We start from the raw sequence: 54,768 nt of genomic DNA on the forward strand, positions 1-54,768 counted from the left end.
CCGGCGGAAGTCAGGAACGCGCCCGAAAAGCTGTTTGTCACCGAATTCCCGGACCTGATGCCCCCCACCATGATCACCAGGAATGAGGCAGACGTGAAAGCCTTCCGCAAGCGCCACGGCGATATCATCGTCAAGCCCTTGTACGGCAATGGTGGTGCTGGTGTGTTCCACGTGAAACCCGATGATCCAAATCTTTCAAGTCTGATGGAACTTTTCCTGATTGGCAGCCGGGAACCGGTGATGGTTCAAAAGTTTTTGCCAGAAGTCGTGCGGGGCGACAAACGCATCATCCTGGTAGACGGTGAGCCCGTGGGCGCCATCAACCGGGTACCTGCAGAAGGCGAGATCCGCTCCAACATGGTGGTGGGCGGTCGCGCCGAGAAATCCGACCTGACACCGCGAGAGCAGGAAATCTGCGACCGCATCGGCCCGGCGCTTCGTGAAAAAGGCCTGATTTTTGTGGGTATCGATGTGATTGGGGACTGGCTGACAGAAATCAACGTCACCTCACCCACAGGTCTGCAGGCTGTGAACCGGTTTGACGGTGTCAAGCTTGAAGCCGACATCTGGGACGCGATTGAAAAGCGCCTGAAATCATAAGGCAGGCATAAAAAATCCGGCCCCAACAGTTGGTTAGGGCCGGTTTCTCAATTCATGCAGATGCTGGTCTAAAAGCCGCAAACACCAAGTTTGCTGCAGAGCTCGTCAAGGTCCTCCAGCGTTTCATATGAAATGGTGACCTTGCCGCCCTCGCCTTCATGGTCGATGGCTACTTTCATCCCCACAGCGGCCGTAAGGTCCTTTTCAAGCGCCACGGTATCCGCATCTTTCTTTTTGCCGGAACCTGTGCCGCCCGGACGCGGGCTACGCTTTTGCTTGCCTTTGGCCTCATTGGCCAGCGCCTCCGTCTGGCGTACGCTAAGCCCTTCCGCCACAATGCGTTTCGCCAGCGCCAGCGGATCATCCGCACCAATCAGCGCGCGGGCATGCCCCATGGAAAGCTTTCCTTCGCCCACCATCGTCTGCACTTTTTCAGGCAGAGACAGAAGGCGCAGCAGGTTGGTTACGTGGCTGCGGCTCTTGCCCACCACTTCCGCAACAGCTTCCTGCGTGTGCTTGAAGTCTTCCATCAGGCGCTTATAGGCCATGGCTTCTTCGATCGCCGACAGGTCCTGCCGCTGGATATTCTCGATGATCGCGATCTCAAGCACTTCCGTGTCGTTGAGTTCCTTCACAACCACCGGAACCTCATGAACGCCAGCCTTCTGCGCCGCGCGCCAGCGACGCTCGCCCGCAACGATCTGGTATTTCTCAGGCTGAAGCTCGCGCACCAGGATCGGCTGCAACAGGCCTTTTTCCTTGATTGAGGATGCCAGCTCCGCCAGTGCATCTTCATCAAAATGAACCCGTGGCTGATTTGCATTCCGTTCCAGGAACTCTATCGGCAACCAGCGGCGGCCTGCCTGAGGGCGGCCTACATTCGGGGCCGCAACCACATCGCCCTTGTCGTCAAAAACCGGCCGGTCGTCGCCGAGTAGCGCCGAAAGCCCCTTCCCCAATCCTTTACGTGCAGTCTTTGTCATAAGAAAAACTTCTAACCTATTGTTTTTTATTAATTTATGCCGCCAATTTACGGTCACGACCCAAAAGCTCGCGCGCCAGCTTGATATAGGCCTGGCTGCCGACACAGCGGTGATCATAGAGAAGCGCGGGCTTGCCATGGCTCGGAGCCTCGGAAACCCTTACATTGCGCGGGATAACTGTCTGGTAAACCTTGTCGCCAAGGAAATCGCGCACATCGCCCGCTACCTGTTCGGACAGGTTGTTCCGCTTGTCAAACATGGTCAGCACCACGCCATTTATGGTGAGGTTCGGATTCAGGCTGCCGCGCACTTGTTCGATGGTTTTAAGAAGCAGGCTAAGACCTTCGAGCGCGAAAAATTCGCACTGCAGCGGCACCAATACGCTGTCCGCAGCCACCAGCGCGTTGATCGTCAACAGCGACAGGGATGGTGGGCAGTCAATCAGGATATAGTCATATTCCTCGCGCGCCTGGGCCTTTTCCATGGCATAGCGCAGGCGGAAATTCCGGTGCGGCAGTTCCGCCAGCTCCAGGTCCGCGCCGGAAAGGTCAATGGTGCTTGGGATAATCGACAGGCCAGGCACGCCGCTCTCGATGATCGCATCCCCAAAGGGTGCAGCACCCAGCACCACATCATAGGATGTGATCTCGCGCGCGTGGCGGTCGATACCGAACCCGGTGGACGCATTGCCTTGTGGGTCCAGGTCCAGAATCAGGACCTTCTTCTTCACCGCCGCCATGGCTGTGGCCAGATTGATGGCTGTGGTGGTCTTGCCGACGCCGCCTTTCTGGTTGGCGACAGCGATAATTTTCGCCTTCTTTCCCGTCTGCGCAGCAGAACTCATGCAAACCCCTCCCCGGAACAGGCAAAAGCCTTTAAATTCAAAAACTTACAACCGTTTTATTGATGATAGCCTCAAGATGACCCCTGTGGGGTCGGACAGGCTTTTGAAACGATTGACGTCCATCTTCCAACAAGCTTTTGCTTCGGTCAATTCCTCATCCGCGATCTCACCCTTCAAAAGCCACATCTCTGTATCGTCTGATATGAAAGGTGCTGCCCAATCAAGCAGTTGACTGATGCGGGCGCAGGCGCGGCTGGTAATAATATCTACCGGGAAAATGTCCATTTCCTCAATCCGGCGCGCGTGAATCGTGGCATCAGCGCCTGTTTCACGTGAAACCTGATTCATGAAAGTGCATTTCCGGCCATTCGATTCGACCATATGGGCCGTCGCCACCCCCATAGCTGCGAGCACCAGACCCGGGAAGCCAGCGCCGGACCCGATATCAAGAAGGGTGATTTTTCTGTCGCCGAAGTGCTCCTTCAACAGGGGAGCCAATTGCGCACTGTCGAGAAAATGCCTGCGCCACATGTCATCAAGCGTGGAATTGGCAACCAGATTTTTGGCTTTCTGCCACTTCCGGAGCAGGCCCGCATAGACCTTCAGCTTATCCAGCGTTTCACGTGAAACATCCAGATCACGCGCTAGATCGTCAGCACCATACATAAGCGATTCCAAAAGGTTATGCCGCGCGGCGTTTCTTGATATGGCCCAGAAGAAGCGTCAGGGCCGCTGGTGTGACGCCGGCGATACGCGCCGCAGCGCCCAGAGTTGCCGGGCGTGCTTCCTTGAACTTCTCGCGCATTTCATTCGAGAGGCCAGTGATCATACCGAAGTCCAGGTCTTCCGGAATCTCAAGCGCTTCGTCCTTGCGGAAGGCATCCACATCCTGTTGTTGCCGCTCAAGATACCCACGGTACATCGCATCGATCGACAGTTGCTCGGCAATGGCAGGGTCAATCTGCCCAAGCACATCCGGCCATATCGCCTTGAGAATATCAAAATCAATGGTGCTGAAAGCCAACAGGGTTTCCCCGTCCCGGCGCACACCGTCCTTGTTGATGTTGAGGCCATGCTTCTCTGCCTCATTGGGCGTCAGGGACACAGACTTCAAAATCGCACGCCCTGCCGCCAGAGCCGCTTTCTTGTCCGCGAACGCTTGTTTGCGCGCGTCGCCCACAAGGCCGATAGCCGCGCCCTTCTCGGTCAAACGCTGATCGGCATTATCGGCACGCAGCAACAGGCGGTATTCCGCCCGGCTCGTGAACATTCGGTAAGGCTCGCGCGTGCCCTGGGTGACAAGGTCATCCAGCATCACACCGATATAGCCGTCGGCGCGGTCGAGCACAAAACGCTCGTCCGACCCGCGGGATTTGATCGCCGCATTCGCGCCCGCCATCAGGCCCTGCGCCGCCGCTTCTTCATATCCGGTCGTGCCGTTGATCTGGCCTGCCAGATAGAGGCCGTCTGCGCGGCGAGTCTCAAGTGTTACCTTCAACTCACGCGGATCAACGAAATCATACTCGATCGCATAGCCCGGCTTGATGATCCGGACATTCTCCAGCCCCGAGATTGAACGGATCATCTCATCCTGCACTTCTTCGGGCAGGCTTGTGGAAATCCCGTTCGGATAAACCGTGTCATCATCAAGCCCCTCGGGCTCCAGGAAAACCTGGTGACTGTTTTTGTCTGCAAAGCGGACAACCTTGTCCTCGATCGACGGGCAATAGCGTGGGCCTTTGCTGTCGATCTGGCCAGAATACATCGGTGCCCTGTGAAGATTTTCGCGAATGATCTCGTGCGTGCGTTCCGTGGTGCGCGTCATGTAGCAGCTGATCTGCGGCACGGTGATCTCGTCCGTCAGGAACGAGAAAGCCACAGGCGGACTGTCGCCCGGTTGCTCTTCACACACGGACCAATCGATGGTCTTGCCGTCAAGGCGCGCGGGCGTTCCGGTCTTAAGACGCCCAAGCTCAAACCCCAAAGACATCAGCGTGTCCGAAAGACCGAGCGCTGGTGCTTCGTCCACCCGCCCTGCCGGGATTTTCTTTTCCCCAATATGGATCAGGCCGCGCAGGAAAGTGCCTGTCGTCAGGATCACCGCGCCAGCCGTGACGGTCTTGCCGTCTGCGGTCACAATGCCCGTCACCTTCGGCTTGTCGCCAGACCGGTCAATGATCATGTCTTCGACCGCACCAGCTTCAATCGTCAGGTTCGGGTAATCGCCCAGGATTTCCTGCATTGCCTCGCGGTAAAGCTTCCGGTCTGATTGGCAGCGTGGTCCCTGAACGGCTGGGCCTTTACGGCGATTGAGCAAGCGGAACTGGATGCCGGAGCGGTCAGCCACCAAACCCATGATGCCGTCAAGCGCATCAATTTCACGCACCAGATGGCCCTTGCCCAATCCGCCAATTGCCGGGTTACAGGACATCTCGCCAATGGTTTCAACCTTGTGGGTGATCAGAAGCGTGTTTGCGCCCATGCGCGCAGAAGCCGCCGCGGCCTCACAGCCGGCGTGCCCGCCCCCGATAACAATGACGTCAAAATCAGTCATTCAACAATTCCATTCTGCCTAGTGCCTATATCAAAGACACCAACAAAAAGAGGCCCCTGCATCAGATGCGGGCCCCACTTGGAGCGTTCTATACTAGCGAATGATTTTTAAGTCAAAGTTAAGTGGCGGAGGCAGCGACCACCTTACCCATGTTTCACGTGAAACATGGTCTAAAGCGCGCCCCTACTTGCCGATACAAAAATCGGAGAAGATCACATCAAGGATATCCTCTACGCCGACTCGGCCTGTGATTTTCCCAAGAGAGCGCGCCGCCATACGCACATCCTCCGCGGCCAACACTGCGTCCAGCCCCGCATTCTGATCAAACCGATCAAGATGGTCGACCGCTTCCTCAAGCGCCCGGCGGTGACGCACGCGCGTGAGCGACGGTACTTCGCGGGGCGCCATCGCCTCGCGCACATGCTCTTCCAGATGACTAAACAGGTCGCTCAAGCCCACATCGGTTTTCGCAGAAACATAGGCCACGTCGGCAACCTTCACATCCGGCATGCCCGGCAATTTATCATGTTTCACGTGAAACATGTCTGTGCGATCGGTCTGGGTGATCACCAGCATCGCCTTCTCATCGAGCCAGCGTTCCATCGATTTTGGGATCACCGGCCAATCGTCAGCACGGATCAGCACAAGGCGAAGGTCAGCCTCCTCGGCGCGGGCAAGCGCCCGGCGGATACCTTCCTGCTCGATAGCCCCCTGGCTTTCGCGGACACCCGCAGTATCGATCAGCCGAACGGGATATCCACCCAGGTCGAGCTGGATTTCGATCACATCGCGGGTGGTGCCTTCCTCATCTGAGACAATCGCAACATCGGATTTTGCCAGCGCATTGAGAAGCGTGGACTTGCCAGCATTGGGTTCCCCCATAATGACAATGCGAAATCCTTCCCTGAGGGCCTCACCACGCCGCCCATCCACAAGATGTTGTGTTATTTCGAACTTTAATGACAAGATATTTGGTCTAACAGCCCCAGCTACACCTTCGGGCAGGTCTTCGTCCGGAAAATCGATATCGGCCTCAAGATGCGCCAGGTGAGCGACCAGGCGTCCGCGCCAATCCTCATACAGATCCCTGAGCGCGCCATCCATTTGTCTGAGCGCCTGCTCGCGCTGCGCAGCTGTCTGGGCATGGATCAAATCGTTGAGGCCCTCAGCTTCGGTAAGGTCCAGCTTCTGGTTATCAAACGCCCGGCGGGAAAACTCGCCCGGCTCTGCGGGGCGCAATCCATCGATCCGGTCTAGTGCTTCAAGCACACCTGCGACCACCGCGCGGCCACCATGCAGATGCAGCTCCACCACATCCTCGCCTGTGAAACTCGCGGAGCCTTTGAAGGCAATCACAAGGGCCTGGTCAAGCCGCGCACCATCTTCATTCGTCAGCAGGCGAAGCGCCGCATAGCGGGCTTCCGGTACCGGCTTGCCGGACAGGGCTTCAAGGGCCGCGAATGCGTGTGGGCCAGACAATCGCACCACAGCGACACCAGCGGTGCCAGCACCACTTGAAAGTGCGAAGATTGTGTCTGCAAACGTCTGGGAGCTTTGGGCCACTGATTGGTCTTTCATAACGGTTTGGCGTAATTCGCTTGCGCCCAGGGCGCGCACACAATAGCAATGACCTAATCAATATAGAGAGGCAATCCATGTCGCAACTCTCAATGCACACGCCGGTGATCGATATCACCATTACGGAATTCGACGGCGCTATTGTCTCGCTCGATTGGGGCTGGAGTCCGTTCCAGGAACCGACGCCGCTCCTGATTGAAGCGAAGCGTCAGCTGGACGCCTATTTCGACGGCGACCTCCAGGCATTCGACTTGCCCCTATGCCCCATGGGCACCAAGCACCAGGAAAAGGTTTGGAAGGCCATGCGGGAAATCCCCTATGGCGAAACCCGGACATATGGCGATCTGGCGACCGAGATCGGCTCCGCCGCGCAGGCTGTGGGCACGGCCTGTGGCAGGAATCCGATCCCGATATTGATCCCCTGTCACAGAATTGTCGCATCTGCAGGTAAGCTTGGGGGCTATTCGGGCGATGGTGGGCTTTATACCAAACGCGCCCTCCTCGTGCTCGAGGGCGCATTGAGCGTTGAAGAAGGCAAGGCCCTTGAAGAAGCCGGGGCGCTGGACTAACTCAAGGAAAGAAACAACAGGATACCGGACATGAGGGGACAGACGATGGCAGACATGATCGACATTCAGGCGACAGATGGCAGCGGCACATTTGAGGCCTATGTGGTGCGCCCAGCCAAAACCGGCAACGGCCCGGTGATTGTGGTTCTGCAGGAAATCTTCGGCGTCAATGAAGGCATGCGCCAGATTTGCGACGACTTGGCGCGCGAAGGCTATATCGCCATCTGTCCCGATCTGTTCTGGCGCATGAAGCCGGGCGTGGATATCACGGACAAGACAGAAGAAGAATGGAAAGAGGCTTTCCATTATTTCCAGACATTCGACCACGACAAAGGCATGGAAGACATCGCCGCCACGGTGGCTGTTGCCAAGAAACTTGAAGGCGGCACAGGCAAGGTCGGCGCTGTCGGCTACTGCCTTGGTGGCCTCCTTGCATACAAGACATCCGCCCTGACAGACGTGGACGCAAGTGTCGCCTATTATGGTGTCGGGCTTGATACCCTATTGGACTTGTCGGCCAAGATCACAACACCGCTTCTGATGCATATCGCGGAAGAAGACGGCTTTGTTGACAAGGACGCACAGAAACGCATCAAAGAAGGCCTGAAGGACAATGCAAATGTCACCATCCATAGCTACCCAGGGGTGGACCATGCCTTCGCCCGCCCGGACGGTGTCAACTGGAACACGGCTGCCGCCAACCTCGCGAACGCCCGCACGCGGGACTTTTTCCAGACCAACCTGAAGGGCTGAGGTTGGGGACAATGACTTACCAAGCCTACCTCGACGGAATCTCTGCTGGGGTAATAAAGCTGTCCCATACGCAAAAGCTGCAACTCGCCTGGGAACTTTGCTGCCGCCTCTCTCCTCTCTATCAAACTTTTCAGGACAAAGAGAACTGGGGTAACTCCAGTCTTCTTGCGCATGTACGCAATGCGGCAGAAAATTTTCTTGCAGGACAAACCAATCAGAGTCTCCCTGCAGAAGCTGAAATCGAAAAAATTACTCCAGATACTGAGGACTTTGGCTCAACACTCGGTTCCCACGCATTGGATACAGCGATCAGTCATATTTATCTTTCTCGCTTATGTACTTACGACAGTCCGGAAGCCCTTATCTCCATACTGTCCATATGTTTTGATGTGCTAGATCGATTTGAGCAGCAATTTACCGGAATTTCTGATGCTAAATTCACAAATGCAGAGATGGAGTGGCAGTTCACTGTTCTTTCAAAACGAACGGAAGATAAAGATTTCACATTAAGTTATGTGGTCGAATCTGATGAAATTATTCATGCCGCGCTAAAGGAATATGAATGACTAAAGCGATCCGGATGGAGGCCTTCGGCGGGACGGACGTCCTGAAGTGGCAGGAAATTGACCTTGGCGCCCCAGCTGTGGGCGAGGTACAAATACGCCATACGGCCATTGGGCTGAATTTCATCGATACCTATCACCGCACAGGGCTTTACCCCTTGCCGCTGCCGGCCACCCCGGGGCTTGAAGCCGTCGGTGTTGTGGAAGCCATGGGCGAGGGTGTCGAGAGTTTCAAAGTTGGTGACCGTGTCGGCTACCCCGCTGGCCCCATTGGCGCCTACGTGGAAGCCAGAAATATTCCGGCTGCAAAGCTGGTGAAAATCCCTGACAGTGTCTCTGATGAAGACGCCGCAGCCCTCATGTTGAAAGCCTGTACGGTCGAAGCCTTTGTCGAGCGGCTATATCCGGTGAAGGCTGGTGAAACAGTTCTCCTGCATGCCGCAGCCGGCGGGGTGGGCCTGATCGCCTGCCAGTGGCTTTCGGCCATCGGCGCCACCGTTATCGGCACTGTGGGCAGCCCGGAGAAAGCCGAGCTCGCAAAAGCACACGGCTGCACCCACACTGTCCTCTACCGTGACGAAGACTTCGTTGCCCGTGTGAAGGACATAACGAACGGCGAAGGTGTGCCCGTGGTTTACGACAGCGTCGGCAAAGCCACTTTCATGGGGTCGCTTGAATGCCTGAAGCGCCGCGGTGTGATGGTGACATTTGGCAATGCCACCGGCCCGGTTGACCCTGTGCCGCCCGCGCTGCTGGCACAGAAAGGATCCCTGATGCTCACGCGTCCTGTGTTGATGGACTATGTGGCGACACGACCTGAGCTCGAGCATTCCACAAGCCGCGTGTTTGAGATGATCGCATCGGGCAAGCTGAAGGCGCGGATCAACCAGCGCTTCGCGCTGAAGGACGCCGCAGAAGCCCATAAGGCGCTTGAGGCACGCCAGACCAGCGGGCAGACGATCCTTATTCCATGAGCAATCCGCCCCTTTACCTGATCCCCGGCACCATGTGTGACGCCCGGCTGTGGGGCCGCATGCTTGATCACCTACCCGGAGTGGACGCCCACCACTCAGACTATTCAGATGCTGACACCATGGACGGCATGTGTGATGCGGTACTCGCGCAAGCGCCGGACACGCCCTGCCATCTGGTGGGCTTTTCGCTTGGCGGATATCTGGCGATCATGGCGGCGCTCCGCGAGCCATCAAAGTTCAAGAGCCTGACCATCATCGCGGCTTCCCCCTACGGTCTGACCGACGCGGAAAAATCTTTGCGCAAACGCAACGCCGAAATGCTCACGCGTCTGACATACAAAGGCATGTCGAAAGCCCGCCTCGCGCAGTTTGTGAATGCGGACCATCTGGATGACCCGGCCATCACCGGCACGATCCTTCAAATGGAAAAAGAACTGGGCCAGGACGTGCTGATCCGCCAGTTGATCGCCCCCATCGACCGTTTGAATATCGCGGAAGAATTGCTGTCGCTTGAAATGCCCGTCAGTTTCATCATGGCGGAGGACGACCAGCTGGTGCCCATCGGGGCCATTGAAAAGCTCGCCGCAAAATCAGACACCATCACCCTGCATCGCATGGCTGGCACCGGCCACATGATCCCCCTGGAAGCACCAGAAGAATTAGCGACGACACTTGCTAGTAAGGGGGCTTGAAACCCCCTTACTATAAGTACTAGATATTGAGCTCCAACTGATCTGGGTCGATCGTTTTTGCCGGCTTAACGCTTTTGAAGCGCTTTCCTGTAATCACTTCAGATACTCGCCCTTGGTTTACACCCAATAGAGCTGCGGCCTGATGTTGAAATAATCCCAACTTCATAACCAAAAACTTAGCCAAAGCTGCTTTGGCTGTTGTCATTCGGTTAGAACGACGTCGAAAAAATGGAAAGGTCATTAGCCTTCTCCCTTGATCAAACGACGTTTCCACCTTTACGCATTGCGACAGTTCCTGTATGATTTCTCATACAACCACGGGGAGTGGTAAATTATCGCAGACTAGATTGGCGGAAGCGTCTCCAATTTTTCTAGTCTTCAAAATTGGCTTTCCAGAGTTGCACCTCTGGGAAGCCTTTTTTAACGCTAGGCACTACAAATTGTGTATCGCCATTTGGATACCATACCAGATCTAGGAAACACGGTGGAGTCGATTCTCAAGGATTTTCTTGTATTTTCAGGGAAACTCTGGGGATAAGGCTGTTAACAAGCCAAAAAAAATTCAACCTAAAAAGGAAGAAGTGCCGTTAACTGTTTGGTTCTTAAAGAAAAGAACAAAAAGTGAACTTATCCACATATTTTTGTATGGTGATATAAGCTTAGAGTAATATTATTTCAAATTCTCCTATTCAAAGCGCCATCCGGTAGAAGCGGGTGTCGACGGCCATGCGCGGGAAGCTGTCTGGCAGATCAGCCTCATTCACCAGGTCAAAGCCGTTCTTCTCATAGAAACGGTGCGCCGCCAAGAAGGCTGCCGTTGTCCCCAGATAGATATCCGTCACGCCTGACGCCTTCGCCTCAGCAATCACATGATCCAGGAGCTTTTGCGCCACGCCAAATGCCCGCCCGCGGTAAGGGGCTGCCACAAACATTTTCCGAAGCGCCACCTGGCAATCACCGATATCAATCAACGCGATGGAGCCAATCACGGCATGCCCATCAAGCGCCACCCAGGTCATGCCGCGTGCGTCGGTCACTTCCGTTGCCGCTGTGGCGTCAGACACTACCGTGACATTAAAGCCAAGGCTTGCCGCCATCCGGGCTGTAGTATCCACGCTATGCTGGGTCAGCACACCGGCAATGACCAAGTGATCGATCTTGCGCTCTCGCAGATGCTTTTCAAGGTCAGTGCCGACAAATGCATTGTTGGTATGCTTGCCAATGACCGTCTCTAGCCCCTGAGGGGCTACCTCAGGCTTGAAAGCGTGCCCGGGGGTACCCGGCGTGTACGGCGAGCCTTCACACACGCTGTCGTGCCTTATATGGATGATCTCACCCGCGCGCTTGCGCCAGGCTTCCAGAAGCCGCGCCATATTGGCTTCGGCATGCGGATTACCTCGCACACCCCACTTCGGGTCGTCTATCGCCAGCTGTGTGTCGATAATAATCAGCGCCGTGTTGGTCATAACCTCCCCCTGAAAGCGAAAAGGGCCTGCAAATGCAAGCCCTTAGCGTACCAAACTCTCGAATATCTTCCAGCAGCTAGTTGTTCATGCTGGTGAAGAATTCTTCGTTGTTCTTGCTGTCCTTGAGCTTGCCAAGGAGGAATTCCATCGCATCCACGGTGCCCATTGGCGTGAGGATACGGCGGAGGACCCACATTTTCGAAAGCGTCGCAGGATCGACCAGAAGTTCTTCTTTCCGGGTACCGGACTTGAGGATATCGATCGCCGGGAACACGCGCTTGTCCGCAACCTTGCGGTCGAGAACAATCTCGCTGTTGCCCGTGCCTTTGAATTCCTCGAAGATCACTTCGTCCATACGGCTGCCGGTCTCGATAAGAGCGGTCGCAATGATGGAAAGCGAGCCGCCTTCCTCGATGTTCCGTGCGGCACCGAAGAAGCGTTTCGGGCGCTGCAGGGCGTTTGCGTCCACACCGCCCGTGAGAACCTTACCGGAAGAAGGCACCACGGTGTTGTAGGCGCGCGCCAGACGGGTGATACTATCGAGAAGGATCACAACGTCCTTGCCGTGCTCCACAAGGCGTTTGGCTTTCTCAATCACCATTTCTGCCACCTGAACGTGACGGCTTGCAGGTTCGTCGAAGGTGGAGGATACGACCTCCCCTTTCACGCTGCGCTGCATGTCTGTCACCTCTTCCGGGCGTTCGTCGATCAGAAGAACAATCACGAAACACTCGGGATGGTTGGCGGTGATGGATTTGGCAATATTCTGCAAGAGAACCGTTTTACCGGTACGCGGCGGCGCAACAATAAGCGCGCGCTGGCCTTTACCGATTGGGCTCACCAGGTCGATCACCCGTGGGGACTTGTCCTTCACGGTTGGATCGTCCGGGTCAAGCTTCAGCTTTTCGTCCGGGTAAAGCGGCGTCAGGTTGTCGAAGTGAACCTTGTGTTTGGTTTTCTCAGGCTCATCGAAGTTGATCTTGGAAACCTTGAGAAGGGCAAAATAACGCTCGCCATCCTTGGGCGCGCGAATCTGGCCTTCAACCGTATCGCCTGTCCGAAGCGCAAAGCGCCGGATCTGGCTTGGGCTTACGTAAATATCGTCGGGGCCCGGCAGATAGTTCGCCTCAGGGGAGCGCAGGAAACCGAATCCGTCAGAAAGGATTTCGATAACGCCGCCACCCATGATTTCGATATCGTCGTCTGCAAGATGCTTGAGGATAGCGAACATCATGTCCTGTTTGCGCATGCTGGAGGCGTTTTCAACGCCAACTTCCTCAGCAAGCGACAGAAGGTCTGCTGGGGTTTTGTTTTTGAGATCCTGAAGGTGCATGGGATCGTCCAGATTGTTGTTATTGGAAGAAAGATGTTTGAATTATTGGGGCCAGACGGCCCGGAAAGGATAGATCGATTGCGGCTTCATCATATAATAAAACCAGCAATGATTGGGAAATAAGTTTGACGACGCGCGAGATACTGGCGCGCCGGATCAGGGCCCAAGCTACCACTTTCGCCTTTGGTGTCAAGTCTGTTGCAGCCGCAACTATTTGCTAGAAAGCCTTCGGGACCGCCAGAAGTACGATAGCGATAATGAAGACAGCCGGTATCTCATTGATCTTGCGGTAGAATTTACTGTCCCGCTTGCGTTCCCCGCGGGCAAATTCCTTGCGGTATTTAGAGAGGCTGCCGTGAAAACCGGACAGGATAAATACAAGCAGCAGCTTGATATGCAGCCAAAGCCCCGCATCCAGGCCGATATTGACCACCAGCATCAGGCCCAAAATCCAGGCGATGGCCATGGCCGGGTTAATGATAATGCGGATCAGGCGCTTTTCCCGGTCGATCCATTTGGCGTCCTCGTCTGATCCCACTTCGCATTCGCTGTGGTAGGCGAAATAGCGTGGCAGCATGAACATGCCCGCCATCCAGAAAATCACGAAAATGATGTGCGCAGCCTTCACCCAAAGGTACGCACCGCCAAGCCAGCCAATCATGTCTTCCACAGTATTTCCCCTTTTCCCTGCCTACCGCCGAAAGGCTTTAATGGTCTCACTCAGGAGCGCGACATTCTCCGGTGGCGTTTCAGGCACAAAACCATGGCCCAGGTTGAAGATATGCGCGCCGCCCTTGAGCTGCTCCAGGATGCGGTTGGCCTCAGCCACCATCAGGTCTCCGCCCGATACCACCAGGTGCGGGTCCATATTGCCCTGCACACAGACTTTACTTTGGATTTCCTTCGCCGCCCAATCAAGCGGCACGCCGGTATCCAGGCCCACACAGTCCACGCCCACGGCGTCCACGAACCGTGGCAGCGCCGCCCCCGCCAGCCGCGGGAAACCGATAATCGGCGTTTCTGCATGTTTGGCGCGAATGCGGGAGACGATCTCTTTCGTGGGTTCAATGATCCATTTTTCAAACATGGTCTCGGGGATCGCGGCGGACCAGCTGTCGAAAATCTGCACGGCGTCCGCGCCCGCGTCGATCTGGGCAATCAGATACTCTGATGTCGCGTCTACCAGCATATCCATGATTTTTCCGAACAGCTCCGGATTGCCGTAACCAAGCTGGCGCGCTGCTGCATGATCCTTGCTGCCCTGGCCTGCGATCATGTAGGTGGCCACCGTCCAGGGCGCACCGGCGAACCCAAGCAAGGTCACATCTGAAGGCAATTCGGTCTTAAGCCGGCGCACGGTTTCATAAACATTGCCCACCTTGTCGTGGAAGGCACCCATGGAAAGGCCTTTGAAAGTAGCCTCGTCGTTCACTGGATCAAGCTTTGGGCCAAAGCCTTTCTCGAACCAGACTTTCTGGCCGAGCCCGTCGGGTACCACAAGGATGTCAGCAAACAAAATTGCGCCGTCCATGCCATACCGCCTGATGGGTTGCAGGGTCACTTCAGCCGCCTTGTCGGGGCTGTAGCAGAACTCCATGAATGAATTTGTTGAATTTCTTACTTCACGATATTCGGGCAAATACCGTCCTGCTTGACGCATGAACCAAAAAGGCACCCGCTCACCCGGGTTTCCCTTGAGAGTCTCGAGAAGAAGTTTGGTCATGCTCTGGTCCTTACCGTTTAGGGCGCCGTTCATTCGACGTGACGCCCTCTTACTACTTAATAATAATTATATATAGAATCTTGTAGTTGTTGTTTATGCCTGTGAATCATGTGGAAAAGCATTTATCCACAATCTTGTGCACATACAAGGTGGGCGCGGCAATTCGTCCGTCAAAATGTGCATAAACTTCTGGAATACTGGCATTTTACAGAAAAATGACAGGCAACCCAATGCCCATATGAATTGTGGATAACGGGGATAACCGCAAAATATAGTGCCCTTTCCCAACAGTTTTCCTCTCTTACAATCTCCCGTGGATAGATTTAATAGAAGTTCTAACAAGTGCTTCCCAAATTGGGGGCAAGTGGCCTAGCCTTGTTATCAACCGATCTGCCAACAAGTTATCCACAGGATATTCCCATGAGTCTTCCAGAGGCACCGAAAAGCTCCCCACTGAAAGCAAGCGTCAAGAAAAAAGGGTCCTCGCAGGACTTTCACCTGCATCTGGTTTCAGATTCAACCGGTGAAACGCTGGAGGCTATTGTGCAGGCTGCCCTGGTGCAGTTTGAAGGCGTGGAGGTAAAAAAGCATTATTGGCCCCTGGTGCGCTCCGCCATGCAGATGAACCGGCTGATGGAAGATATCCGCGAAGAGCCGGGGCTTATCATGTATACGCTGGTGAACCCACAAATCCGTGAAGCGCTGGAGACGGAATGCATGAAGGCAAACCTGCCGGTGCTTTCCATCCTTGATCCGGTGATCAACCTTCTGGGCTCCTACTTTGGGGTGCAGGCGTCCCACAAGCCGGGCAAGCAGCACAAACTGGACGCCCACTATTTTGAACGGATCGACGCGCTTCAGTTCACCATGGCGCATGATGACGGGGTTCTGGTGCAGGATATGCCGCAAGCGGATATCGTGCTTGTCGGCGTGTCGCGGTCTTCGAAAACACCAACCAGCATTTATCTGGCCAACAAGGGCTACAAGACCATCAACGTGCCCTTTGTTCCCGGATGTCCGATGCCGCGCGAGCTGGATGAGATCAAGAACAAGTTTGTCGTGGGGCTGACCACCAGTGCCGAACGCCTGGTTGCCATTCGCACCAACCGTCTTAGGTCTATCAACGAAGAAACTGAGGGCGACTATACCGACATGACCCATATCCAGGATGAGATAAAGGAATGCCGGAAATATTGTGCCCAGCGTGGCTGGCCGACAATTGATGTCACGCGCCGCTCGATCGAGGAAACGGCGGCTGCGATCCTGAACCGATACCAACAGTGGGTGGATGCGCAAAACGGCAACCACAGCGACAAGCTGCCCGAATAGGACCCAGGATAGGAAAAAAGATCATGGCTCTTGTATTGGCGTCCGGCAGCCAGACCCGGGCGGATATGCTGAAAAATGCGGGTGTCGCATTTGACGTTGATCCCGCACGTGTTGATGAAGATGCGGTGAAATCGGCACTGATTGCAGATGGCGCCCCGCCCCGTGATATTGCTGACGCGTTGGCGGACCTCAAGGCGATGAATGTGGCCATGCGCCGACCTAACGACATGGTGCTGGGTGCAGACCAGATTTTGGTGTGCGAAGGCACGGTCTTTTCAAAAGCAACCACGCGAGATGACGCGGCTGAGACATTGAAGGCCCTGTCCGGCAAGACGCATCAGCTTCTATCCGCTGCCGTTATCTATGAAGAAGGCCAACCGGTCTGGCGGTATGTTGATACTGTCAAGCTGACGGTCAGGCCGCTGTCGGATGACTTTATCGAAACCTACCTGGATAGTATCGGTGATGCGGCGTTCTGGAGCGTCGGCGCCTACCAGATCGAAGGGCTGGGTGCGCAGCTTTTCACGCGCGTTGAGGGTGACCATTTCACCGTGCTTGGCCTGCCGCTTCTTGCTTTCCTTGATTTCCTGCGCCTGAGGGGCATGATGCCGCTATGACCGATAAACTCCAAAAAGCTGCAGTGATTGGTTGGCCGATTTCGCATTCGCTATCGCCCACCATCCATACTCACTGGATGAAACTGTTTGGGATTGACGGCACTTACGAAAAGGTAGCTGTCGGCCCGGAGGCGATCGCCAACCTCCTTGATCAGTTCAAGACGGAAGGCTATGTGGGCTTCAATGTCACGGTCCCGCACAAGCTGGATATCATGCAGCACCTGGACAAGATCGCCCCACTCGCGCGCCAGATGGGGGCGGTGAATACGGTCAAGATTGCGCCGGACGGCACCATGACCGGCTTCAACACAGACGGCATCGGCCTTGTAACCAACCTGAAGAAAACCGTACCAGGCTGGCCGAAGGATAAACCGGTGCTGATTTTGGGCGCAGGCGGAGCCGCGCGGGCGGCAGCGCTTGGGCTTTTGACGGAAGAAGTGCCGCTGGTGATGATCACCAACAGGACACGGGCCAAAGCCCAGGCTATTGCCGATGAAATTGGCCGCGGCCGCATGACGGTGGTGGACTGGGACGACCGGGCAGATGCCGTGGCGGCTGCCGGGCTGATTGTCAACACAACGGTTCTGGGCATGAAGGGCCAACCTGCGCTTGAGATGGACCTGTCGAAAGCGGCGCCGGACACGGTTGTCTATGACATCGTCTACCAGCCGCTGATGACGCCGCTCCTCAAGGATGCGGAAGCCCGCGGCCTGCGTATTGTCACAGGTCTTGGCATGCTGGTTTACCAGGCTGCAGCCGCGTTCAAGATATGGTTCGGCATCGATGTGGAATATGACGATGCGCTCCGTACCGAGCTGGAGGGCCAATTCCAATGATGATCATCGGGCTTACGGGATCGATCGGTATGGGCAAGTCGGAGACCGCGAAAATGTTCGCCCGCCTTGGCGTGCCGGTGTTTGACGCGGACGCGACAGTGCGGGCACTTCAGGCCCCGGGCGGGCGGGCGCTTGACCCTATTGAAGTTGCTTTTCCCGGTGTGGTGAAAGACGGCGCGCTTGACCGCGACGCGCTTGGCAAGACCGTGTTTGGCAATCCGGATGCCAAGAAGAAGCTGGAAGCCATCATGCACCCCATGGTGGCCGAGGAGCGCATCGATTTTTTCAACCGTGCAGAAGCGGAGGGCGCCAAAATGGTGGTGCTTGATATTCCGCTTCTGTTTGAAACCGGTGGTGACAAGGCGTGTGACAAGGTGGTGGTAGTATCCGCCCCGCCGGAGATCCAGCGCGAACGCGTGCTGGCCCGGCCCGGCATGACGGCGGAAAAATTCGACCAAATTTTGAAGTCGCAAACACCCGATGATGACAAACGGGCCCGCGCGGATTATGTGGTAGAAAGCAATTTCGGCCTCGACCATGCTTTCCGGCAGGTCGAAGCCATCGTCAAGGAGTTGGGTGAAGCTTTATGAGCAAGCGCGAACTGATTTTCGATACAGAGACCACGGGCTTTGACCCGATGACGGGTGACCGCCTGATCGAGATCGGTCTTGTGGAAATGGTCGACAAGGTCCTGACCGGCGAGCATTACCACCAGTATGTGAACCCGGAACGCGACGTGCCCGAAGGGGCGGTGAAAATTCACGGCATCACCACAGAATTCCTGCGCGACAAGCCTGTGTTCAGTGACATCATGGATGACTTCCTTGAGTATGTCGGCGGCGATAGCGTGCTGGTGGCGCACAACGCCGAGTTCGATATGCGCTTCATCAACTGGGAGCTTGAGAACGCTGGCAGGCCGATCATCCACCCCAAGCGCTTTATCGATACACTCGCCATCGCGCGCACGAAATTCCCAGGTGCTGCCAACTCGCTTGATGCGCTTTGCAAACGCTTTGGCGTGTCTAACACGCACCGGACGCTTCACGGCGCCCTTCTTGACGCCGAGATTTTGGCCGATGTTTATATCGAACTGCTCGGCGGCAGGCAGGCAGGCCTTGACCTCGCCGTGGACGCGGGCGGCAAAGTGGTACGCGAAAAGAAGGTGCGCGAAAAACGCTCCTTTCCGGTGTCAGAGGAAGAACTGGCGCGCCACGCAGAATTTATCACCAAACTCAACGACCCTATTTGGAACGCATGATGAAAATCGCCCTTATCACTGGCGCCAGCTCCGGCATTGGCGATGCAACAGCGAAAGCCTTTGCAGACGCAGGCTATAAAGTATTGGCTGTAGGCCGGAACGCAGACCGGCTTGATGCTGTTGCAGCCCACGCGCCGGACCGGATTGTTCCCGTCAAGCGGGACCTCACAGGCCCGGATGTGTGCAAGGAGCTTATCGATTATGCAGTGCGTGAGTACGGGCAGCTGGATGTGCTTGTGAATAACGCGGGCATCATCTCGCGCACCACCGTAGAAGACACAACAGATGAAGATTGGCGGCAGACCATGACGGTCAATCTGGACGTGCCTTTTTACCTGAGCCGCGCCGCCGTGCCACACCTTCGTAAAACCAAAGGGCGCATCATCAATGTGGCGTCCGACTGGGGCTTGCGCGGCGGTGAAAAGGCGGCGGCTTATTGCGCCAGCAAAGGCGGTTTGGTGCTTCTCACGAAAGCCATGGCGCACGATCATGCGGCGGAAGGCATCACCGTAAATGCCGTGTGCCCGGGCGATGTGGTCACCCCGATGCTGGAAAAAGAAGCTGCGGACCAGGGCTTAAGCCACGCTGAAGCGCTTGAGACGTGGAAAGCCGAAGTGCCCACAGGCAGATTGACCGAAGCATCAGAAGTGGCCGCGATGATCCTTTACCTGGCGTCGGATGTGGCGGCGCAGGTCACGGGCACCGCCATGGTGATCGACGGCGGCGGCAGCGCCTGAGCCGGCTATATGGTTTGTCTGTTCAATTTATTTGCCAGCGGCGCATTCGGTCTTACTTCATTTGTCACGAAATAGTTTTCACAAAGGGAAAGGGGTGAACCAATGTTCAGCCATGTAATGGTAGGGGCCAACGATGTGGCCGAAAGCAAGAAGTTCTATGATGCGACCATGGAAGTGCTGGGCTACAAGCCCGGCGTGATGGACCCCAATGGCCGCTGTTTCTATTTCAGCGACACTGGCATTTTTGTGCTGACGAAGCCAATCAACGGAGAGCCTGCAAGCTGCGGCAATGGCTTCACGCTCGGCTTCGCGGCCGACAGCCCGGAGATGGCCGATGCCTGGCATGCTGCGGGTTTGGCTGCGGGCGGCAAGGCCATCGAAGACCCTCCGGGCGTCCGTGAAGGCGGGGGCAAGAAAATGTATCTGGCTTACCTGCGTGATCCGGCAGGCAACAAGATCTGCGCCCTTCACCGGATGTAAGAAAACACATCAAAAGGCCCTCAGATAAATCCGCGGGCCTTGTTCTTTCGGTCAGTCGATCACGTTGAAGAAGCGCCCCAGCGGGATGCCAATGGGGCAGAAGATATCCTTGCCCTGGTCGCAGTCATACAGGCTGAAGGTTGTGATCTGCGCGCGGCCCACCAGATATTTGTGCGCCACAAAACCCATGTCATGCAGGTACCGGCTGTCGGCGCTGCCGTCGCGGTTATCGCCCATCATGAAATAATGGCCTTCAGGCACAACGAACAGCTTGGTGTTGTCGATGATGTCCGGGCCAGCGTCATGGCGCTCATAGATACGGTGTTTCACACCGTTCGGCAGCTCTTCCATATATTCCTTGGCACGGCGATCAGCGCCCTGGTAGTCCGTGTAATTCACGTCGCGGATATAGGTGCGCGGCACGATCTCGCCATTGATGAACAGGCGGCCACGGGTTACTTGCACAGTATCTCCCGGCAGGCCGATCACGCGCTTGATGAAATCGTTGCTGCCTTTGTAGGGAAGCGTGAACACCACCACATCGCCGCGTTCAGGCATGTCATCAAACAGCCGGCCTTCGGGCACAAAATCAGGGTCAAGCGGTACCGAATATCGGTTGTAGCCGTAGCTCAATTTCGAGACGAAAATCCGGTCGCCGACTTCCAAAGTCGGCTCCATGCTGCCCGATGGGATATGGAAGCTCGACCACCCGAAGGTGGTGAAGATAAGAAAGAAAATGATGATGACGACCAGGTCTTTTAGAAGCACTAAGGCTTCATGTTTTTCTGGCTGTTCGCTCGCCGTTTTGGCTTTATCGTTCATGTAGGCCCCGCCCTGATCCGTCGTGAATTCTGTTGTTATTGTCCAAATTTCCGCTCACGCCTGCGGTCTCTGTTCAGGCGCGAGTTTAGCCACCTGCCCCCCTTTTTCAATCTTTGATTATGGGCAGCGCAGAAAACTGTCTGCTCACATAAGGGCAAGTGCATCGTCTTAAAAGGCTTTTGGTCGGGAAAAAACTTACAAATTTTATTCGGCCCGACCCTTGCGGGGGCTAGATGCGCACCTTATATAGCCAATGAAACCTGCTGCTTGCCGGGTGTTTTGGCGAGTTAGCAATTTGATCAAATAAACACGAACCCTAAGAGGCTGTGATAGGGTGCCAGATGGGCCCAGACAGTCGGCTTGCAACGGGAAGAGGTAAAAAAATGGGTAAAGTAATCGGTATCGACCTGGGTACGACCAACTCCTGCGTATCCATCATGGACGGGTCCAAACCAAAAGTAATCGAGAACTCTGAAGGCGCGCGCACGACGCCGTCTATCGTTGGTTTCACCGACGATGGCGAACGTCTTGTTGGTCAGGCTGCAAAACGCCAGGCTGTAACGAACCCGACAGACACGCTGTTTGCTATCAAGCGTCTGATCGGCCGCACGTTCGACGATCCAACCACCAAAAAAGACATCGACATGGTTCCCTACAATATCATCAAAGCGGATAGCGGCGATGCGTGGGTAGAAGCCAAGGGCGAGAAATACTCCCCAAGCCAGGTGTCTGCGATGATCCTTCAGAAGATGAAGGAAACCGCCGAGAGCTATCTTGGTGAAACTGTAGACCAGGCCGTAATCACTGTGCCTGCATACTTTAACGACGCCCAGCGCCAGGCAACGAAAGACGCCGGCAAGATCGCTGGTCTTGAAGTGCTGCGGATCATCAACGAGCCAACGGCTGCGGCCCTTGCGTACGGCCTTGAAAAAGAAGACGGCCACACGATCGCCGTGTTCGACCTTGGTGGCGGTACCTTCGACGTATCGGTTCTGGAAATCGGCGACGGTGTGTTTGAAGTGAAGTCCACGAACGGTGATACGTTCCTGGGTGGTGAAGACTTCGATATGCGTCTGGTTGATTACCTGGCCGACGAGTTCAAGAAGGAAAACACCATCGACCTCCGTCAGGACAAGATGGCGCTGCAGCGTCTGAAGGAAGCGGCAGAGAAAGCGAAGATCGAGCTTTCTTCTTCCACGCAGACAGAAGTGAACCTGCCATTCATCACGGCGGACGCTTCCGGCCCGAAACACCTCCAGATCAAACTGACGCGCGCCAAGCTTGAAAGCCTGGTGGAGGACCTGATCAAGCGCACGCTTGAGCCTTGTAAGAAAGCGCTCAAGGATGCGGGCCTTGCGGCTGGCGAGATCGACGACGTGGTTCTGGTGGGCGGTCAAACCCGCATGCCGAAAATCCAGGAAGTCGTGAAAGAGTTCTTTGGCCGCGAACCACACAAGGGTGTGAACCCTGATGAGGTTGTGGCCATGGGCGCCGCGATCCAGGCAGGTGTTCTGCAGGGTGACGTGAAAGACGTTCTGCTTCTGGACGTAACGCCACTGTCGCTGGGTATTGAAACGCTGGGCGGTGTATTCACCCGCCTGATCGAGCGCAACACCACAATCCCAACGAAGAAGGCGCAAGTATTCTCGACCGCGGAAGACAACCAGGGTGCAGTAACCATCCGCGTCTTCCAGGGTGAGCGCGAAATGGCCGCAGACAACAAACTGCTGGGCCAGTTCGACTTGGTGGGTATCCCGCCAGCCCCACGCGGTGTGCCGCAGATTGAGGTTGCCTTCGATATCGACGCCAACGGCATCGTGAACGTGTCCGCCAAAGACAAGGGCACGGGCAAGGAACAGCAAATCCGCATCCAGGCTTCCGGTGGTCTCTCCGACGAGGACATCGAACAGATGGTCAAGGACGCAGAAGCAAACGCAGACGCGGACAAGAAGCGGAAAGAGCTTGTTGAAGCCAAGAACCAGGGCGAAGCGCTTGTTCACTCGGCTGAGAAGAACCTCGACGAGCACAAGGACAAGGTCTCTGACGAAGACAAGTCTGCTATTGAAGCAGCTGTTGCTGAGCTGAAGACCGCGCTTGAAGGCGAAGACGTCGACGATATCAAGGCGAAGACAGAAGCGCTGGCACAGGCCACCATGAAACTTGGCGAGCAAATCTACAAGGCAAGCCAGGAAGAAGCCGCCCACGCGGGCGACGAATCTGAGGTGGAAGCTGCCGACAAAGCAGCGAAAGACGCCGAAGACGATGTGGTGGATGTGGACTTCGAAGAAGTCGACGAAAACGACAAGAAATAAGGTGGCCGCCTGACGCCATAGCAATGCTCGCGCCGCCTCTGGACTTCTGGAGGCGGCGCCTGAGTTTAAAGGCGCGGCGACAAAAGCGGAGAACCGCCTATGTCTAAAGCAGATTATTACGAACTACTCGGCGTCTCCAAAGACGTCGACGAGAAAGCGCTCAAGAGCGCCTTCCGCAAGGCTGCCATGCAGTATCACCCGGACCGCAACCCGGGCGACGCGGAAGCCGAGAAGAAATTCAAGGAAATTGGCGAAGCTTACGAGGTCCTGAAAGACCCGGAGAAGCGCGCGGCCTATGACCGTTATGGTCATGCGGCCTTCGAAGGCGGCATGGGCGGTGGCCCAGGTGGCGGCCACGGCGGTGCGGGCTTCGATTTCTCTGACGTGTTTGAGGAATTCTTCGGTGATTTCATGGGCGGCGGTGGACGCCGCCGGCAGGGCCGTGGCGGCCCGGGCCGGGGCAGCGACCTCCGCTTCAACATGGAAATCACGCTCGAGGATGCTTTCCGCGGCAAGGAAGACAAAATCCGCGTGCCCACGTCCGTGGCGTGTGAGCCATGCGGCGGATCAGGCGCAGAGCCTGGCTCCAAACCTGAAGTGTGTGATACCTGCGGCGGTGCCGGCAAGGTGCGCGCCAGCCAGGGCTTCTTCATGGTGGAACGCACCTGTCCGAAATGTCAGGGCAATGGCTCCACCATCACCAACCCGTGCAAAAGCTGTTCGGGTGCTGGCCGCGTGAGGAAAGAAAAGACCCTGCAGGTCAAGATTCCGAAAGGGGTTGAGGAAGGCACGCGCATCCGCCTCGCGGGTGAAGGCGAAGCCGGCAGCCGTGGCGGCCCGGCGGGTGATCTTTATATCTTCCTCACGATCAAGCCGCATCCGCTGTTCAAGCGCGACGGCGATATGCTCTATTGCCAGGTGCCGATCCCGATGACCAAAGCCACACTGGGCGGCCAGATTGAAGTGCCGACCATTGAAGGCAAGCGCGCCCGGATCAAGATCCCGGAAGGCACGCAGTCCGGTCGTCAGTTCCGCCTGAAGGGCAAAGGCATGCCGGAGCTTAACGGCGGCTTTGTGGGCGACATGATCGTTGAGATGAATGTGGAAACCCCAACAAACCTCAACAAGAAGCAGCGCGAGCTTCTGGAAGAATTTGCCAAAGAGGGCGGCGACAAAATCTCGCCGCGGTCTGAAGGCTTCTTCTCGAAGGTCAAGGACCTGTGGGATGACCTGACCGAATAGGTTGGCCCCCAAACCAGAACACCAAAAGCCGCCTCATCAATCGGGGCGGCTTTTTTATGTCAGTCGAAATAGGCGGTCAGCAGGTTGGTGATCTCATCGATCAGCGCGTCGGCCTTACGCTCATTATCTTCCTCAAGCGCCTGGTCGATCAGCACCGAAAGCGTGGTGACAGCGGTGCGCATCATTGCGTTTTCCCTGCCTTCGGGAAGCTTAACACCGGCGACAACAAGCGTTTGACGAACAAGCTCCTCAAGGTTGCTCTCCGGGCCTGGGGTTACGTCCCACAGGCTGTTGTGGGCGTTGGCCCAGCGGGTCAGCACGCGGAAGGTCGGGTGACTGCGTGCCGCGCGCCAGAAGGTGCGGATCAGCGCCTCATGGGTGGCGCGGAACCCCTGGCCGGGTTCGATCTTTTCTAACGCCGCCGCCACGGTGCCAACCACATCATCGTAAGCCACTTGATGCAGGAGGGCGATGATATCGTTCCTGTCCTTGAAATAGCGGTAGATGGAGCCAACAGGGATTTCCGCTTCGCGCGCAATCGCGGTTGTGGTTGCGGCATCGACGCCGTCCCGGCTCAGGATATCTTCCGTGCAGGCAATGATCCTGTCACGCCGGGCTTTGGCCCGCGCCTGCATGGGCTTTTTCTTAACATTAACAGTTGTTGACGGCACGCATGGCTCCCCTTTCAAGGCGCATCTAACCCCTGAGGGCGATATTAGTCCAGCCCGATTAAAAATGAAACAGTTTCACTTTTTCTTTGACGAATGACCAAAGCTTCTGCACTCTACCCTTGAGGATTTAATGTATTCCATTGGTTGGGGAGCCGATGGAAAAGGGGGAAGCAATGAAAAGTTTCAAACACGCCCTGATCGGGCTGATGGCTCTTGTGGTGGCACCTGCCGCATTTGCCCAGGACAATGTTGTGCGTATCGAAGCCGGTGCGGATATCCAGGAAGCCTTGCAGGAAGCGCTTATCCTGGCTGAACCCGGCACGGTGATCGAACTGCCGGAAGGCCGTTTCGAACTCTCGGCCGGCCTGTCGCTGGATGTGTCTGATATCACCCTGCGCGGTGCCGGGATGGACAAGACCGTTCTTTCCTTCAAGAACCAGATTGCTGGTTCGGAAGGCCTGCTGATCACATCCGACCGGACGTCGATCGAAAATCTTGCAGTGGAAGACACGCCGGGTGACGGCATCAAGGCCAAGGGCGTAGACACAGTTTCCTTCCGCAGCGTGCGGGTTGAATGGACCCGTGGCCCGAACGCTGAAAATGGCGCTTACGGCCTTTATCCGGTGGAATCGAAAAATGTGCTGATCGAAGGCTCCTTGGTGAAGGGCGCGTCTGACGCGGGCATCTATGTAGGCCAGAGCCAGGATATTATCGTGCGCAACAACCGCGCTGAGCTGAATGTTGCCGGGATCGAGATTGAGAACAGTTACCGCGCAGATGTTTACGGCAACACGGCCACCCACAACACCGGCGGCATTCTGGTGTTCGACCTGCCGAACCTGCCGCAGATGGGCGGCCACAGCGTGCGCGTTTACCAGAACAAGGTGGTGAACAACGACACGCCGAATTTCGCGCCCCCAGGCAATATCGTGGCTACCGTGCCGCGCGGCTCCGGCATCATGATCATGGCGAACCGCGAGGTCGAGGTGTTCGAGAATGAGATCGGCGAAAACGCATCCGCCAACATCCTGCTGGTGGCCTATCCGCGCGAATATAATGACCCGACCTATAACCCGCTGCCGCGCCGCGTTTATGTGCATGACAATAAGCACGGCCGCGCGGGCTGGGACCCGGATGGGGCGGTCAAGGGCATGATTGCGCCTAGGACCGGCACACCTGTGCCGCATATTGTGTGGGACGGTGTGGTGGACGGCTTCTGGGCTGGGTTGTTTGGGCCCGATGAGGAAGAGACCATCATGATCCAGGAGCCTGAAGGCACCACCTTTGCCAACCTGCAATTCGTCAAGGATTACATCCTGCCCTGGGGCGCAGACCCAGACAGGGACATAGAGGCCTATGCCGGTTCATATGAGTTCCGCGGCCCTGTGAAGCTGCCGCAGGATACGGCGATGGCTGCAAATAACTAGGGGATGGGGCAGGTGCGTGTTTTGTTGTTAACTTTCCTGATGCTGGCCGCCTTGATGTTTGGTGCCAGCACCTTGGCTGTGGCGGCCACGCCAATCACAGCTGCTGTCCTGACCACAACTGCTGTCAATGACGCCGCGCTCCTGACCCCGCGCCCCGCGCGCAAGCTTTCAGCCTACAATCTTTTCAAGGACGGCCCGGCCCAGGTGCCGAACGACAGGGTCTACCCGTATGATCTGGCGACACCGCTGTTCACGGACTATGCCCACAAATACCGCTTTGTGTATGTGCCGGGAGGCAAGCCCGCGGCCTACAATGACCGCGAAGCTTTTGAGTTCCCCGTTGGCAGCGTGCTGGTGAAAACCTTTGCCTATCCCGCGGATTTCCGTCAGCCGGATGAGAATATTCGCCTGATTGAAACCCGGCTTCTGATCCATGGCGAAAAGGGCTGGTCCGCCTGGGCCTATGTCTGGAACGAAGACATGACAGACGCCGACCTTAAGGTGGCGGGCAAGGTGCTGCCGGTTTCCTGGGTGGATGAACTGGGCGAAAAACGCGACATCCAATATGTGGTACCCAACCGCAACCAGTGCAAAGGCTGTCATGTGATTGGGCACGAGTTCTCACCCATCGGCCCCAAGGCCCGGAACCTGAATTTTACCTATGACTATGCAGGGGGTAGCGAAAACCAGCTGGCTTTCTGGGCGTCGCACGGGCTTCTTGATGGCGCGCCTGCGCCAGAGGATGCACCAAGCGTACCCCGCTTTGACGATACAAGCGCCCCGCTTGAAGACCGGGCGCGTGCTTATCTGGATGTCAATTGCGCCCACTGTCACCGCGCAGAAGGGCCGGGCTCCACGTCCGGGCTTTTCCTTACATGGTGGGAAACCAACAAGACAGCCTGGGGGTACCTCAAGCGGCCGGTTGCGGCGGGCCGGGGCTCAGGCGGCCTGATGTATGATATCGACCCCGGCAAGCCGGACCAATCGATCCTGATTTACCGCCTTAACTCCACCGACCCGGGCGTGATGATGCCTGAAGTGGGGCGAACAACCATTCACGAAGAAGGCGTGGCCCTTCTGAAGGAATGGATAAAGACGATTGAGTAACAAGGATATGTGTTTTGAGGTAAGGAAGCTTGCTATGCTGGGGGGCATGGCAGGCTATTTGCGTTGTGAATCGGCCTCAGGGAGATGGCAGGTCGTTTCATGAAAGCGAACCGGCGCCCATGCCAGGAACCTTGATAGGAGGTTCGCGGTGCCGGCTCAGGTCAGAAAAAGGAAACAAGGGGGGGAAGCCCATGCCTATGACCAAACTGTCGAACGCCCTGTTGTCGGGCGTGAGTGTTGCTGCGTGTTTATGTCTTGCGCCAGCAGTTGCCGCGCAGGACGATGCTGAAAAGAGCTCCTCGCTTGAGGAAATTACCGTCACTGCGCAAAAGCGGGAGCAGTCAGCCCAGGATGTGCCGATCGCGCTCAATGCCTTTTCCGGCAATTTCCTGGAGACGATCGCCGCTGAAGACTTGCGCGATATCAATGTCTATACGCCGGGCCTTGAGGTTTCTGGCGTGTCGCAGCCGCGCTTCAAGATCCGCGGTATTGAAACCGATGACTTCGGTGTGGGCACAGACCCGGCTGTGGGCGTGTTCGTGGATGGCGTATACGCCTCTCGCTCAGGCGCGGGGATCGTTTTCTTCTCGGATATTGAGCGGGTCGAGGTGCTGAAGGGCCCGCAAGGGACACTCTTTGGCCGCAACACGGCGGCCGGGGCCATTTCCATCATCACAAACAAGCCAGAGCTGGATGAATTTTCAGCCCGGGTGAACCTCAGGTATGGCCGGTTCGACAAGCAGCGGCTTGATGCCATGATCAACGCGCCGCTGACGGACACATTGGCCATGCGCGCCAACTTCCTGGTCAACGATCAGGACGGCTATGCTGAAGATGCGCTCACGGGCGACGATTATGGCCGCGAGCATAATGTGACGGGCCGGCTGCAGTTCCGCTGGGAACCAAGCGAGAAAACAGCGCTCAATCTGGCGTATGAGTTTGATCACACCAAGCAGGATGAAGACCAGCCTGTGGTTGGTGTGTCCGACGGCAGTCTTGATTTCGCGCCGGGCGCGGAAACGCTCAATGACCTGCCAGGTCATGTGGATTTCCTGCATGCGGTTCTTGGGGCATCGTTCGGCGGCCTGAGCCGTGAGCAGTTCGGCGCCTTGCCGATCACGGCGCTCACAGGCGCTGTGCCATTGCAGGCTTTCTACGCCAACTTCACGCCGGCTGGTTATGTGCCGGCATCCACGGGTGACTGGTCTGTCTTCCGTGACGGCAATTCGATCGGCGGGGCGGACCCATACGGGCCGTTCTCAAGTGACGTTCGGAACGGCGAAGAGAACCGCGACCTGGACGGCGTGACACTGACAATCACCCATGATTTTGACTGGGCGACGCTCACATCCATTTCCGCCTTCAAGCGCTTTACGTCCAATAACCTTGAGGAAGAAGACGGCACCGCAGACCCGGCCTTCTATTTCGACAGCAATAACATCGAAAAAAACGAGCATATCTATCAGGAACTGCGCTTGAATGGTGTGTCTGGTGACCTGACATGGACCATCGGCGGCAGCTATTATTGGGAAAATGCCAAGCAGGACACGGTGGTCCGTGCCACCATGGATTCGATCGACACCGCACTTTATAATCTTGGTGCCACGCCGGGCATATTGGTGGCAAACGGCTTCAACCCGCTTGACGGCATCAACGGCTGTGAAAGCCTGTTCCTTGATAGCATGAACAGCTTTATCGGTCTCACCAGCGTGCCGCTTGGTTGCATGGACCCATCGGCTGTGGGCACGCCGCTTGAAGGCCTGTCGCTAGAGGATGTCTCTAACATGGCGCTGCAAAGCTTCGCTGGCCGCATGTGGACCGAACATATGTACGGTGAAGGCACCTTCAAGGCCTTCGCGGCTTTTGCTGATGCAACTTACGCCGTGACCGACCGGTTCAACCTGACAGCCGGTATCCGCTATACGCACGATAAGAAAAGTTGGCTGTGGCGCAGTGACCCACGGGAGATTGAAGGCTCCGATCTTCTGGAAATTCCGGGTGTTGGTAATCTGGCGGACATCCACCAGGCGATCCTGCAGGCCGTTGTCGGCGGGTCTGGCGATATTGTCTATAACCTGCCGGTTTGCGCGGATGCCAGCACCCAGGTGTGTGAAGGCCGTGACTTTGAACGCAGCCAAAGCTGGAACAATGTCAGCCCACGGGTGGCGATTGACTATCGTTTCTCAGACGATGCCATGCTCTATGCTTCCTACGCGCGGGGCTATAAGGCTGGCGGCTACAACAGCCAGGAAGTCAACAGCGAGTTCGATAACGAGACTGTTTGGAACGTGGAAATTGGCCTCAAGTCGCAGTGGTTTGACGACCGGGTGCGGTTCAATGCGTCGGTTTGGAAATATAAATATAACGACAAGCAGGCGATCCGCCTTGTGGCGTTCGACAGCGGTTCGGTGCCGCGCTATGTCACCGAAACATCCGACACCGAAGGCAAGGGTGTGGATGTGGAGCTTCTTTGGGCGCCGGCCCCAGGCCTCCGCCTGTTCGCGAACGGCGGTTATCAGGATGTTACCTGCACCAACAACTGCGGCGCGTCCGCAGTGGGGGAACCCACGGGCGCACCCAAGGCGCGTATCTCCTTTGGTGGCGACTATAGCTTCAGCCTCGGCGGCAATAACGGTTCGATCAACCTGCATGCCGACCATAGCTACACCAGCAAGGAACGCCTGAACGGCCAGTGCCTGTCCGAAGGCACTTGCGGCACCATCGTTTGGGGTAACGGTAGCTGGGAAACAGGGAAAGCCCGCAACTTCACCAATGTGCGCGCGGGATGGACCAATGCGGATGAAGACCTTTCGGTCTCTGTCTTCGTCACCAACCTGTTCGGCAACCGCTATCTGGGCGGGGCCTCAGGCGTGACGGCAACCACTTTCGGCACTCCGATTTCAGAGCGCGAGACCCCAAGCCTGTGGGGCATAGACCTGACCATGCGTTTCTAAACCCTTGACGGGCAGCGCTTTCTTTGGTCATGCGCAAGAAAAAATGAAGAAGGCCGGGTTCTGCCCGGCCTTTCCTTTTTGCCCGCCTGCTGGTAGCAATTAAGGATGTTTCCTATCATGGAGAAACCAGATGGCGGAAAATGTGCAAATCGGGATTTTGGGCTGTATGGGCCGTATGGGCCAGGCGCTCACGGAAGAATTCCTCAAGACCGAAGGCGTCACCATTGTTGCCGGCTCTGAAATTGCGTCCCACCCAGGCATCGGCAAATTGATCCCCGGGCTGGATGTTCATCTTGCGGATACCGCAGAACATGTTTTCCATGAAGCCGATGTGGTGATCGATTTCACCCCACCGGGCCAGACCGCGACCCATGCCGCGCTGGCGCGCGAAACCGGCAAAGCGCTGGTGGTTGGCACCACCGGCATGACGGCGGCGGACCATGCGGCGCTCGACCGCGCGGCGGCAGCAGTGCCGATCATGCAGGCAGGTAATTATTCGCTCGGCGTGAACCTGATGATGGCACTGGTGCGAGACGCGGCGAAGCGCCTGGGAACAGACTGGGATATAGAAGTGGTTGAAATGCACCACCGGCACAAGGTGGATGCCCCATCCGGCACTGCGCTGATGCTCGGCGAAGCGGCGGCTGAGGGCCGTGGCCGGCCACTTGATGACGTGCGCACCAAAGCACGCGAAGGCATTACCGGCGAACGCAAGGAAGGCACCATCGGTTTTTCCGCCGTGCGCGGCGGCGCCGTGATTGGCGAACATGATGTGGTGTTCGCAAGCGATAGCGAGCGGCTTACCATCAGCCACCGCGCTGAAAACCGGGGGCTTTTCGCCGCTGGTGCCGTGAAGGCGGCGCTTTGGCTTGTGGGCAAGGGCGCGGGCCGCTATTCAATGACAGACGTGCTTGACCTGAAATAGGCGCGGCAAAAAAGGGGGAGACATCATGGAAGAAGCGCTTGTGTCGCTATGGAACGGCCTGCCGTTCTTTGTCATTCATTCGGCAACCAGCCTTGTGATGCTGCTTGTGGGCATCTTCATTTACACCCTTATTACCCCGCATGATGAGCTGAAGCTGATCCGCGAAGGCAATGTGGCGGCGGCCACCACGCTGGGCGGTGCCATTGTTGGCCTTTCATTGCCGGTGGCTTTCTCAATGGCGTCATCCATGAATGTCTGGGATATTGTGGTGTGGGGTGTGATCGCGCTTCTGTTCCAACTGGCGGCTTTCCGCCTGGTGGACCTGTTCCTAAAGGGCTTGTCGCAGCGTATTGAAAACGGTGAGATGGGCCCGGCCATCATTCTGGTGTCGTTCAAACTGGCAACAGCAGCGATCAACTCGGCGGCGATTTCAGGCTAAGGGGGCGCGGGGCATGCGCCGTAAGCTTGAGTTTCTTTTCTATACCATCGCGATCCTCTATTTCATCGTTCGCTATGCGGATGTGGACATAGAGCGTGACAGCCCGCGCCGGTCTGTACCCAAGGCCCAGCCCCCGGCGGTTCTGACGCCCGATGATGCGCCCTTGCCGCGCCCGGAGCTCGGTGATGTGGTCGTCGCCCTGGACCCGCAGGCGAAAAACAGTGTCGGCACCGCTTTCGCGGTGGACAGCCGCGGTACGTTCGTCACTGCCCGCCATGTGGTGGACGGCTGCAAGCAGGTGTATCTGGTGGCCGGGCCGCGCCAGTTGGAGCCGGTTTTGTCTGCCGTCAGTGACACGCACCGGGACTTCGCCGTTCTGCGCGCCCGGGCGCTTCGGGCCCAGCCGTTCGCGCTGACGGAAACAAGCCCTGACCGCGGTACAAACGGCTATATGATGGGCTACCCACAGGGCAAGCCGGCGGATGTGCGCGCCACCGTCTTTGGCCGCACCTTCATGCGGTCGGAAGGGCGCTACCAGGCGCGCGAAGCCGTCATCGCCTGGGTGGAGCGTGAGCGCAGGCCGCTGTTTGACGGATCACTTGGCGGTATCTCGGGCGGGCCAGTATTCAACGAACAGGGTTATGTGATCGGCACTGTGGTCGCGGGCGCGCCGCGCCGGGGCCGGGTTTACACTACCCACCCGCAGGTGTTCCGGAACGCCGGGCTAATCAGTGATGAAGGCAAGGCCATTCAGGGCCTGCGCGCGCTTGATTTTGACAAGTCAGGCAACGCCCTCAGGGCCTCCCGCTCCATCGCGCAGGTCTACTGCAAGGTGGATTGATTACCCCTTCAACCTCGCCAGTTCCGGCATCAGGGCGGCCTTGAGCTTGCGGCGGTCGGTGGGGGTCAGGAAATCGCCGAACACCAGCGTTTCACCGTGGGATGTGAGCGACAGCTGGTTGCGGTCTTCATCGATGGTCTTGAGGCTCAGTTTCACCCAGTAAGGGTCAAAGCGCCAGCTTTCCACCCGCCCACCCGGATGCACGCGGGTGACGATCAGGTCTTTTTCAGATAGCTGGAGCGTTTCATAAAGTCGTGCGGAACGATAACTGAAATGGAAGGCTAGCCAGATTGCCAGTATGTCCACGCCCAGGAAAATCACCACCGGCCAGGCACCCACCACGATGAACCGCAGGCTTGCGAACAGGCATACGGCAACCAGGAACCAGAAAAGGCGGCGGAACTGGTGCGGCTTCAATGACCGGTGCGGGTAAAGCGTGGCGTCAAACAAAAGCTTGCTGCCCTTGCCCATGCGAACATGGCTTTCCTGCTCGCTAACCGCTGCTGCAATATCGTTGCTTGGCGTTTTCATGGAGCCACTATAGCAGGCCTAGAGCTGTTCGCCGCGTAACAGTTTCGGGAGGTCGCCTACGGTTCCCCGCGCGTGTTGCATGAAGAAGTTCTTCAGCGGCACCACCTGGTCCACTGCCGCCATGCCCACATCGCGCATCAGCTTGATCGGCGCAATGTCGTTTGAAAACAGGCGGTTGAAGGTGTCGGTGATGGCGTAAACGCTGGCGTTATCGGTGGTGCGCCAGCGGCCATAGTTTTCAAGTACGCTAAGGGCGCCGATATCCAGGCCCACGCGCCGCGCATCCACCAGCACCTCAATCAGCGCTGCCACATCCTTCAGCCCCAGGTTCAGCCCCTGTCCGGATATGGGGTGGATACCGTGTGCGGCATCACCGATCAACGCCAAGCGGTCGGATACATATTCCTGCGCATACTGAAGCGTCAGCGGATAGGCCCAGCGCCCGCCGATGACCTTCACATCCCCCAGGAAATCGCCGATCCGGCGGCACACTTCGCTTTCAAACGCGCGGTCGGACAGCCCCATGATGGTCTCGGTGAGGTGGCTTTTTTCGGTCCACACAAGCGAAGACCGGTTGCCGGTGAGCGGCAGGATCGCGAAAGGCCCACTGGGCAGAAAACGCTCGTGCGCGATACCGCAGTGGCTGAATTCATGCTCAACCGAGCACACAATACCGTGCTGGCTGTAGTCAATCACCGAAACAGGGAAGCCCGCGTGCTGACGCACAAGGCTGCCGCGCCCATCCGCGCCGATGATCAGGCCAGATTTGATCACTGTGCCTGAGGTCAGCGTGGTGGTGACACCGGTCTTGTCGCGGTCGATCTCCGCCACGCGCTCTGGCGCCAGCAGGGTCACGCCCTTGATTTCCTTGAGGCGCTCAAAAAGCGCTATGCGGGTATGGCGGTTTTCCACCATATGGCCAAGGGGCCCGTCGCCCAGGGTTTCATGGTCGAAATGCAGCGACAGCAGGCTTGGCCCGTCAGAAACCCGGATCTCAAGAATCGGCTGGGCATAGGGTTCCATGTGTTTCCAGATGCCAAGCGCCTCAAAAAGCTGGCAGCTTGCGAAGGCGAGCGCGCTGGCGCGGCCGTCATAGCCGACCGCCGTCAGGTCGCCCTGGGGCGCCATGTCGACCACCGCGACCTCGAAGCCGTGTTCGGCCAAGCCGATGGCCGCGGTCAGGCCTGCAAGGCCGCCGCCGATGATGGTGATATCCGTTTCCAGCTTTTTCGCGCTCATGATACCTGCCCACATGTGACATAAACAGTTCCCTTCATGTAGGCCCCAATGCCCCCTTCTGTCCAGTGGCATGGTGCCGCATGTGGGCCAATCGGGCGATAAAGTCGCTGCCCATAAAATGCCGCACTTGTCCTTGAGCATTGTTAAAGAGTAAAGTGACCGCGAACAGGACGAGAACATAGCCGCCACGCGCCAGAGGGAGACAGGCGCGACGGTTGGCCCGGGGAGCAATTGTTACGTGTCGGCACGCAAAAAAACCGCAGCAACGAAACCAGTGAAACAGAAAAACGGCGGCACACCGCTGTTGCCGCCCGCATTCGTGACCTTCATGAAAAGCACGGGCTGGCGTAGCCTTGGCGTTATGCTGATGCTGCTGGCTGTGGGCACCTATGTGGCGCTCTTCTCCTATAACCCGGCGGACCCGACCATCAATAACGAAGCGGCGCGCGCCACGACCAACCTCCTGGGGCCGATCGGTGCCAATGTGGCTGATGTGCTGATGCAGACGCTTGCGGTGGTGGCTTATCTGCTGCCTGTGCCGCTTTTCCTGTGGGGATTGAAGATTGCGCGCCTCAAATGGCTGCCGCATTTCTGGATTAACCTGATCATGGTGCCCGTCAGCCTGATTTTGCTGGCGATTGCCGTCAGTGTGGTTTCGCCTGCGCCGGATTATGTCATCCAGGCAGGCTATGGCGGTGCGCTTGGGCAACAGCTTTACCTGATGGTGATTGAGCTGTTCGCTGGCTTCGTTATTCCGGCCTGGGTTTACGGCACGGTGTTCGCTGTTCTCGGTGTACCTGCCTTTTTCTACAGCTTCGCCCTCAATAAAGACGAGTGGCGCACGGTGCTGCAGACCATCAAATATGTGCTGATGACGATCCTGTCCTGGATCATCTGGGGCATGCGCATGATCGGCCACGGCGTGATGGTGACCTTCCACGCTTTGTTCCGGCGTGAGAAGTCTGACGAAGGTGACCGTGTAGAGCCTGCCATGACGCGGCCAGAGCGCAAGGTGGTGGAAAGGCCGGAGCCCGCAGCCCCTGTGACCGCACCAGCCCCAAAGCGCGTGAAAGCACCAGCCAAGCCAAAGCGCGGCACGCGGGAAGTCAAGGAAGCGCAAGTCACGCTGGATTTCGGTGACGCGAACGGGTTCCTTCTGCCGCCGCTCCAATTGCTGGCACCGCCGCCGCCGCCCGAAAAGGTTGGCCGCATCAGCCCAGGGGCGCTCGAACAGAACGCCCGCATGCTGGAAAGCGTGCTGGACGACTTTGGGGTGCAGGGTGAAATCAAGGACGTGCGCCCCGGCCCTGTTGTAACGCTGTATGAGCTTGAACCCGCCCGCGGCGTGAAATCCGCCCGGGTGATTGGCCTTGCGGACGATATCGCGCGGTCCATGAGCGCCATCTCCGCCCGTGTGGCGGTGGTGCCAGGCCGGAACGCGATTGGTATTGAGCTTCCGAACGCTGACCGCCAAACCGTTCTGCTACGCGAACTGCTCGCCAGCCGTGATTATGAAGCCACTAAAGCGCGCTTGCCCGTGGTGCTGGGTAAGGACATCGGCGGCGCGCCCGTGGTGGCGGACCTTGCGTCCATGCCGCACTTGCTGGTAGCCGGTACCACCGGTTCCGGTAAGTCTGTCGGCATCAACACCATGATCCTGTCGCTTCTTTACCGCCACAGCCCTGAAACACTTCGTTTCATCATGGTTGACCCCAAGATGCTTGAGCTGTCCATCTATGACGGTATCCCGCATCTGCTGACGCCGGTGGTGACCGAACCCAAAAAGGCGGTCGTGGCGCTCAAGTGGGCGGTCAGGGAGATGGAAGAACGCTACCGCAACATGTCAAAGCTGGGCGTGCGGAACCTTGCGGCCTTCAACAAGCGGGTTGAAGAGGCCAAGAAAAACGGCGAACGCCTGACGCGTGAGGTGCAGACCGGGTTTGACAAGGAAACCGGCCAACCAATCATGGAAGAGCAGGAGTTTGACTTCCAGCCGCTGCCGTTCCTGGTGATCGTGATCGACGAGATGGCAGACCTGATGCTGGTGGCCGGCAAGGATGTGGAAGCCACCGTGCAGCGCCTGGCGCAGATGGCTCGGGCCGCGGGCATTCACGTTGTGATGGCCACCCAGCGCCCGTCGGTGGACGTGATCACCGGTACCATCAAGGCGAACTTCCCGACCCGGATCAGCTTCCAGGTAACCAGTAAGATCGACAGTCGTACGATTCTCGGGGAACAGGGCGCCGAGCAGCTTCTGGGCATGGGTGACATGCTCTTCATGGCGGGCGGCGGCCGCATCACCCGTGTGCATGGTGCGTTCGTTTCCGACAGCGAAGTGGAAGATGTGACGACCCACCTGAGGAAGCAGGGCGCGCCGGACTATCTGGCGGAAGTGACCGAAGAACCTGAAGAAGGGTTCGACAGCCCGTTCATCCCAGGTCCATCTGGTTCAGGCGATGATGCCAACAACAGCCTTTATGATCAGGCGGTGGCCATTGTGGTCCGGGACCAGCGCGCGTCCACTAGCTATGTGCAGCGGCGTCTCAAGATCGGCTACAACAAGGCCGCCTCATTGATTGAGGAAATGGAAGAACAGGGCGTGATCAGCGCGCCGAACCACAAGGGCCAGCGCGAAGTGCTGGTGCCTGATCGTGAAGAAGAATTTTAGGCCGCGAAGAAGAATTATAGGAAGCGACATGCGATCCGTAACATTGTTTGGAGTTTATCTGGCCCTTCTGGCCGTCCCGGCCCCCGCGCTTCTCGCGCAGGAGGCCGACTTGCCGCCCCTTGAGGAGCAGTCGGTCGAAGAGGACCAGAGCCTGAAGGCGCTCCGGCAGGTGCAGGCCTATATGGATGGTGTGGAAAGCCTGGAGGCCGAGTTCCGCCAGCACGCGCCGAACGGCAATGTGGCCACAGGCCGCCTGTATCTCGAACGCCCCGGCTATGTGCGGTTCGACTATACGGACGAAACCCCCTTCCTGATTGTGGCCGACGGCACGACGCTGAATTTCATAGACTATGAAATTGGCCAGGTGACCAAATGGCCGCTTAAGAAAACGCCGCTGCGCGCGCTTCTTGGTGGGTCCATCGATCTTGCCAGCCTGCAGGCGAATATATCACGCGGGCGTCCGGGTCTTGAAGACCTGATCCTGCTGTCCGCCCGCGACCCGGAAAACCCGGAGCAGGGTGAGATTACGCTTTATTTCATGCCGGATGAAGCGATGCCTACCGGCCTTCGCCTTCTGGGCTGGAATGTGCTGGACGCAAAGGGCGAAACCACGGAAGTCGCGCTCACGGACCAGCAGGTGAATGTCTCTCTTGATGATGCGCTCTGGACGTTTGAAGACCCACGCGGTCTCACCAAGCGCCGCCGGACCCGCCGCTGATCTCTCTCGTCATTCGTCGGCTCGACCGGCGAATCCATCTATTGGCCCAAGCATACATGCTGCATGTGGACTCGCCGATCTAGTCGGCGAGTGACGATAGCGAAACCCAGGTCCGTTTCCGGCTTGCGAAAATCGAAAACTTGCCTAAATGAGGGAAGCCCTGGCTTAGCGCTTGCGCTGATCACGCGCAGGGGCTAGGGCTTGATCTGATCCGCAACAAGGTGATGTGATGGATACCCAAGACGATATCGACGAGATTTTCGACGACCTGCCAAGCCTCAAGTCTGTGGCGCCCTTTGTGGCGCTGGCTTCGAACGTGCGCTGGTTCCGCACTCTGGGCGAGGACCCCGACCGCCAGACGGTGGAGATCGCGCGCGCCTACGCCGAAGCGCTTGGTTTCCCGGAAGCGGAACCCGGTTTCCTGGCAGACTGGGAAGAAGCCGCCGACGCGGCTGAAAACACCGAAGTCAACAGCCCGGCCTGGGAAGCGGAAGAGCAGCTTCGCGCCGCGCTGACGGACGATGCGCTTGGCGTTCTTGACGAGCAGACGCTTGAAATGGTCATGACGCACGTGACCGGTGCAGTCTCCGAAACCATTGAGGAAAGCGCCACGGAAGCGTCGCGCGATCTTCGGATTCTTGATGAGGAATTTGTGCGGGCGACATCGGGCGCGGCGGTGCAGGCGACCTATCAGGCAGCCTTGGCGGCCATGACTGGCGCAGAGGAAGACCACCCCTTCGCGCTTCGGTTCCAGCTGTTTGAAAAAGGCCGCTGGCCCATCGGTATTATCGGCAACAGTTTTCTGATTTTTTAGAATTATAAGACAGGCGAGGGAGCGGCACATGCGGCTGATTACATGGAACATCAACTCGGTGCGGGCGCGCACCGATATCGTCGAGCAGCTGGTGCGCGACTATCAGCCCGACGTGCTGTGCCTGCAGGAAACCAAGGTGCAGGACCATATGTTCCCGACCGGCTTCTTCGAGGAACTCGGCATGCCGCACGTGGCGATCCACGGCCAGAAAAGCCACCACGGTGTGGCGACGGCCTCGAAGCTGCCGATCGGCGACCATTTCAAGATTGATTGGTGCGAAAAGGGCGATGCCCGCCATATCGCGATCCAGATCGACGGCATGCCCACCATCCATAACTTCTATGTGCCCGCAGGCGGCGATGAGCCTGACCCAGTCATCAACGACAAGTTCGCCCACAAGCTTCAGTTCCTGGATGAAATGACCAAATGGTCCGCAGACCTCGAGGGTGATCATGTCCTGGTGGGGGACCTCAATATCGCGCCCTATGAAGACGATGTGTGGGACCACAAGAAGCTTCTCAAAGTCGTCTCGCACACGCCGGTGGAGGTGGAGGCCATGCTGAAGCTGATCGAAGCCCACAACTGGCAGGACATCATGCGCGATTTCGTGCCCAGGGATCAGAAGCTCTATAGCTGGTGGTCCTACCGCGCGCGCGATTGGTCAGCAGCAGACAAGGGCCGGCGGCTGGATCACGTGTGGACCAGCCCGTCTCTCAAAGGAAAAGCGATCCACATGGAAGTGATCCGCGACGCTAGGGGCTGGGAAAAACCATCCGACCACGCGCCGGTGCTGGTGGACTTCGATTTTTAGGAATTGCTTTGCAATGGTGAAATGGAAAACCAATGCAGGCGTGTTTTTTCAAGTGATCGCTTGTTGTGTTTTAGCCTATGCTGGATATACAGCCTATTTCTTGGACCCGCATGTTTGGGAATGCGGAAAATTGGCTGGATTAGCGGTATTCCTAATCTATCCACTTACGATATTTGCAATTGTTCTTTTTTGGCTTGGAAAGCGCCTAAAAGAAATAAGGGTTTTGATTTCTCCGTTTTGGGTCATCACATCCATAGTATTGGCCACGCCAGTTTTCGTCGACTTATACGGGTATGAAGGCCCTGGATGTGAATTGTCAGATGAAGCAGAGGCAGGTCAGGTATGAACCTAACCTACAAAATCGAGACCATGACGGCTTCGGACGTGCGCACGGCGGTGGAATGGGCGGGGCGCGAGGGCTGGAACCCGGGCCTCAATGACGCCGAAACTTTCTTTGCCGCTGATCCTAACGGCTTTTTCAAAGGCACCTTGGATGGCGAGACCGTCGCCACCGGCAGCGCCGTCATTTATGACGACAGCTATGCCTTCTGCGGGCTTTATATCGTGGCGCCGGAGCATCGCGGCAAGGGCTATGGCCTGGCGCTCACAAAGGCCCGGCTGGCATATTGCGGCGACAGGAATGTGGGCATCGACGGGGTGCTGGAGAATGTTCGCATCTATGAACGCATCGGCTATCAGCCTTTTTACGAGAACTGCCGGTTCGAGGGTGAAGCGAAAGCGGAATTGCACAACGCTGCATCCGTGCACGCCATAACGTCCGATGATTTCGCGGCTATTCGTGCCTATGACCGTCTGTGCTTCCCAGCCCACCGAGACGCTTTCTTGAAGGCATGGCTGGGGCAGGGTGACGGTCGCGCGGTTTGCTATAAAGCGGACGGCGTGGTGAAGGGCTATGCCGTTCGCAGAAAGTGCCTTGAAGGCCACAAGGTGGGGCCGCTGTTTGCGGACGACGCCCATGTGGCCGAAACCCTTTTTGGTGCCCTGCAGGCAGACATTGAAGGCGAAAAGGTCATCCTTGATACGCCTGAGAATAACCCGGAGGCCATCCGGCTTGCAGAAACGCGCGGCATGCAGAAAGTGTTCGCCACCGCGCGCATGTACCAAAAAGGCCTGCCCGACATTCGGACAGGCCAGATCTTCGGCATCACGACTTTCGAGCTGGGTTAGGCGCTAAATTGGCCATGTTTGCATCTATTTTCTAGGCTTTGAGGCGCTTGAGAACGGCTTTACTCACAAAAAGATACCGACTGTTTCCATCCCGTTCTTCTTCCCTTTGAATGAAGGTTTCCAGCCGTCGAACGAATTCTGCGGCGGCGGGATCATTTCTAACGGTGGAGATATAAGCACCCATTGGGCAACCATCGAAGCCGACATGCCAAAGCATCGCGAGGAAATATTTGATGCGTAGCTCTTTTCCCATATGGCGAACTTCATCATTGTAATAGACTTCAAACTTGTTGATTACCAGCGAAGCGCCAAAGGCATCCGTGTGGTCCTTGTGGCTTCTGGATGTGTCTATATCAGTAATAATGTCGCCTACAAGTTCATGCAGGCGACGTTCGTCCTTGCTGTGGGCACGCGCGCCCGGCTCTTCAGCGAAGGTTGAGGGATTAATACAGCTTGAAAATGCCATAAAGGCTACAAGAGCCACGTTGAAGCGCATCAAAAAACCCCTCTTTAAAATCTGGGGTCAAGCCTAGGTTTTCAGCGCTGTGATTGTCAAAATAAAACCCCGCTATCAGCGGGCGGGGTCTCGCCGTTTAAGATTGCCAAGCGTTAGGCTGTGAAGCCCTGCAGGCTGTAGCCGCCGGGTTCCGTCACCAATAGCCGCGCCATGCCGGGTTCATTCTCGATTTTCTGCCGCAGGCGATACACGTGGGTCTCCAGCGTGTGCGTCGTGACACCTGAATTATAGCCCCAAACTTCCGCGAGCAGTTCATCGCGCCCAACGGCGTTGCCGCCCGCGCGGTAGAGATACTTGAGGATGGAGGTTTCCTTTTCGGTCAGGCGCACTTTCTTGCCACTGTCTTTCTCTTCCAGGATTTTGCCTGAAGGGCGGAAATGATAGGGGCCGATGTCGAAGGTGGCGTCTTCGCTTTGCTCATACTGGCGGAAATGGGCGCGGATGCGCGCAAGCAGCACCGTAAAGCTGAAGGGTTTGGTGACATAGTCGTTCGCGCCGGCATCCAGTCCCAGCACCGTATCGGCGTCAGAGACATTACCGGTCAGCATGATGATCGGCACGGAAACGCCGCTCTTGCGGATGCGTTTACAGAGCTCACGGCCATCCATGTCAGGCAGGCCGACATCAAGGATAATCATATCCACTTGGTTGTCCTTGAGGAAATCAAGCGTCTCGCAGGCGGCCCCTTTCTCAACGGTTGTGAACTCGTCACACAAGGCCAGTTGGTCCGCGAGACCTTCCCGCAGATCTACATCATCGTCCACAAGCAGCAGTTTGCGAGTTGGCATTCCAAAAATCCTCCGACGCGTAAAATTATTTGCCATAGTATGCAATAACCAGCCCTATATAAGAAGTGGAAAGCAATCTTGCCATCACGCCCGGTCACAATTGTTTGATTGGCGCGCGAGGCTGTGACAAAAAGCGGCTGCTGACTTTTGGAGAATACCCGCTATATGAAGGGCATGAACACATCTGACCAATCCCTTCTGCGCCTTGAACGCGCGGCAGACGAGCTTCGGCGCGGCCAACCCGTTGTGGTGACAAGCGGCGCGCAGGCGCTTCTCGTGATGCCGCTTGAGCTTGCGAACACGCCCGCGCTTGCGCGCTTTGACCAGATGGTAACTGGCAGCTTTGTCATGCTGACCAATAACCGTGCCCTGTCACTTAAAGTGGCGGGCGAGGACTGGGCCGCCGTGCGGCTTGAGCGCCCAAGCTGGATGAAGGCGGAAGACATGGTCGCGCTTGCGGACCCAACGCTTGATCTGGCGTCGCCGCTGAAGGGCCCCTACCGGCGGGTGAACCATCCATCGACTGAACTGGATGAGGCGGCGATCAAGATGGTCAAGTGGGCGCGGCTGCTGCCTGCTGTGCTGGCCGCGGAAGTATCGGGCGCGGACGCCTTCCCGGACCAGATGGCAGTGAATGCCGACGAGATTCTGAACGCTGATTTCACGCAGGCCGCTGCGCTTCGGCAGGTGGCGTCGGCGCGGGTGCCGCTCGCGGGTGCTGAAAATACCCACCTGGTGTCCTTCCGGCCAATGGCGGGCGGGATTGAGCATATCGCGATCGTGATCGGGGAGCCAAACCGGCATGATCCGGTGCTGATGCGTATCCACAGTGAATGCTTCACCGGTGACTTGCTGGGGTCCCTCAAGTGCGATTGCGGCGAGCAGCTTCGGGGTGCGATCAAGGCGATCGAGGACGCCGGCGGCGGCGTGCTTCTCTATCTGGCGCAGGAAGGCCGGGGCATCGGTTTGATCTCGAAACTCAAGGCCTATGCGCTGCAGGATCAGGGCTATGACACGGTGGATGCCAACACGCGCCTCGGGTTCGATGTGGACGAACGCGTTTTCGCGCCGGCAGCTGAGATGCTCAAGCAGCTTGGGTTCAAGTCGGTCAGGCTGATGACCAACAACCCGGACAAGGTTGCGGGGCTGGAGCGTTTCGGCGTGACGGTCACCGAACGCGTGGCGCACAAGTTCCCAACCAATCCGCACAATGAGCAGTATCTGGCCACCAAGAAGGCCAAGACAGGTCACATCCTTTAATGACTGTCTGGCTAGTGACACCAGACAAGGACAACAGCCGCCGTGGGCGCTTGACCGGCCCTATGTTCGAGGCGCCTTGCGCGCTGGGGAAACACGGTGTGATAGCACAGGACCGGGGGCGTGAGGGCGACGGCAAGACGCCGGCGGGTACTTACCCGTTCAGGAAAGTCTTCTACCGCCCCGACCGCGAAGAACCACCGGTCACGGACTTGGCCGTCGAGGCGCTGACGCCCACCCACGGCTGGTGCGATGACGTGGAAAGCCCCCATTATAACCGGCTGGTGCGCCTGCCGTTCGGCCCATCACACGAGAAGATGTGGCGCGAGGATGCGCTTTATGACCTAGTCGTGGTCTTGGGGCATAATGACGATCCGGTGGTGCCGGGCCTTGGTAGCGCCATTTTCTTGCATGTGGCCAAGGACGGTTTCAAGCCGACGCTCGGTTGCGTCGCTGTGGAAAAGGGTGCCCTCCGCCGCTTCCTCAGGCAGGTGAAGCCGGACGACCGGATCAAGGTTGAGTTGGGTTAGCTATAATCCCGGGCACCGAAGATCGCTGTTCCTACACGAATATCTGACGCACCCATGGCGGCAGCCAAAGCGTAATCGCTGCTCATGCCCATCGACAGACGCTCAAGCCCATGTTTCTTCGCGAATTTCTTGAGAAGGCCGAAGTGCAAAGTTGGGTCATCCCCCACGGGCGGAATACACATAAGGCCCACCACATTGTGCCCTAAAGTGCGACACTCGTTGAGGAGGCTTTCAAGATCTTCGGCCAGCACGCCGCCTTTCTGGTCCTCGCGGCCGGTGTTGACCTGGAGAAAGATGGGCAGCTTGCGGCCCTGCTTGTCCATCTCTGTCGCCAGCGCCTTGGCGAGCTTCGGGCGGTCGACCGACTGGATCACGTCAAACAGCGCCACAGCGTTCGCCGCTTTGTTGGTTTGCAGGCTGCCGATCAAATGCAGTTCTACATCCGGGTAGTCGGGCTTCAGCGTGCCCCAGCGTTCTTCGGCTTCCTGCACGCGGTTTTCGCCAAACACCCGGTGGCCAGCCTCAAGCGCCGCGCGCACGCGCTCAAGGGGCTGAACCTTCGAAACCGCAATCAGCTTTGGCTGGTTCTCGTCTACGCCGACATGCTTGCACATGCGGGTGATCTCTTTTTTCACAGCATCGATATTGGCTTTGATGTCCGGCGTCATGGGCGCATGTCCTTTGGGCTTGTTGGTGCCCTGTTCCTATGGGATAGCTTAACCCCATGGTCAAGAGCGAGATTACATTAAGGGCTGAAGGCGCGGCTGCCAAGATGGTGGCGGCTTTGGGCGGCGCGCTACCAGTCTTTATCACCCATGCTGGCCGCGTGCCGGACCCGCTTGCTGTCGCCTCAGGCCTGCCTGAAGGCGCGATTGTCATTGTGCGGGACTATGACCATGCGGATCGCGCGGCCTTGGCCCGATCCCTCCGAGAAGTCACCAAAGAGCGTAGGCAGATACTGCTGATTGCAGGTGATGCTAGGCTTGCGCGCGCGGTGAATGCAGACGGCCTGCATCTGCCTGAGCATCAGCTCGTGCGTCCTCCGGTCCTGACAGGATTTTCCTTCGTGAGTGCCGCGTGCCACAGCCGGGCAGCGATGAAACGTGCGGCCGCCATCGGGGCCGACCTCGCGCTTGTGTCGCCGGTGTTTGAAACGCGCAGCCACGCCGGGGCACCCTGCCTTGGCCTGCACCGGTTCGCGCGATTGATCAAGGATGCACCGCTGCCTGTCGCGGCGCTAGGCGGCGTCAATACAGGGACGGCCAAAAAACTTAGGCCGCTAGATTTAGCGGCCTTTGCAGCGATTGACGGGTTTCTGGGTTAATTAGAAACGCAGGCGGCCACCCAGGAAGATCATCTGGGATTTTTCGCCCGCTTCCGGGTCCAGCATCAGGCGGCTGCCGTAATCATAATAGCGCACACCACCCGTGAGCCCGAGCGTGTCAGTCAGGCGGTAGCTTGCGCCTAACTCAACAGAAATGATGTTGCGGGCTTCGTTTTCAATGCCGTACAGGTCTGCGCCTTCACGGTATTCGCTCATCGACAGGCGGGCCGACCAGCTGTTGGCCTGATAGGAGAAGCCTACGTCAAAGCCAGACATATCTGGATCGAACAGGCTGGTCTGGCGGACAAGCGACGCGTCCAGGCCGAAACCGGAATAGCCGAGAGAAAAGCCAACATTATACTGGCGCTCTGCCAAGTCGCTGCTGTTGAAGGCGTTTGCCGCTGGCAGGCCCTGCATGGAAAGGCGGTAGGCGCTTTTGAGGGCAATCTCGAAACCACGATCTGTCGGGTCGTTCTTGTCTGCTCCGAAGGTCACACCGACACGACCGCCGGTACCGAAGATATCCTGGCCGTAAGAGCCGCGCACGGTGCCGTCTGGCGCCAGCAGCGAGGAGAAGTCAGGGCGGTCGGACAGGCTGCCAATGGCGGAGCCGGAGGCCGAAGGGCCTGCCTCACGCAGATAGAAGAAGCCATTGTCTTTGGATTCGGATTTGTTCCTGAGGCTCAGCTCAAGGTCCTTGATCGCGTCGCCTTTGTCAGTTTTCTGAACATCACGCAGCTTGGCCATCTGTTCAGCGATAAAGAGATCAAGGCTTTGCAGGAAACCACTCGATTCAAAACGCGTTTTTTCCTCCGCCAGCGTCGCTGTGGAGGAGGCTGAAATCATCAGCGCCGTGACGGCATATTTGATCGCGTTTTTCATAGCCTTCGCCAACTGGTACACATTAGTACGCCATAATGATATTGAATCCTTCGTTAACTTCGCAAGGGTCGAGGGCGAAAATAGGACTCCCTGTGTCCTGCTTGCCACTATTTTGACGCTTTTCGGACTGGTCAGCGCCTCTTCTGACCGCTATAACCCGCTGGAGGCCGAAAAAAGTTCGCCGGTCGCCTGGTGGCGACCAGACGGACAGGCCAGGAAAAAACGAATCCACGGGGTGTAGTATGCAAAATTTTGCCCGTACCATGATGGTACTGATGGTCAGTCTCTCACTGGGCGCTTGTTCGATGTTCGGCGGTGGCGACAAGGGTGAGGAGATGGGCCCGCGGACCACGGCAATCGGTGTGAACGGTTATCTGTGGCAGGCGGCGCTTGATACGTTGTCTTTCATGCCGTTCGACCAGGTAGAGCCATCGGGCGGTGTCATCACCACGCACTGGCATTCCACGGCTGACGCCCCCGACGAGCGGGTCAAGCTGACGGTGCGTTTCATGTCCAAGGAGCTGCGCTCGGACGGCGTGAAAGTATCGGTTGTCCGCCAGGAACGTACAGACGGCAATTGGCTGACCGTACCGGTGCAGGCCGCGACAGCGCTGCAGATTGAGGAATCGATCCTTGAGCGTGCCCGCCAATTGCGCCTTGCGGTGTCAAACTAGGTTGCACCATTTTGCAGGGTGCTCTTGCGGGCGCCCAGATAACCAGTTCGAGCCGGGCGTGAGCCCGGCTGTTTCAGTATAATAGAGGCGGGGCGAAAGCCCGGCCGGCAGTACAGAGATAAAGATCATGTCCCGCTACAACGCAAAAGCCACCGAAGCCAAATGGCAAAAAGTGTGGACCGAGTCCCAGACCTTCAAGACGGACACCGCGTCTGAAAAGCCGAAATATTATGTGCTTGAGATGTTCCCTTATCCGTCGGGCCGGGTGCATGTGGGCCATGTGCGCAACTACACCATGGGTGACGTGGTGGCACGCTACCGCCGGGCACAGGGTTATGAGGTGTTGCACCCCATGGGTTGGGACGCTTTCGGTATGCCTGCGGAAAACGCCGCGATGGAGCGCAAGGTTCACCCTGCGGACTGGACGTACGACAATATTGCCAACATGCGCGAGCAGCTGAAGCATATCGGCCTCGCCATCGATTGGGATCGCGAGATCGCCACTTGCGACCCGTCCTACTATGGCAAAGAGCAGCAGATCTTCATCGATTTCTACAAAGCCGGTCTGGTGTACCGCAAGGAAAGCTGGGTGAACTGGGACCCGGTCGATAACACGGTGCTCGCGAACGAGCAGGTGATCGACGGCAAGGGCTGGCGTTCCGGCGCGCCGGTTGAGCGCCGCAAGCTCAGCCAATGGTTCCTCAAGATCACCGATTTCGCTGACGATCTTCTTGAAGGCCTTAAGGGCCTTGAGTGCTGGCCGGACAAGGTGCGCCTGATGCAGGAAAACTGGATCGGCCGCAGCGAAGGCCTGAAGTTCGATTTTGAAATTGCCCAGACAGGCGAAAAGCTGCCGGTTTATACAACGCGACCGGACACGCTGTTTGGTGCCAGCTTCTGCGCCATCGCGGCGGACCACCCGCTGGCGGCGAAACTGTCGGAAGATAATGCAGACCTGAAAGCCTTCTGTGACGAGTGCCGCAAGACCGGCACCACCGAGGAAGCGATCGAAAAAGCCGAGAAGAAAGGCTTCGACACGGGCCTTACGGTGAAGCATCCATGTGACGACACGTGGGAACTGCCGATCTATGTGGCCAACTTCGTGCTGATGGACTATGGCACCGGCGCCATCTTCGCCTGCCCGTCGGGCGACCAGCGTGACCTTGATTTCGCCCGCAAGTACCACCTGCCTGTGGTGCCTGTGGTTCTGCCGGAAGGCGAGGATGCATCCTCGTTCGAGATCGGCACAGAGGCCTATACGGGTCCGGGCAAGATGATCAACAGCCGCTTCCTTGACGGCATGGAAGCCATGGACGCCAAGGCGCACATGATCGACCTGGCCGAAAAAGAAGGCTGGGGCGAACGCACGGTCAACTTCCGCCTGCGCGACTGGGGTGTTTCCCGCCAGCGCTATTGGGGCACGCCTATCCCGTTCGTGCACTGTGATGACTGCGGCGTGGTGCCAGTGCCAAGCGACCAGCTGCCGGTTGAGCTGCCTGAGGACGTGTCTTTCGACAAGCCGGGCAACCCGCTGGAGCATCACCCCACCTGGAAGCACACCGATTGCCCTTCATGCGGCAAGAAGGCCGTACGTGAGACGGACACGATGGACACGTTTGTCGACTCGTCCTGGTATTTCCTGCGCTTCTGCACACCGGACGCTGACGAGCCGTTCGACACGGATGTGGTCAACGAATGGCTGCCGGTGAACCAATATATTGGTGGTGTGGAGCATGCGATCCTGCACCTTCTTTATGCCCGCTTCTTCACCCGTGCGCTCAAGCATGTTGGCCGCACCAACATTGAAGAACCGTTCGAGGGCCTGTTTACGCAGGGCATGGTGAACCATGTGACCTACAAGGACAGCGATGACGAATGGGTGTTCCCTGAGCTTGTCCGCGCCCGCGAGGACGGGTCCCTGTTCCGCACCGACAACGGCCTTGAGGTGACCGAAGGCCGGGTTGAGAAAATGTCCAAGTCGAAGAAGAATGTGGTCGACCCAGACGACATTATCGACCAGTACGGCGCAGACACAGCGCGTTGGTTCGTGCTTAGTGATAGCCCGCCAGAGCGCGACCTTCTGTGGACTGAAGCAGGCATCGAAGGCGCCTGGCGTTTTGCCCAGCGTGTTTACCGCCTGGTGATGACGCCGCCGTCGGACTTTGCCGCTGTGGGTGCCGCTATCCCTGAAAGCCTGTCCGACACGGCACTGGCGCTTCGGAAAGCCACGCACAAAACCATCGAAGGCGTGACGGCAGACATTGAAAATCTTCACTTCAACAAGGCTGTGGCTCGTTTGTATGAATTCGCCAATGCCGTTGGCGGCAAATGTGTGGGCGACGGCGCGCCGGAAGCGCTTCGCGAAGCGCTGGAGACGCTTGTTCTTCTTGTGGGCCCAATGATGCCGCACCTGGCGGAAGAGCTCTGGCAAGCCCTTGGCCACAAGACGCTGGTGTCCGAAACGCCGTGGCCAAAGGCCATCAAGGCGCTGACCGTTGATGACACGGTCAAGATGGCCGTGCAGGTAAACGGCAAAGTGCGCGACACGATTGAAGTGGCCAAGGATATGGCCAAGGAAGACGTGGAAGCGCTGGCGCTCGGCCTTGAGAATGTCAAGAAATACACCGACGGCAATACCATCCGCAAAGTGATTGTGGTGCCCGGCCGTATCGTCAACATCGTGGCCAACTGATGCGCAGCCTCCTCGTCATAGCGGCAGCGCTTCTGCTGACAGGCTGCGGTTTCCGCCCGCTTTACGAGGCCGGTGGCTCCTCGCGCGCCATGCAGGCGCATCTCGCAGGGGTTGAGGTCGCGCCCATTGCCGACCGCCTTGGGCAGGTGATGCGCAACCGCCTGATGGACCGCCTGAACGCCGGCGGCACGCCCGATTACCGCCTGACTGTGACGCTGGAGCAGAGCACGCAAGGGTACGGCATCCGACCGGACGCCGCCGCCACGCAGGAGCAGCTGACGCTTGTTGCCCACGTGAGCTTCACCAAACTTGATGGTGAAGAGCTTGTGTTTGTGGAAGATATGCGCGCCCGCACGTCCTATGACCTTGTGCTGTCGGATTTTGCCACGGTGACGCAGCGCGAAGACAGCGCACGCCGTCTGGCGCTTGAGCTGGCGGAACGCATCCACCGGCGACTGGCGCTCTATTTCACCGCCAGGGAGACTGAGGGCCAGTGAAGGTAAAACCCCGCGACATACCCGCGATCCTCAAGTCGCTCGACCCGAAAATCCGGGCGGTGCTTGTGTTCGGCCGGGATGACGGGCTGGTGCGGGAACGCGCCGAAAAAATTGGCAAGCAGATTGCCGAAGACCTTTCAGACCCTTTTCAGGTAGCGCGACCCAGCCTTGCGGATATCAAGGAACATCCTTCGCTTCTCTTGGATGAGGTCTCTGCCATCTCGATGATGGGCGGCAGGCGGCTTGTACGCCTTGAAGGTGCGGGCAATGAAAGCACCGAAGCCGTGAAGCTGGTGCTGGGGTCCGATCAGGGTGATGGCCTGCTGACCATCACAGCAGGGGATCTCAAGCCCACTTCAAGCCTGCGGAAAACCATGGAAGCGGCCAAGAACGGCCTTGCCATCGCCTGCTATGAAGACAGCATGCAAGACCTCATGGGGTTGGTGCAGACAGTGCTTGCGGATGCCGGGCTCAGTGCCACACAGGATGCGGTGGCCTATCTGGTGGAAAACCTGGGCGGTGACCGGATGGTCTCGCGCGGCGAACTTGAAAAGCTGGTGCTCTACAAAGGCGCTGAAGGTGGGCAGGTAACGCTTGCGGATGCAAAGGCCTGCGTGGGCGACACGTCGGCCATGGGCCTTGGCCAGATTGCGGAAGCCGTGACGGCGGGCAACCTGACGGGCCTTGACCGCCTGATCGAACGCGCCTGGACGGAAGGCCACAGCGCGATCCCGATCCTCCGGCATCTGCAGATGCGGCTGATGCGCTTTCACCAGGCGCGCGGCATGATGGACCAGGGCATGAATGCTTCGGAAGCTGTGAACAAGCTTCGCCCGCCTGTGTTTTTTGGCGAGCGCGACCGTTTCATGGGCGAGGTCCAGCGCTGGTCCTCGCGCAAGATCGAGATGGCGCTCGATATCCTTCTTGAGGCAGAGATCGATTGCAAGACCACGGGCAACCCGGCCGACGTGATCTGTGCCCGTGCGCTCCTTCGGCTCACCAAGGCGGCGAAATAACCATGAAAATCGGATTTTTCGGCGATAGCTTCGTGGCGGGCGTGGGCGACCTAAGCGGCACGGGCTGGGTCGGTCGCTTGTGTGAGGCTGCGGGTTTAGATTATGAGGTCTTTGGCCTGGAAGGCGATACATCGGAAGGCGTCATGAACCGTTGGCAAGGCGAGGCCGAAGGGTATGGCTTTGACCGGCTGGTCTTCATGGTGGGCTCCAATGACGCGCTCCTGAACGAGCACCGCCGGGTCACCATCAATGAAGTCAACCGGTTGAAGAACGCCAAGGCCATCATGGTTGCGGCACGCGCGATGGCACCCACGCTGTTTGTCAGCGCGCTGCCGGTGGTCTCTGACGCGCCCGCGAGCGGCCGTATCGGCGACATGGCGCGCCAGATGGGCATGATCGCCCGAATTAACCGCGTCTCTTATGTGGATATCTGCGCCGATGTGGCTGCGTCAGATGTGTGGCGCAAGGAAGCCATGGCAAATGACGGCGCCCATCCGCTTGAGGGCGGCTACCAGCTTGTCGCGGACCTGATCGCGAAAAGTCCCGTGTGGCAGGAATTCCTGAAGGGTTAGGCTCTATTTCACCCCATGGAGTTTCCGGTAGGCGGTGGGGGAAAGCCCGAAGGTGCGCTCGAAAGATTGAATGAGCCGCACGGGTGTGCCGAACCCGCTTTCGCCCGCGACAGTCTTGAGCGGCAGGCCGGGGCTTTCAAGCAGCGTGCGGGCGGCTTCAAGCCGCAGCTTTTCCAAGTACCGCGCGGGCGTATCGCCCATTTCCGAGACGAACTTGCGGTGGAAGCTGCGTTCGCTCATGCCCGCCTGTTCGGCTGCGTCCGTCACGGTAATGGTGTCCTTCAGGTGCGCCTGCATCCATTCAAGGGTGCGACCAAAACTGCCTGTGGTCTTGCTCTGGCCTTCGAGCAAACTGCTGAACTGGGTCTGGCTGCCGGGCCTATGGGCATAGACCACCAGCCGCCGCGCGATCCGCATGGCAATATCGCGCCCCAGGTCCCGCTCCACCAGCGCAAGCGCCATATCGATGCCTGCGGTAACGCCCGCAGAGGTCCACAAGGGGCCGTCTTCCACATAGATGGCGTCGGCGTCGACGCGGGTGTCGGGGTAAAGCCGCTTGAGTGCACCGGTGGCTTTCCAGTGGGTGGCAACCCTTTTACCGTCCGCAAGGCCTGCTGCCGCCAGCAGGAAGGTGCCCGTGCATACAGACCCGATGCGTCGGGTCGTGGTTGCGGCTTCCCTGATCCAGTTCAGGGCATTTTCCTTTGTAGCCACACGGCGGACCTGCGCGCCCTCGCCGCCGACAACCAGCAGCGTATCGATGCCTCTTGGGCTGACGCTGACAAGCGGCGTTGCGTCCATCCTCAACCCACAGCTTGACTGCACAGCAGCGCCATCAAGGCTGGCGAGCACCGGTTCATAGGCCGGGGTTGGCAGTTCCTCATTGGCGCTTGCGAACACCTGGAACGGCCCGGTGATATCCAGCACCTGCGCGCCATCATAGGCGATAAAGACGATCTTTTTCCTGGCCGAGGTCATGGCTCGCATTCTCATGGTTGGCAGAAATCAATAATAATTTGTCATATCAGCCACTGGGTTTCAAGGGCAAGATGGCGTCACCCGATCACGACACGGAGAACAAAAAATGTCCCTCACCATTGGATTCCTGATTTACCCCAATCTGACGCAGCTTGATTTCACCGGCCCCTATGAGGTGCTGGCCCGCGTGCCGGGTGCGAGCATGCATGTGGCCGCAAAAACGCTTGACCTAGTGACGTCCGACAGCGGGCTCCAGATCCTGCCTACGGTTACGCTTGCGGATTGCCCGCAACTTGATGTGCTGGTGGTGCCTGGCGGCCCAAGCGTGGACGACTGGTATGAGGACGAAGAGATCATCGGTTTCCTGCGGGCGCAGGGGGCGACCGCAAAGTATGTCACATCCGTATGTACCGGGTCATTGATCCTGGGGGCGGCGGGGCTGCTGGACGGCTATAAGGCCACCACGCACTGGGCGGCGATGGATAACCTCGCGCCCTTCGGCGCAAGCCCCACGGAAGGTCGGGTGGTCAGGGACCGCAACCGCATCACCGGTGGTGGCGTGACCGCAGGCATTGATTTCGCTTTTTCAGTAGTGGCGGAACTGGCGGGGCCTGAGGTCGCGAAGGCGATCCAGCTGGGACTTGAATATAACCCCGAACCACCCTTTAAGGGCGGGCACCCCAGTGTGGCGGAACCGGAATTGGTGGAGGCCGTGACGGCCATGATGGCGGACCGGCTTGATCGCCGGCGACAGGCAGCACAGAGGCATGCCGTAGCGGGCTAGGTCCCCAAAAGGAAACCGGCTGTCCAGGAAACCCAAAGGGAAACCCAGACAGCCGGCCGCATTTCGGAAATTTTCCTAGCCGATTAATTAAGGTTAACCGGCGTCGGTTCTTCGCCGCCGTCAGCCGCCGAAGCAGCCTGGGCTTGTTGCGCTTCCTGTGCCGCTTGGGCACGGAAAAGCGCTTCGAAGTTGATTGGCTCCAGAAGGAGCGGCGGGAACCCGCCATCCCGGCTTGCGTCAGCGATAATGGCGCGCGCAAACGGGAACATCATGGAAGGTGCCTGGATCAGAAGGAACGGCTTCAGCGCTTCTTCAGGCACGTTACGGATGCCGTAGAGGGAGCCGTAAGCAAGCTCAACCACGAAAGCAACCTGTTCGCCACCGCCTTCAGCAGGGGCCGTTGCCTTTGCAGAGATCTTCAGCTCTACCTCATAGACTTCGTCATTCATCTTGCGAACGCCGACGTTTACATTCACGTCGATGGCTGGCTTCTGGCCGGCCAGCGCCTGCAGGCTTGCAGGGGCATTCGGGTTTTCAAAAGAAAGGTCTTTTACATACTGCGCAATAACGCCGGCCTGTGGGCCTTCTGCACCTTCAGGTGCTGGGCCGCCTACTGGCGCCTGGTCATTGCCGAATTCATTTTCTGCCATTTTTTCACTCTTTTCATTGGTGCCAGCCCCCCAAAACCAACAGGGTCGGCAAATCTGGGGCAAACGGCTAGCATGGATTTATCGATTGAACAATATGCAAATGCGCCAAAAATGGCGGATTTCCTAATTTATTGGTTGTCGGGGTGGTCCTTTTCCTTGAGGCGTGCTTTTGCCGCATCCTCTTCAGTCCGTTCTTCCCAATATTCCCCTTCGATGATGATGGTCTCATGGGGCCGTGCCTGTCCGCGCCGGACCACAAATTGCGCCATTCCAAGCTTTCCCAAGGCCAGCCGCACAGGCGGGATCAGCAGAAGCGCCCCGACAAAGTCGGTCATGAAGCCGGGGATGAACAGGAAAACCCCTGCAATTGCCAGAAAGAAGCCATGGACCAGACTGGCGCCCAAAGCCCCGCCATCCCTGGATGCCGCCTGCATTTCCTGGAACACCCTGATCCCCTGCCGCTTGACGATAGACAGGCCGACAGCTGCGGTGAGAATGCAGAGCGCGACTGTGGAAAGCGCGCCAATCTCTTCGCCGATGTCGATCAGAATGGCCAGCTCTGCCACCGGCAGGGCCAAAATTAACAAAAATATGATTAAGGGCATTTCTTGTTCTTTCTAACGATTACCCTTATCTATAAAGGAAGAGATGGTGCCCGGGTCAATAGTCGGGCAGAAATTCAGTGCATAAAAACGCTAATGAGACAGTAAAACATGGAATTAGTTATTCTTGCGGCGGTCGCGGCCTTTATTCTTCTTCGGTTGCGCTCCGAGCTTGGAAATAAAACAGGCAATGAGCCACTGCCACCGGCAGCGGGCAATATGCACGGACGCCACGATCACTCGGATGCCATGGGCGATGACAGTGCAGGCGATCGCCCTGATGTCATCATGGGCGACCAGACGGTTATTGACCTTGAGCAGAACCCGGCGCTGAGGAAGGCCTATCAGGATATCCGTCATGCGGACAGGTCTTTCGACCTGAACACCTTCATGACCGGTGCCAAGGC

The 54,768-nt window shown here is 57.6% G+C and carries 58 protein-coding genes (2 of these 58 running past the window's edge); 37 read left to right on the plus strand and 21 right to left on the minus strand.

The window, feature by feature from the left end; genetic code table 11:
* Positions 1 to 600, plus strand: partial view of a glutathione synthase gene (gene gshB, locus ACFO5Q_RS02125; RefSeq protein ID WP_156431968.1) — the 3' portion only. 354 nt of this gene lie to the left of the window's left edge; only the last 600 of its 954 coding nucleotides appear in the window; its start codon lies off the left edge, out of view; it ends in the stop codon at positions 598 to 600.
* A 68-nt stretch (positions 601 to 668) separates the two neighbouring features.
* Here the strand turns inward: gshB and ACFO5Q_RS02130 are convergent, their stop codons facing one another.
* The 5 genes from ACFO5Q_RS02130 to mnmE all read right to left on the minus strand — a co-directional run bounded on the left by ACFO5Q_RS02130 (position 669) and on the right by mnmE (position 6,559).
* Positions 669 to 1,583, minus strand: coding sequence for a ParB/RepB/Spo0J family partition protein (locus ACFO5Q_RS02130; RefSeq protein WP_068148155.1), 915 nt, complete (start codon positions 1,581 to 1,583; stop codon positions 669 to 671).
* Positions 1,584 to 1,617: 34 nt separating this feature from the next.
* Positions 1,618 to 2,427 (minus strand): ParA family protein, encoded by an 810-nt coding sequence (locus ACFO5Q_RS02135; RefSeq protein WP_068148158.1) that lies wholly within the window; start codon positions 2,425 to 2,427, stop codon positions 1,618 to 1,620.
* A 45-nt stretch (positions 2,428 to 2,472) separates the two neighbouring features.
* A complete protein-coding gene (rsmG, locus tag ACFO5Q_RS02140) occupies positions 2,473 to 3,093 on the minus strand; it encodes a 16S rRNA (guanine(527)-N(7))-methyltransferase RsmG (protein WP_068148161.1) in 621 nt (206 codons plus the stop codon).
* A 16-nt stretch (positions 3,094 to 3,109) separates the two neighbouring features.
* Positions 3,110 to 4,981, minus strand: coding sequence for a tRNA uridine-5-carboxymethylaminomethyl(34) synthesis enzyme MnmG (gene mnmG, locus ACFO5Q_RS02145; RefSeq protein ID WP_068148165.1), 1,872 nt, complete (start codon positions 4,979 to 4,981; stop codon positions 3,110 to 3,112).
* A 183-nt stretch (positions 4,982 to 5,164) separates the two neighbouring features.
* A complete protein-coding gene (mnmE, locus tag ACFO5Q_RS02150) occupies positions 5,165 to 6,559 on the minus strand; it encodes a tRNA uridine-5-carboxymethylaminomethyl(34) synthesis GTPase MnmE (protein WP_068148169.1) in 1,395 nt (464 codons plus the stop codon).
* A 77-nt stretch (positions 6,560 to 6,636) separates the two neighbouring features.
* Here mnmE and ACFO5Q_RS02155 point away from each other — a divergent pair, with 77 nt between their 5' ends.
* The 5 genes from ACFO5Q_RS02155 to ACFO5Q_RS02175 are packed head-to-tail and all read left to right on the plus strand — an operon-like array spanning position 6,637 to position 10,110.
* Positions 6,637 to 7,128: a methylated-DNA--[protein]-cysteine S-methyltransferase gene (locus ACFO5Q_RS02155; protein WP_068148172.1), complete on the plus strand. Its 492-nt coding sequence runs from the start codon at positions 6,637 to 6,639 to the stop codon at positions 7,126 to 7,128.
* Positions 7,129 to 7,173: 45 nt separating this feature from the next.
* On the plus strand, positions 7,174 to 7,881 hold the full coding sequence (locus ACFO5Q_RS02160) for a dienelactone hydrolase family protein (protein WP_068148174.1): 708 nt from the start codon (positions 7,174 to 7,176) through the stop codon (positions 7,879 to 7,881).
* A gap of 11 nt (positions 7,882 to 7,892) precedes the next feature.
* Positions 7,893 to 8,447, plus strand: a complete 555-nt coding sequence (locus tag ACFO5Q_RS02165) for a DUF416 family protein (RefSeq protein ID WP_068148178.1) — start codon at positions 7,893 to 7,895, stop codon at positions 8,445 to 8,447.
* Positions 8,444 to 9,418, plus strand: coding sequence for a quinone oxidoreductase family protein (locus ACFO5Q_RS02170; RefSeq protein ID WP_068148181.1), 975 nt, complete (start codon positions 8,444 to 8,446; stop codon positions 9,416 to 9,418). Before ACFO5Q_RS02165 ends, ACFO5Q_RS02170 begins: the two co-directional genes overlap by 4 nt.
* Positions 9,415 to 10,110: an alpha/beta fold hydrolase gene (locus ACFO5Q_RS02175; protein WP_082719896.1), complete on the plus strand. Its 696-nt coding sequence runs from the start codon at positions 9,415 to 9,417 to the stop codon at positions 10,108 to 10,110. The genes ACFO5Q_RS02170 and ACFO5Q_RS02175 overlap by 4 nt, the downstream gene beginning before the upstream one ends.
* 19 nt (positions 10,111 to 10,129) lie before the next feature.
* On the opposite strand, the gene ACFO5Q_RS02180 is transcribed toward ACFO5Q_RS02175, so the two are convergent.
* From ACFO5Q_RS02180 to hemE, 5 genes are all read right to left on the minus strand, one after another.
* Complete coding sequence (locus ACFO5Q_RS02180; protein WP_068148184.1) at positions 10,130 to 10,351, minus strand: hypothetical protein; 222 nt, start codon at positions 10,349 to 10,351, stop codon at positions 10,130 to 10,132.
* A gap of 448 nt (positions 10,352 to 10,799) precedes the next feature.
* Positions 10,800 to 11,576, minus strand: coding sequence for an isochorismatase family protein (locus ACFO5Q_RS02185; RefSeq protein ID WP_068148187.1), 777 nt, complete (start codon positions 11,574 to 11,576; stop codon positions 10,800 to 10,802).
* Positions 11,577 to 11,652: 76 nt separating this feature from the next.
* A complete protein-coding gene (gene rho, locus ACFO5Q_RS02190) occupies positions 11,653 to 12,909 on the minus strand; it encodes a transcription termination factor Rho (RefSeq protein ID WP_068148190.1) in 1,257 nt (418 codons plus the stop codon).
* Between the two features lie 217 nt (positions 12,910 to 13,126).
* Complete coding sequence (locus ACFO5Q_RS02195; RefSeq protein WP_197421128.1) at positions 13,127 to 13,570, minus strand: CopD family protein; 444 nt, start codon at positions 13,568 to 13,570, stop codon at positions 13,127 to 13,129.
* 30 nt (positions 13,571 to 13,600) lie between these two features.
* Positions 13,601 to 14,632, minus strand: a complete 1,032-nt coding sequence (gene hemE, locus ACFO5Q_RS02200) for a uroporphyrinogen decarboxylase (RefSeq protein WP_068148609.1) — start codon at positions 14,630 to 14,632, stop codon at positions 13,601 to 13,603.
* Between the two features lie 420 nt (positions 14,633 to 15,052).
* Between hemE and ACFO5Q_RS02205 the strand changes: the two genes are divergently transcribed.
* From ACFO5Q_RS02205 to ACFO5Q_RS02235, 7 genes are all read left to right on the plus strand, one after another.
* Complete coding sequence (locus ACFO5Q_RS02205; protein WP_082719897.1) at positions 15,053 to 15,961, plus strand: pyruvate, water dikinase regulatory protein; 909 nt, start codon at positions 15,053 to 15,055, stop codon at positions 15,959 to 15,961.
* A 23-nt stretch (positions 15,962 to 15,984) separates the two neighbouring features.
* Positions 15,985 to 16,578 carry a Maf family protein gene (locus ACFO5Q_RS02210; protein ID WP_082719898.1) on the plus strand — a complete coding sequence of 198 codons (594 nt, stop codon included), beginning with the start codon at positions 15,985 to 15,987 and terminating at the stop codon, positions 16,576 to 16,578.
* The gene (locus tag ACFO5Q_RS02215; RefSeq protein ID WP_068148193.1) at positions 16,575 to 17,414 is read left to right on the plus strand and encodes a shikimate dehydrogenase; all 840 of its coding nucleotides are present in this window, start codon (positions 16,575 to 16,577) and stop codon (positions 17,412 to 17,414) included. Before ACFO5Q_RS02210 ends, ACFO5Q_RS02215 begins: the two co-directional genes overlap by 4 nt.
* A complete protein-coding gene (gene coaE / locus ACFO5Q_RS02220; RefSeq protein ID WP_068148198.1) occupies positions 17,411 to 18,004 on the plus strand; it encodes a dephospho-CoA kinase in 594 nt (197 codons plus the stop codon). The genes ACFO5Q_RS02215 and coaE overlap by 4 nt, the downstream gene beginning before the upstream one ends.
* Entirely contained in the window at positions 18,001 to 18,672 is a 672-nt protein-coding gene (dnaQ, locus tag ACFO5Q_RS02225) for a DNA polymerase III subunit epsilon (RefSeq protein ID WP_068148200.1), read from the plus strand. Before coaE ends, dnaQ begins: the two co-directional genes overlap by 4 nt.
* A complete protein-coding gene (locus ACFO5Q_RS02230) occupies positions 18,672 to 19,409 on the plus strand; it encodes an SDR family NAD(P)-dependent oxidoreductase (RefSeq protein WP_197421096.1) in 738 nt (245 codons plus the stop codon). The genes dnaQ and ACFO5Q_RS02230 overlap by 1 nt, the downstream gene beginning before the upstream one ends.
* Before the next feature lie 102 nt (positions 19,410 to 19,511).
* Positions 19,512 to 19,889, plus strand: a complete 378-nt coding sequence (locus tag ACFO5Q_RS02235) for a VOC family protein (RefSeq protein ID WP_068148206.1) — start codon at positions 19,512 to 19,514, stop codon at positions 19,887 to 19,889.
* 51 nt (positions 19,890 to 19,940) lie between these two features.
* Here the strand turns inward: ACFO5Q_RS02235 and lepB are convergent, their stop codons facing one another.
* Positions 19,941 to 20,711: a signal peptidase I gene (lepB, locus tag ACFO5Q_RS02240; protein ID WP_068148208.1), complete on the minus strand. Its 771-nt coding sequence runs from the start codon at positions 20,709 to 20,711 to the stop codon at positions 19,941 to 19,943.
* Between the two features lie 383 nt (positions 20,712 to 21,094).
* Between lepB and dnaK the strand changes: the two genes are divergently transcribed.
* Together dnaK and dnaJ are read left to right on the plus strand one after the other, a co-directional pair.
* On the plus strand, positions 21,095 to 23,023 hold the full coding sequence (gene dnaK / locus ACFO5Q_RS02245; protein WP_068148213.1) for a molecular chaperone DnaK: 1,929 nt from the start codon (positions 21,095 to 21,097) through the stop codon (positions 23,021 to 23,023).
* Positions 23,024 to 23,122: 99 nt separating this feature from the next.
* Positions 23,123 to 24,265, plus strand: a complete 1,143-nt coding sequence (gene dnaJ / locus ACFO5Q_RS02250; RefSeq protein WP_068148218.1) for a molecular chaperone DnaJ — start codon at positions 23,123 to 23,125, stop codon at positions 24,263 to 24,265.
* A gap of 59 nt (positions 24,266 to 24,324) precedes the next feature.
* Here dnaJ and ACFO5Q_RS02255 read toward each other — a convergent pair whose 3' ends face one another.
* On the minus strand, positions 24,325 to 24,936 hold the full coding sequence (locus tag ACFO5Q_RS02255; protein WP_156431969.1) for a TetR/AcrR family transcriptional regulator: 612 nt from the start codon (positions 24,934 to 24,936) through the stop codon (positions 24,325 to 24,327).
* Positions 24,937 to 25,109: 173 nt separating this feature from the next.
* Between ACFO5Q_RS02255 and ACFO5Q_RS02260 the strand changes: the two genes are divergently transcribed.
* The 6 genes from ACFO5Q_RS02260 to ACFO5Q_RS02285 all read left to right on the plus strand — a co-directional run bounded on the left by ACFO5Q_RS02260 (position 25,110) and on the right by ACFO5Q_RS02285 (position 32,629).
* Positions 25,110 to 26,363, plus strand: a complete 1,254-nt coding sequence (locus ACFO5Q_RS02260) for a parallel beta-helix domain-containing protein (RefSeq protein ID WP_068148618.1) — start codon at positions 25,110 to 25,112, stop codon at positions 26,361 to 26,363.
* Positions 26,364 to 26,375: 12 nt separating this feature from the next.
* Positions 26,376 to 27,470 carry an SO2930 family diheme c-type cytochrome gene (locus ACFO5Q_RS02265; RefSeq protein ID WP_231727254.1) on the plus strand — a complete coding sequence of 365 codons (1,095 nt, stop codon included), beginning with the start codon at positions 26,376 to 26,378 and terminating at the stop codon, positions 27,468 to 27,470.
* Positions 27,471 to 27,661: 191 nt separating this feature from the next.
* Positions 27,662 to 30,424, plus strand: coding sequence for a TonB-dependent receptor (locus ACFO5Q_RS02270; RefSeq protein WP_068148226.1), 2,763 nt, complete (start codon positions 27,662 to 27,664; stop codon positions 30,422 to 30,424).
* Positions 30,425 to 30,554: 130 nt separating this feature from the next.
* Entirely contained in the window at positions 30,555 to 31,349 is a 795-nt protein-coding gene (dapB, locus tag ACFO5Q_RS02275) for a 4-hydroxy-tetrahydrodipicolinate reductase (RefSeq protein ID WP_068148229.1), read from the plus strand.
* A 25-nt stretch (positions 31,350 to 31,374) separates the two neighbouring features.
* Positions 31,375 to 31,788: a DUF350 domain-containing protein gene (locus ACFO5Q_RS02280; RefSeq protein ID WP_068148233.1), complete on the plus strand. Its 414-nt coding sequence runs from the start codon at positions 31,375 to 31,377 to the stop codon at positions 31,786 to 31,788.
* Positions 31,789 to 31,801: 13 nt separating this feature from the next.
* Positions 31,802 to 32,629, plus strand: coding sequence for a S1 family peptidase (locus ACFO5Q_RS02285; RefSeq protein WP_068148236.1), 828 nt, complete (start codon positions 31,802 to 31,804; stop codon positions 32,627 to 32,629).
* Here ACFO5Q_RS02285 and ACFO5Q_RS02290 read toward each other — a convergent pair whose 3' ends face one another.
* Together ACFO5Q_RS02290 and ACFO5Q_RS02295 are read right to left on the minus strand one after the other, a co-directional pair.
* Positions 32,630 to 33,160, minus strand: coding sequence for a DUF2244 domain-containing protein (locus ACFO5Q_RS02290; protein ID WP_068148239.1), 531 nt, complete (start codon positions 33,158 to 33,160; stop codon positions 32,630 to 32,632).
* A gap of 18 nt (positions 33,161 to 33,178) precedes the next feature.
* Positions 33,179 to 34,399, minus strand: a complete 1,221-nt coding sequence (locus tag ACFO5Q_RS02295; protein ID WP_068148621.1) for a UbiH/UbiF/VisC/COQ6 family ubiquinone biosynthesis hydroxylase — start codon at positions 34,397 to 34,399, stop codon at positions 33,179 to 33,181.
* Between the two features lie 328 nt (positions 34,400 to 34,727).
* On the opposite strand from ACFO5Q_RS02295, the gene ACFO5Q_RS02300 reads away from it, so the two are divergent.
* The 6 genes from ACFO5Q_RS02300 to ACFO5Q_RS02325 all read left to right on the plus strand — a co-directional run bounded on the left by ACFO5Q_RS02300 (position 34,728) and on the right by ACFO5Q_RS02325 (position 40,598).
* Positions 34,728 to 37,067: an FtsK/SpoIIIE family DNA translocase gene (locus ACFO5Q_RS02300; protein ID WP_380084284.1), complete on the plus strand. Its 2,340-nt coding sequence runs from the start codon at positions 34,728 to 34,730 to the stop codon at positions 37,065 to 37,067.
* A gap of 28 nt (positions 37,068 to 37,095) precedes the next feature.
* The gene (locus tag ACFO5Q_RS02305) at positions 37,096 to 37,785 is read left to right on the plus strand and encodes a LolA family protein (protein ID WP_068148242.1); all 690 of its coding nucleotides are present in this window, start codon (positions 37,096 to 37,098) and stop codon (positions 37,783 to 37,785) included.
* Between the two features lie 229 nt (positions 37,786 to 38,014).
* Positions 38,015 to 38,599, plus strand: a complete 585-nt coding sequence (locus ACFO5Q_RS02310; RefSeq protein ID WP_068148245.1) for a hypothetical protein — start codon at positions 38,015 to 38,017, stop codon at positions 38,597 to 38,599.
* A gap of 28 nt (positions 38,600 to 38,627) precedes the next feature.
* The gene (xth, locus tag ACFO5Q_RS02315) at positions 38,628 to 39,410 is read left to right on the plus strand and encodes an exodeoxyribonuclease III (protein ID WP_068148248.1); all 783 of its coding nucleotides are present in this window, start codon (positions 38,628 to 38,630) and stop codon (positions 39,408 to 39,410) included.
* A 13-nt stretch (positions 39,411 to 39,423) separates the two neighbouring features.
* Entirely contained in the window at positions 39,424 to 39,756 is a 333-nt protein-coding gene (locus tag ACFO5Q_RS02320; RefSeq protein ID WP_068148249.1) for a hypothetical protein, read from the plus strand.
* A complete protein-coding gene (locus ACFO5Q_RS02325) occupies positions 39,753 to 40,598 on the plus strand; it encodes a GNAT family N-acetyltransferase (RefSeq protein ID WP_068148252.1) in 846 nt (281 codons plus the stop codon). The genes ACFO5Q_RS02320 and ACFO5Q_RS02325 overlap by 4 nt, the downstream gene beginning before the upstream one ends.
* A 31-nt stretch (positions 40,599 to 40,629) precedes the next feature.
* On the opposite strand, the gene ACFO5Q_RS02330 is transcribed toward ACFO5Q_RS02325, so the two are convergent.
* Together ACFO5Q_RS02330 and ACFO5Q_RS02335 are read right to left on the minus strand one after the other, a co-directional pair.
* Complete coding sequence (locus ACFO5Q_RS02330; protein WP_068148255.1) at positions 40,630 to 41,094, minus strand: hypothetical protein; 465 nt, start codon at positions 41,092 to 41,094, stop codon at positions 40,630 to 40,632.
* Positions 41,095 to 41,207: 113 nt separating this feature from the next.
* Positions 41,208 to 41,903: a response regulator transcription factor gene (locus ACFO5Q_RS02335; protein ID WP_068148258.1), complete on the minus strand. Its 696-nt coding sequence runs from the start codon at positions 41,901 to 41,903 to the stop codon at positions 41,208 to 41,210.
* A 165-nt stretch (positions 41,904 to 42,068) separates the two neighbouring features.
* On the opposite strand from ACFO5Q_RS02335, the gene ribA reads away from it, so the two are divergent.
* Entirely contained in the window at positions 42,069 to 43,163 is a 1,095-nt protein-coding gene (ribA, locus tag ACFO5Q_RS02340; RefSeq protein WP_082719900.1) for a GTP cyclohydrolase II, read from the plus strand.
* 62 nt (positions 43,164 to 43,225) lie between these two features.
* On the plus strand, positions 43,226 to 43,690 hold the full coding sequence (locus ACFO5Q_RS02345) for a L,D-transpeptidase family protein (RefSeq protein ID WP_068148628.1): 465 nt from the start codon (positions 43,226 to 43,228) through the stop codon (positions 43,688 to 43,690).
* On the opposite strand, the gene ACFO5Q_RS02350 is transcribed toward ACFO5Q_RS02345, so the two are convergent.
* A complete protein-coding gene (locus tag ACFO5Q_RS02350) occupies positions 43,687 to 44,358 on the minus strand; it encodes a YggS family pyridoxal phosphate-dependent enzyme (RefSeq protein WP_068148261.1) in 672 nt (223 codons plus the stop codon). The two genes, ACFO5Q_RS02345 and ACFO5Q_RS02350, sit on opposite strands and share 4 nt — an antisense overlap.
* Positions 44,359 to 44,414: 56 nt before the next feature.
* Here ACFO5Q_RS02350 and ACFO5Q_RS02355 point away from each other — a divergent pair, with 56 nt between their 5' ends.
* Positions 44,415 to 45,014, plus strand: coding sequence for a thiamine phosphate synthase (locus ACFO5Q_RS02355; protein ID WP_068148264.1), 600 nt, complete (start codon positions 44,415 to 44,417; stop codon positions 45,012 to 45,014).
* On the opposite strand, the gene ACFO5Q_RS02360 is transcribed toward ACFO5Q_RS02355, so the two are convergent.
* On the minus strand, positions 45,015 to 45,896 hold the full coding sequence (locus tag ACFO5Q_RS02360) for an LPS-assembly protein LptD (protein WP_068148266.1): 882 nt from the start codon (positions 45,894 to 45,896) through the stop codon (positions 45,015 to 45,017).
* Positions 45,897 to 46,138: 242 nt separating this feature from the next.
* Between ACFO5Q_RS02360 and ACFO5Q_RS02365 the strand changes: the two genes are divergently transcribed.
* The 5 genes from ACFO5Q_RS02365 to ACFO5Q_RS02385 all read left to right on the plus strand — a co-directional run bounded on the left by ACFO5Q_RS02365 (position 46,139) and on the right by ACFO5Q_RS02385 (position 51,347).
* The gene (locus ACFO5Q_RS02365; RefSeq protein ID WP_068148273.1) at positions 46,139 to 46,570 is read left to right on the plus strand and encodes a DUF3576 domain-containing protein; all 432 of its coding nucleotides are present in this window, start codon (positions 46,139 to 46,141) and stop codon (positions 46,568 to 46,570) included.
* Positions 46,571 to 46,697: 127 nt separating this feature from the next.
* Entirely contained in the window at positions 46,698 to 49,262 is a 2,565-nt protein-coding gene (leuS, locus tag ACFO5Q_RS02370; protein WP_197421098.1) for a leucine--tRNA ligase, read from the plus strand.
* On the plus strand, positions 49,262 to 49,759 hold the full coding sequence (gene lptE / locus ACFO5Q_RS02375; protein ID WP_068148281.1) for an LPS assembly lipoprotein LptE: 498 nt from the start codon (positions 49,262 to 49,264) through the stop codon (positions 49,757 to 49,759). Before leuS ends, lptE begins: the two co-directional genes overlap by 1 nt.
* Positions 49,756 to 50,775 carry a DNA polymerase III subunit delta gene (gene holA / locus ACFO5Q_RS02380; protein WP_068148285.1) on the plus strand — a complete coding sequence of 340 codons (1,020 nt, stop codon included), beginning with the start codon at positions 49,756 to 49,758 and terminating at the stop codon, positions 50,773 to 50,775. Before lptE ends, holA begins: the two co-directional genes overlap by 4 nt.
* 2 nt (positions 50,776 to 50,777) lie before the next feature.
* A complete protein-coding gene (locus ACFO5Q_RS02385) occupies positions 50,778 to 51,347 on the plus strand; it encodes a GDSL-type esterase/lipase family protein (RefSeq protein ID WP_068148288.1) in 570 nt (189 codons plus the stop codon).
* 3 nt (positions 51,348 to 51,350) lie between these two features.
* Here the strand turns inward: ACFO5Q_RS02385 and ACFO5Q_RS02390 are convergent, their stop codons facing one another.
* Positions 51,351 to 52,325, minus strand: coding sequence for a GlxA family transcriptional regulator (locus tag ACFO5Q_RS02390; protein ID WP_068148292.1), 975 nt, complete (start codon positions 52,323 to 52,325; stop codon positions 51,351 to 51,353).
* 106 nt (positions 52,326 to 52,431) lie between these two features.
* Here ACFO5Q_RS02390 and ACFO5Q_RS02395 point away from each other — a divergent pair, with 106 nt between their 5' ends.
* Positions 52,432 to 53,109, plus strand: a complete 678-nt coding sequence (locus tag ACFO5Q_RS02395; RefSeq protein WP_068148294.1) for a DJ-1/PfpI family protein — start codon at positions 52,432 to 52,434, stop codon at positions 53,107 to 53,109.
* 83 nt (positions 53,110 to 53,192) lie between these two features.
* On the opposite strand, the gene secB is transcribed toward ACFO5Q_RS02395, so the two are convergent.
* Both secB and ACFO5Q_RS02405 read right to left on the minus strand, forming a co-directional pair.
* A complete protein-coding gene (gene secB / locus ACFO5Q_RS02400) occupies positions 53,193 to 53,759 on the minus strand; it encodes a protein-export chaperone SecB (RefSeq protein ID WP_068148298.1) in 567 nt (188 codons plus the stop codon).
* A 128-nt stretch (positions 53,760 to 53,887) separates the two neighbouring features.
* A complete protein-coding gene (locus tag ACFO5Q_RS02405; protein WP_082719901.1) occupies positions 53,888 to 54,364 on the minus strand; it encodes an FxsA family protein in 477 nt (158 codons plus the stop codon).
* A 108-nt stretch (positions 54,365 to 54,472) separates the two neighbouring features.
* Here ACFO5Q_RS02405 and ACFO5Q_RS02410 point away from each other — a divergent pair, with 108 nt between their 5' ends.
* On the plus strand, positions 54,473 to 54,768 hold the 5' end (the start) of the coding sequence (locus ACFO5Q_RS02410; RefSeq protein WP_068148303.1) for a Tim44/TimA family putative adaptor protein. 370 nt of this gene lie beyond the right edge of the window; only the first 296 of its 666 coding nucleotides appear in the window; its start codon is at positions 54,473 to 54,475; the stop codon falls past the right edge of the window.

This window comes from Kordiimonas lipolytica, from assembly GCF_042651265.1.
In the GTDB taxonomy this organism is placed as follows: domain Bacteria; phylum Pseudomonadota; class Alphaproteobacteria; order Sphingomonadales; family Kordiimonadaceae; genus Kordiimonas; species Kordiimonas lipolytica.

Excerpts from the sequence above, each read along its gene's own strand:
- ACFO5Q_RS02130 (WP_068148155.1), bottom strand. The coding sequence starts at position 1,583 with ATGACAAAGACTGCACGTAAAGGATTGGGGAAGGGGCTTTCGGCGCTA.
- ACFO5Q_RS02135 (WP_068148158.1), bottom strand. The coding sequence starts at position 2,427 with ATGAGTTCTGCTGCGCAGACGGGAAAGAAGGCGAAAATTATCGCTGTC.
- rsmG (WP_068148161.1), bottom strand. The coding sequence starts at position 3,093 with ATGTATGGTGCTGACGATCTAGCGCGTGATCTGGATGTTTCACGTGAA.
- mnmG (WP_068148165.1), bottom strand. The coding sequence starts at position 4,981 with ATGACTGATTTTGACGTCATTGTTATCGGGGGCGGGCACGCCGGCTGT.
- mnmE (WP_068148169.1), bottom strand. The coding sequence starts at position 6,559 with ATGAAAGACCAATCAGTGGCCCAAAGCTCCCAGACGTTTGCAGACACA.
- ACFO5Q_RS02155 (WP_068148172.1), top strand. The coding sequence starts at position 6,637 with ATGTCGCAACTCTCAATGCACACGCCGGTGATCGATATCACCATTACG.
- ACFO5Q_RS02160 (WP_068148174.1), top strand. The coding sequence starts at position 7,174 with ATGGCAGACATGATCGACATTCAGGCGACAGATGGCAGCGGCACATTT.
- ACFO5Q_RS02165 (WP_068148178.1), top strand. The coding sequence starts at position 7,893 with ATGACTTACCAAGCCTACCTCGACGGAATCTCTGCTGGGGTAATAAAG.
- ACFO5Q_RS02170 (WP_068148181.1), top strand. The coding sequence starts at position 8,444 with ATGACTAAAGCGATCCGGATGGAGGCCTTCGGCGGGACGGACGTCCTG.
- ACFO5Q_RS02175 (WP_082719896.1), top strand. The coding sequence starts at position 9,415 with ATGAGCAATCCGCCCCTTTACCTGATCCCCGGCACCATGTGTGACGCC.
- ACFO5Q_RS02180 (WP_068148184.1), bottom strand. The coding sequence starts at position 10,351 with ATGACCTTTCCATTTTTTCGACGTCGTTCTAACCGAATGACAACAGCC.
- ACFO5Q_RS02185 (WP_068148187.1), bottom strand. The coding sequence starts at position 11,576 with ATGACCAACACGGCGCTGATTATTATCGACACACAGCTGGCGATAGAC.
- rho (WP_068148190.1), bottom strand. The coding sequence starts at position 12,909 with ATGCACCTTCAGGATCTCAAAAACAAAACCCCAGCAGACCTTCTGTCG.
- ACFO5Q_RS02195 (WP_197421128.1), bottom strand. The coding sequence starts at position 13,570 with ATGATTGGCTGGCTTGGCGGTGCGTACCTTTGGGTGAAGGCTGCGCAC.
- hemE (WP_068148609.1), bottom strand. The coding sequence starts at position 14,632 with ATGACCAAACTTCTTCTCGAGACTCTCAAGGGAAACCCGGGTGAGCGG.
- ACFO5Q_RS02205 (WP_082719897.1), top strand. The coding sequence starts at position 15,053 with ATGAGTCTTCCAGAGGCACCGAAAAGCTCCCCACTGAAAGCAAGCGTC.
- ACFO5Q_RS02210 (WP_082719898.1), top strand. The coding sequence starts at position 15,985 with ATGGCTCTTGTATTGGCGTCCGGCAGCCAGACCCGGGCGGATATGCTG.
- ACFO5Q_RS02215 (WP_068148193.1), top strand. The coding sequence starts at position 16,575 with ATGACCGATAAACTCCAAAAAGCTGCAGTGATTGGTTGGCCGATTTCG.
- coaE (WP_068148198.1), top strand. The coding sequence starts at position 17,411 with ATGATGATCATCGGGCTTACGGGATCGATCGGTATGGGCAAGTCGGAG.
- dnaQ (WP_068148200.1), top strand. The coding sequence starts at position 18,001 with ATGAGCAAGCGCGAACTGATTTTCGATACAGAGACCACGGGCTTTGAC.
- ACFO5Q_RS02230 (WP_197421096.1), top strand. The coding sequence starts at position 18,672 with ATGAAAATCGCCCTTATCACTGGCGCCAGCTCCGGCATTGGCGATGCA.
- ACFO5Q_RS02235 (WP_068148206.1), top strand. The coding sequence starts at position 19,512 with ATGTTCAGCCATGTAATGGTAGGGGCCAACGATGTGGCCGAAAGCAAG.
- lepB (WP_068148208.1), bottom strand. The coding sequence starts at position 20,711 with ATGAACGATAAAGCCAAAACGGCGAGCGAACAGCCAGAAAAACATGAA.
- dnaK (WP_068148213.1), top strand. The coding sequence starts at position 21,095 with ATGGGTAAAGTAATCGGTATCGACCTGGGTACGACCAACTCCTGCGTA.
- dnaJ (WP_068148218.1), top strand. The coding sequence starts at position 23,123 with ATGTCTAAAGCAGATTATTACGAACTACTCGGCGTCTCCAAAGACGTC.
- ACFO5Q_RS02260 (WP_068148618.1), top strand. The coding sequence starts at position 25,110 with ATGAAAAGTTTCAAACACGCCCTGATCGGGCTGATGGCTCTTGTGGTG.
- ACFO5Q_RS02270 (WP_068148226.1), top strand. The coding sequence starts at position 27,662 with ATGCCTATGACCAAACTGTCGAACGCCCTGTTGTCGGGCGTGAGTGTT.
- dapB (WP_068148229.1), top strand. The coding sequence starts at position 30,555 with ATGGCGGAAAATGTGCAAATCGGGATTTTGGGCTGTATGGGCCGTATG.
- ACFO5Q_RS02280 (WP_068148233.1), top strand. The coding sequence starts at position 31,375 with ATGGAAGAAGCGCTTGTGTCGCTATGGAACGGCCTGCCGTTCTTTGTC.
- ACFO5Q_RS02285 (WP_068148236.1), top strand. The coding sequence starts at position 31,802 with ATGCGCCGTAAGCTTGAGTTTCTTTTCTATACCATCGCGATCCTCTAT.
- ACFO5Q_RS02290 (WP_068148239.1), bottom strand. The coding sequence starts at position 33,160 with ATGAAAACGCCAAGCAACGATATTGCAGCAGCGGTTAGCGAGCAGGAA.
- ACFO5Q_RS02295 (WP_068148621.1), bottom strand. The coding sequence starts at position 34,399 with ATGAGCGCGAAAAAGCTGGAAACGGATATCACCATCATCGGCGGCGGC.
- ACFO5Q_RS02300 (WP_380084284.1), top strand. The coding sequence starts at position 34,728 with ATGAAAAGCACGGGCTGGCGTAGCCTTGGCGTTATGCTGATGCTGCTG.
- ACFO5Q_RS02305 (WP_068148242.1), top strand. The coding sequence starts at position 37,096 with ATGCGATCCGTAACATTGTTTGGAGTTTATCTGGCCCTTCTGGCCGTC.
- ACFO5Q_RS02310 (WP_068148245.1), top strand. The coding sequence starts at position 38,015 with ATGGATACCCAAGACGATATCGACGAGATTTTCGACGACCTGCCAAGC.
- xth (WP_068148248.1), top strand. The coding sequence starts at position 38,628 with ATGCGGCTGATTACATGGAACATCAACTCGGTGCGGGCGCGCACCGAT.
- ACFO5Q_RS02320 (WP_068148249.1), top strand. The coding sequence starts at position 39,424 with ATGGTGAAATGGAAAACCAATGCAGGCGTGTTTTTTCAAGTGATCGCT.
- ACFO5Q_RS02325 (WP_068148252.1), top strand. The coding sequence starts at position 39,753 with ATGAACCTAACCTACAAAATCGAGACCATGACGGCTTCGGACGTGCGC.
- ACFO5Q_RS02330 (WP_068148255.1), bottom strand. The coding sequence starts at position 41,094 with ATGCGCTTCAACGTGGCTCTTGTAGCCTTTATGGCATTTTCAAGCTGT.
- ACFO5Q_RS02335 (WP_068148258.1), bottom strand. The coding sequence starts at position 41,903 with ATGCCAACTCGCAAACTGCTGCTTGTGGACGATGATGTAGATCTGCGG.
- ribA (WP_082719900.1), top strand. The coding sequence starts at position 42,069 with ATGAAGGGCATGAACACATCTGACCAATCCCTTCTGCGCCTTGAACGC.
- ACFO5Q_RS02345 (WP_068148628.1), top strand. The coding sequence starts at position 43,226 with ATGTTCGAGGCGCCTTGCGCGCTGGGGAAACACGGTGTGATAGCACAG.
- ACFO5Q_RS02350 (WP_068148261.1), bottom strand. The coding sequence starts at position 44,358 with ATGACGCCGGACATCAAAGCCAATATCGATGCTGTGAAAAAAGAGATC.
- ACFO5Q_RS02355 (WP_068148264.1), top strand. The coding sequence starts at position 44,415 with ATGGTCAAGAGCGAGATTACATTAAGGGCTGAAGGCGCGGCTGCCAAG.
- ACFO5Q_RS02360 (WP_068148266.1), bottom strand. The coding sequence starts at position 45,896 with ATGAAAAACGCGATCAAATATGCCGTCACGGCGCTGATGATTTCAGCC.
- ACFO5Q_RS02365 (WP_068148273.1), top strand. The coding sequence starts at position 46,139 with ATGCAAAATTTTGCCCGTACCATGATGGTACTGATGGTCAGTCTCTCA.
- leuS (WP_197421098.1), top strand. The coding sequence starts at position 46,698 with ATGTCCCGCTACAACGCAAAAGCCACCGAAGCCAAATGGCAAAAAGTG.
- lptE (WP_068148281.1), top strand. The coding sequence starts at position 49,262 with ATGCGCAGCCTCCTCGTCATAGCGGCAGCGCTTCTGCTGACAGGCTGC.
- ACFO5Q_RS02385 (WP_068148288.1), top strand. The coding sequence starts at position 50,778 with ATGAAAATCGGATTTTTCGGCGATAGCTTCGTGGCGGGCGTGGGCGAC.
- ACFO5Q_RS02390 (WP_068148292.1), bottom strand. The coding sequence starts at position 52,325 with ATGACCTCGGCCAGGAAAAAGATCGTCTTTATCGCCTATGATGGCGCG.
- ACFO5Q_RS02395 (WP_068148294.1), top strand. The coding sequence starts at position 52,432 with ATGTCCCTCACCATTGGATTCCTGATTTACCCCAATCTGACGCAGCTT.
- secB (WP_068148298.1), bottom strand. The coding sequence starts at position 53,759 with ATGGCAGAAAATGAATTCGGCAATGACCAGGCGCCAGTAGGCGGCCCA.
- ACFO5Q_RS02405 (WP_082719901.1), bottom strand. The coding sequence starts at position 54,364 with ATGCCCTTAATCATATTTTTGTTAATTTTGGCCCTGCCGGTGGCAGAG.